This is a genomic window from Bacillus sp. FSL K6-1218 (genome assembly GCF_038006445.1).
GTDB lineage: Bacteria > Bacillota > Bacilli > Bacillales > Bacillaceae_G > Bacillus_A > Bacillus_A thuringiensis_S.
In genome coordinates this window covers 572,672-630,342 of sequence record NZ_JBBOVE010000001.1, presented here as the reverse complement: position 1 = coordinate 630,342, position 57,671 = coordinate 572,672, and the positions used below count along the sequence as shown (strand labels likewise).

Genomic DNA, 57,671 nt, shown 5'->3' with positions numbered 1-57,671 from the left:
TTTCTCTATTGTAATAACTATTAAAGCTCTTCGGATAAATTTGATAGACTACACTTTTATGCCAATCCTTCATGTTTAACTTCCTCCTACTTCTGTTTTACTCGTTTTGCAAATAACCACGTTAACGTAAATGGAATTACAACTGCGATAATCATTCCGACAATAAACATTGGAATCGATTTCGGAATGATAGAAATAAATGCTGGTAATCCGCCAATTCCGATAGCAGGTGCTAATACACCATTTAACGTAATAAATATAGCTGCAATAGCCGATCCAATAATCGCTGCATAGAACGGGAATTTATTTCGTAAGTTTACACCAAACATAGCTGGCTCTGTAATACCGAAATATGCCGAGATTGCTGATGTAGATGCCATACTTTTATCATTTTGATTTTTAGAAATCCAGAACATCGCAAGTGCCGCACTACCTTGCGCAATGTTAGAAAGAGCGATCATCGGCCAAATAAATGTGCCACCGTGCTGTGCAATCAATTGTAAATCAATTGCAATAAACATATGATGCATACCTGTAATTACAAGCGGTGCATATAATGCTCCAAACAATACTGCTCCAGCTACTGGTACTGTTTCATATACACCTACTAATCCTACTGTTAATAAATCTCCAATATGACGTGTAACCGGACCGATAATTCCTAATGCTAACACACCTGTCACAACGATTGTTGTAATTGGTACAACTAATAATTGAATTGCATTTGGTACATGTTTCTTTAAGAAAACTTCTACTTTACTTAACACAAATGCAGCTACTAAAATAGGTAAAATTTGACCTTGATATCCTACCTTCTCAATTTGGAACAGTCCTAAAATATCGAAGTACTCAATCTTTTGTCCGTCTAAACCAGTCGCTGCTTTTCCATAGTCCCACGCGTTTAATAAGGCTGGATGCACAAGCATTAATCCCATAACAATCCCTAGTATCGGACTACCACCAAAACGCTTCGTTGCTGACCAACCGACAAGTGCTGGTAAGAATACGAATGCTGTATTCGCCATCATATTAATTAAATCCCAAAGCCCGCCTAAGTTCGGATAAACATCTAATAAATTTTTCCCATCAAAAAATAAGTCCTTTGCGCCTAATAGGTTGTTAATACCCATTAGCAAACCAGCTGTTACGATCGCTGGTAATATTGGCATAAATACATCCGAAAATATTTTTACAAACTTTTGAGCTGGATTTAACTTCTGATTCCCGGAATCTTTTACGTCAGCTACAGTCGATTCTTTCATACCTGCAAGCGTTATCAATTCCGCATAAACACGATCTACATCCCCTGGACCAATTACAATTTGAAATATCCCAGCGTTATGAAACGCCCCTTTCACTAATGAAACAGACTGTAATTTATCATTATCTATTTTACTTTCATCTTTTAAAGCGATACGGAGCCTCGTCACACAATGTGCAGCTTGTTCAATATTGTCTTTCCCTCCAATATACTGCAACACTTCCTCTGCTGTTTTACGATAGTCTTTCCCCATATTCCCGTCCCTCTTTTCTTTTTTTGATACCGTTTACAATTACATATTAACTCGTATATATAAGTTAGTCAACACTCGTATATACGAGTTTGTGTTTTTTTTATAAAAAAAAAGAGATGAAACAATATTTTGTTCCACCTCTTTACTTCCTGCGTGCCACATCCGAAAAGTGAAAAATATCTAAACGGTGGCGTGATTCTGTATATTCAAACTGACTTCCATCATACAAATGTGTAAAATTTTTCACAACGACAACATAGTCTGTTCCATTTAAATCTAAATACTTTCTGTCATCCTCTGTACATGACTGTACTTCGATTACCCTCTGTGAATAGCTAATATGTAGCCCTAATTCTTTCTCGATGTATTTATAAATTGACGCCGTTGCAATTTCTTTCGTTAACCCTGGAATAAACTCAGATACAAAATGATTTATATCTAAAATTACTTTTTCTCCATCAATATTTCGTACACGTTTAATATGGTCAATCTCTGTTTTTTCTTTTACATTTAATAATTTCGCAATTTCTTTTGTGGCTTTTTCTTTGTCCATTTCCACAACTTCCGTAATACAATGACGTCCTAAACGTTCATTTTCTTCTTGGAAACTTACAATACCGCCAAAATTAAATTCAATATTTTTTCGCTTTAAAACAAAAACACCTTTTCCATGAATTTTTTGCACATATCCACGCTCTTGCAGTAAATCTACAGCTTTTCTTACCGTCCCTCGGCTTGCCTCATACTGCTTCATTAATTCTGTTTCTGATGGGATTTTGCATCCCTCTTTTAATTGTTTATTATCAATAGATTTACTGATTTCTGTATAAATTTGTTCATACTTACTCATCATCTACAATAGCCCCTTGTCACCTTCTAATTCTATATGTATTATAACATGCTTCACTCTTCTGCCAATCTCTCACTTATTTTCCAGTACAAGAAAAATATAGGTAAATATTTAATCTTTAAAACGTATTTTTATAAAAATTTTTATATTTTTCTTTTCATTCAAAAAAACATGTAGTATACTAACTTCAAAATCAGAGGAGAAAGGGAGCAAAGAACTATGCTTACTTATACAACAAATGTAGTTACATTTGCACAAAAACATCATCATCATACGTAACCCTTGAAACCTAGCGGAAAAATTACGCGTAGGTACAAGGGTTATTCCCGTTGTACCTACGCTTTGGCGAAAGAGCCATGTAGGTATTTTTTTATCTACATGGCTCTTTTTTTATTGTCAAAAAGCTAGTAAAAAATGATGTTTAAGCAAAACTTACTACAAAGGAGTTAACAAAAATGGAAACGAAAAAATGGGGATTATGGGTTTTAACAGCATTTGTTATCGGGAATATGGTTGGCGGTGGCGTATTTATGCTTCCAGCAAATTTAGCACAAGTATCAGGTCCAATGGGTTCTACACTCGCATGGAGTATTACAGGCCTTGGCGTATTTATGATTGCACTTGTATTTGGAAATTTAGCGATTCGGAAACCAGAATTAAAAGCTGGACCACAAAGCTACGCTCAAGCGATGTTTCCTTCAAAAAAAGCTGGTAAAGTTGCAGGATATAGTATGGCATGGGGATATTGGGCTGCTAACTGGGCTGCAACAGCATCTGTTATTATTTCCTTTGCTGGATATTTATCAACATTCTTTCCAGTTTTACAAAGTAAGCAAATTCTTTTTTCAATAAACGGATTTTCACTAGAACTCGGAAAAGGATTAACTTTCCTCGTATGTAGCCTTATGCTGTGGGGAATTCAATATATTCTTTCTCAAAATATTGATCGAGCTGGAAATATGAATCTACTTGCTACCATTGCAAAAATTATCGGATTTACAATGTTTATTGTAATTACATTATTCATTTTCAATGCCTCTAATTTCGGAGACGGTCAAACCTTTATGAATGAAGCAGGACAATCCATCTCGTTAGGCGGACAAATCAATTCAGCTGCTATTGCAACACTCTGGGCATTTATCGGTATTGAATCAGCAGTTATGCTTTCTAATCGTGCAAAATCACAGCGCGATGTAAAAAAAGCTACGATTTTCGGATTAATTATCGCTCTTCTTATTTACATGTCAATTACTTTACTTACAATGGGAGCTCTTCCGCAAGATGCTTTAAAAGAGTCTCAAAAACCATTAGTAGACGCATTAAATTTAGCAATTGGAAATAAAGGCGCATATATAATGGCTTTACTCGCTCTTATATCTTTATTTGGATCTACAGTTGGCTGGATTGTTGTTAGTTCAGAAGTACCTTACCAGGCAGCAAAGAATGGACTTTTCCCTAAGTTTTTCGGGAAAACAAATAAAAAAGGTAGTCCTTCAAAATCATTATTGATTACAAATGTAATGACGCAAATTTTCTTATTTTCAACGATTTCTGGTACTGTTTCAGAAGCTTATAGTTTCGCTATTGTCGTAGCAACATTAGCCTATTTAATTCCATACCTAGTTTCTACTCTGTACCAATTCAAACTGGTTATTACAGGAGAAACGTATGATATAATGCCTGGTTCTCGAATAAAGGACGGGATCATCACTACATTAGCATTTGTATACTCAATTTGGGTTATCAAAACGGGAACTGCTGATTTAAAAACGTTCTTCTTAGGAATTGGATTGTTCGTATTAGGTCTTATTCTTTATCCAGTACTAATGAAAGACTCACAAAAAACGGATTAAATAAAGAGAAGCTGCTGGCTTCTCTTTTTTATTAAAAATCTGTAATTAACTTTTCTTTTAACTCTCCTACAGATAAAGGTTTCGCATAATAAAATCCCTGTACATAATCACAGCTCATTGATTGTAACAAACTCTCTTGCTCTACTGTTTCTACCCCTTCAGCAACTACTGCTAAATTTAAACTATGAGCAATTTCAATAACAGATTTTACAATTGTTCGTTCTGGTTGCGCGTGATCATAATGAAATTCACGAATAAAATTACGATCAATTTTTACAATATCCAGTGGTAGTTGTTTTAAATAATATAAGGAAGAATAGCCAGTTCCGAAATCATCCAAAGCAATTAAAACACCCATATTTCTTAATTCTTGTAATGTAGCAATAATATAATCAAAATGGCGGACTGCGATGCTTTCCGTTATTTCTAATATTAAACGGTTCGGAGGAAAACCAGTTCTCTTTAAAATGCTACGTACAGACAAAATAAAACGTTTCTGCATTAATTGTTGTATAGATAAATTCACAGATAACTTTAGCCCTTCTTGATAATTTGGCAATGTTTTAAACAATCGGCACGATTTTTCTAATACCCAGTCTCCTAGCTTTATAATAAGTCCAGACTCTTCAGCTACCGGGATAAATTCGCTTGGTGCAATGGGTCCGTCTTCTGTCATACAGCGTACTAAAGCTTCTATACCAGAATATCTCTTCGTTTTCAAATCAATAATAGGCTGCAATGCTACATCTAACTCTTCATCACGAATTGCCTTTTGCAAAGCAAACTCAACTTTCATTCTACGATTTATTTTCGCGCGTAGCTCATCTGTAAAGAAACATGCAGCGTTTCTACCTTGTTCTTTTGCACTATACATAGCTAAGTCAGAGTTTTTCAATAACGTTTCCACGTCTTGTCCGTCTTGTGGATAAGAACAAAGTCCTAGACTAGCTGAAATGTATACTTCATGGCCTTCCAATATAAATGGTGCCTGAAAACATGACAACACAGATGTCGCTAACTGACTCATATCATCTTGCCTATGATTTTTTGTTAACAGCACAAATTCGTCGCCACCTAGCCTAGCCAGAACATCTTTCTCTCCTAGTACATAATGCAACCGTGAAGCGACTTCGCTTAAAAGTAAGTCCCCTATCATATGACCTAACGTATCATTTACTAATTTAAAACGGTCCAAATCAAAGTAAATCATACCAAATTCTTTTTTATCTGCAATCAATTTATTAACGGTCGTTATTAATTGCAAACGGTTCGGCAAACTCGTTAAAGCATCATGATAGGCAAGTTCCCTATAACGACTTTCACTTAGCCGCAATCTATGTTCCGCTTCTTTTCTACTACTAATATCATTTCGAATTGCGATAAACTGGTATGGCTCTCCTTTTTCATTTAAAAATGGAACAATTGTTGTTTTGACCCAATAATATGTACCATCTTTTGCTCGATTCCGAATCTCACCTGTCCATACTTTCCCATTCAAAATACGTTTCCATAAGTTTTGAAAAAAGGTTTTCGGATGATGTCCTGAATTTAAAATACGGTGATCTTTTCCAATTAATTCTTCTCTTTTGTATTTAGAGATTTCACAAAATTTATCATTTACATATGTAATAAGACCTTTTCGATCTGTAATTGCAACAATTGAAGACTCATCTAATGCTAACTTTAAATCTCGCAATGAAGAGTCATATAATGCATGACCTCTCTGTTCTAGCATGCGCATCTCTCCTTGCTTCCTATCTGACTAAAACACAACCTGTTTCTCTTCATAGAAATAGAGATATTTCATTTTCTAATACTAGCCCATTACATAAATTATCTTTTTAAATAGACCGATTAAAATAACATAATATTATTTGTAATAAAAAGCAATATTATACCGTTTCAATTATAACTAGTAGCTTCTCATCTCCCTAATTATTTCGCACCTTATTATACTGCAATCCTTTTAAGTGGCTCTATCCAAGCCCTGTTTCTAACTAATACCATTCACATCAGATCTCTTTACTCTTTAATAACAAAATAGAAATTAGACCATACTACATAATTATTCACGAATAATAATATGAAAATCTACATTAATGTATATGTTTTTGAATTACAATAACAAAATATTAACATATTTTCACCTTAATTTTGGAAGTATTTTATAAATAAATACCGTATTAAACTAAAAAAGAGGGTAGCCTCTTTTTTAGTTTAATACGAATATGGTATTTGCTGATAACCTGGGTATGGCGTTGGATACGTTACAGGGTATGGTGATGGATAAGTTACTGGATATGGAGCTGGATAATACCCTCCACTTGCTGTACCCGTTAATGCGCCAGCTGTCAGTCCACCTAACACTCCTCCCGCAAAGCTTCCAGGGAAAAATCCGCCTCCCCATGAACTACCACCACCCCAGCCCCATCCGCCTCCGTGATGATGATGGTGATCATGGTAATTGTGTCCTCCATGGTGATGATGTCCGCCGTTATGATTGTGCCCACCATGATTGTGTCCTCCATGATGATGATTCCGATAGTACAATCCATTGTTTTCTATATAATGCATGTTTCTCCGCTCCTTTTCGATTTTTTCATTTTCATATGCGTTAAGAGTGAGATAAAAAATGGGATAGTACACTGTATGTAGGACAAATGCGGAAAGTATAGGTGATATGTCTATATTTTGTAAAAAAAGCAAAACACCTTATAATAAAGATGTCATATTACATCTTCTATTTAAGAAGTCTATATTGAAAAAAGATTAGGGGAATTATATAGAAATGAAGAAGCCTATCGTTCAATTACTATTAATATTTACAATTGTATCTATCGTTCTGTTCCTATTAAATACATCGTATATTTCGTTATATACATTTGTCGGTGCTCTATGGTCCATTACAATCGTAGGAATTTCATTCGTTATTTTTATAGAAAATAGATCTCCACAAAGTACATTAGCGTGGTTTTTAGTATTAGCACTTCTTCCTATTATAGGTGTGCTTTTATACGCTATTTTCGGGCGCAGCCGCTGGAGAAGAAAAAAACATCTCCATCGTTCAGAAGAACAAAGAAAATTATTCCGTGAAATATTAGAAGGAAGAAGACTAGAGTTATTACTCACAGTCCCACTAAATGAACGTTCCATGCATTTAACAGAAGTCATACAAAAATTTGGAGGCGGTCCTGCCGCAGATAGAACAACTACAAAACTTTTAACAAACGGAGATCAAACATTTTCAGAGATTTTGCAAGCTATAGAACAGGCAAAACATCATATACATATTCAATACTACATTTATAAATCTGATGAAATTGGTACAAAAGTTCGAGATGCTTTAATACAAAAAGCAAAAGATGGTGTTATTGTACGCTTCCTTTATGATGGCCTTGGAAGTAATACGTTAAGAAGAAGATTTTTGCAACCTATGAAAGAAGCTGGGATTGAAATTGTAGAATTTGACCCTATTTTTTCAGCTTGGTTACTTGAAACTGTCAATTATCGTAACCATCGAAAAATCGTTATTGTAGATGGAGAAATTGGTTTTACCGGAGGACTCAATGTCGGTGATGAATATCTTGGCCGTTCAAAGAAATTCCCCGTTTGGCGTGATAGTCATTTAAAAATAGAGGGAAAAGCATTATATAAATTACAAGCAATCTTTCTAGAAGACTGGCTCTATGCCTCTAGTGGTTTAAATACTTATTCCTGGGATCAATTCATGAATAGACAATACTTCCCAGGTAAAGAGATTTCAAATGCAGAAGGTGCTGTTCAAATCGTAGCAAGCGGACCAAGCTCCGATGATAAAAGTATTCGTAATACATTATTAGCTGTTATGGGCTCTGCAAAAAAATCTATTTGGATCGCTACACCTTACTTTATTCCAGATCAAGAAACTTTAACATTATTACGCTTAAGTGCAATTGCCGGAATAGATGTACGGATTTTATATCCAGGTAAAAGTGATAGCATCATTAGTGATCAAGCATCTCAATCCTATTTCACTCCGCTTTTAAAAGCTGGTGCTTCTATTTACAGTTATAAAGATGGTTTTATGCATGCAAAAATTGTACTCGTTGATGATACAATTGCAACTATCGGTACAGCGAACATGGATGTACGTAGCTTTGAATTGAATTACGAAATTATTAGCGTACTTTATGAATCAAAAACAGTTCAAGATATTAAACGTGATTTTGAAGAAGATTTTAAACATTCAACTGAAATTAAATGGAACTCTTTCCAAAAAAGAAGTATAAAAAAACGCATATTGGAGTCTTTCATGAGGCTCATTTCTCCTTTACTGTAAGCAATCAACTTCATCTTGATTGCTTTTTCTTTTCCCTTTATCCTCCTTCCTTTTCTTTGCATACCATATTAAAACAAGTTATCATAAGATGTATTACTTTATGAAAATAATGTTAGGTGGGAAATACATGTTAGAACAATTTCATATACATTCTGATTTAAAACAGCAGCTTTCTACGATTCATGAAAAGAATAAACAAGAAGCTGGTGAAAATGCTCATTTAATCGGTACTAAAATATATAAAGCATCTGATAACAGCATTATCGGAGATGCGATTACAGCACTTCTTCTTGGCAAGAACATTCTATTAAAAGGACCGACTGGTAGTGGTAAAACAGTACTAGCGGAAACTCTTTCTTCTTTATTTCAAAAACCAATGCATAGCATTAACTGCTCTGTCGACTTAGATGTAGAAGGTATTTTAGGATACAACACACTACAAACGAAAGATGGTGCATCTGAAGTTTCATTCGTGAACGGTCCTCTTATGAAAGCAATGAAGAACGGTCACTTCCTATATATTGACGAAATCAATATGGCAAAACCTGAAACTTTACCGCTACTTCACGGTGCATTAGATTACCGTAAAATGATCACAAACCCATTTACACAAGAGGTTGTATACGGTGATGACGAATACCGTGTAATTGCTGCGATTAACGAAGGTTACGTTGGAACAAGTGAACTAAATGAAGCATTAAAAAACCGTTTCGTTATTATTGAAGTTCCTTATATTCAAGGTGACACATTAAAAGAACTATTATTAGCAGAATCAAAATTAAATGATGTTGCAACAATTGAAAAGTTTGTTGCATTTGCAAGCGACCTTATGCCTTTAGCTCGCGATGGACGTGTAAGTGAAGAAGCAGCAAGTATTCGTGGTATTATCGACGCATGTGATTTAGGTGTATATATTCCTGTTATGCGAGCTATTGAACGAAGCATAATTGCAAAACTTAATGATGAAACAGAACAAATGACTGTCCGTGAATTAGCAGAAAGTTATTTCTTTGAGGGATAATTTATGAGACAAATTTTTAGTGACAAAAAAATTGATGCGTCGCTGTTTCTACAAATGGAAAACTTAATGTATGCCCTTCTAAAAGAAGACGATGCCTATCTTGAATATGGCTATAAAGCATACTACGACGAAATTGAAAAGAAAGTTGTCATTAGTCACTTTTGGGATGATCGAAAAGAAGAAGATACAGTAATCGGATTAAAAAGCGAAGTGTTCTTAAAAGCACTTGGTAATAAACATTACTCGGACATGACTTTAATTCGTTCTTATGCGATTGAATTGCAAGAATCGCCCCTAAAAAAGTTTTTAACACAATTATTTGTTCTATTAGAAGATTTACGCGTTGAGGAAATCGTAAAGAACTTACGTCCTGGCACGAAGCATATTTTTAAACGCCGAAAAGAAATGTACCGCAATTATTTCGGCTCTCAAAATGAAATAAACCGCGTTCGTAATTATCACGGTGATCGTCTATTTTGCCTATGCTATCTTTCATTAACGAGCGATAAATATGAAATGTTCAATAATGAATATTTCGAGAAAATTGAAGCAATTTTACATGAAACATTCCAAGCACGTAATACAGAAGATATTATGTATATCGTTGAGAAAATTCGCTATCGCTTAGAGGCGCTTCTTGAAAGTGATATGCTTAACAACTATTTCGGGCATGCTCCACTTTACTTATCTGTCCTTGCAGATGAAAAAAACTGTCGCGTCGAAGATTTAGCAAATGATGATACGCAGCTTATAGATGACGATGAAAATAAAAACAAAATGGATGAAAGTTTCTCCACATGGCATCGTGAAAATAAAAATAACGAAAACGAGAACTTTTTACGCTTTGAATTAGAAAGCGGAACAAAAACAAACATGATGGGCGATACTGCTCGTGAATCAGAAGATGGCGACCAAGCACTTGGTTCTGTACAAGGTACCTCTCAAAAAAGTACACAATCCAACTTTGATGGCGCTGATACAGAAGAAGCAAGGGCTTCACACGCTTCTAGCCAGCACGACGGTGCATACGGTAAGTATAATGTAGGTGCTTCTCATACATTTAAAGAAGCTCGCAAAGCAAATATCGATGAGAAAAAAGATTACCAAGCTATCAAATCAGTCGTCAATAAAGATGTAAAAGAATTAAAGAAAATTATCGAAAAAACGATTGAAAATAAAACGAATGCGAATAGTGATAAATATTATGGAAGACTTCGCAAAAAATTCCTTCGTATTTATACCGAAAAACAGCCGCGTATGTTTTATAAAAAAGGACAAGAGTCACAAGAACTCGATGTTGCATTCCAACTGTTAGTTGACTGTTCTGGTTCTATGTATAACAAAATGGAAGAAACGAAGAAGAGTGTTGTACTATTCCATGAAGCTTTAAAATCTTTAAAAATCCCGCACGCTATTAGCGGATTTTGGGAAGATGCCTCTAGCGCTAAACCTGAAGATAAGCCGAACGTTATCCATGAAGTTGTAAATTATAAAAACTCAACGTTACCAAACGTTGGTCCGGAAATTATGCAACTTCGTGAAGAAGAAGATAACCGCGACGGATATATTATTCGTATCGTTTCTGAAAAGCTTGCAAAAAGACCTGAGAAACATAAATTCTTACTAGTCTTCACAGATGGTGAGCCTTCTGCGCTAGATTATCAACAAGACGGTATTTTAGATACGCATGAAGCTGTCAAACTTGCTCGTAAAAGTGGTATGGAAGTAATCGGAATCTTCATCGAAGAAGGTGAAGCGAAAGAAGCAACTTATCAATTAATGAAGAACATTTATAACCATCACTTCTTAGTTGCAAATCATGCTGAAGATTTACGATTGAAGATTAAACCATTACTGAAAAAATTATTACTGAAGACGATTGAATAGAAAAGAGGAGCCTTGTGGCTCCTGTTTTTCCGTTCAATTACTTTGTTTCTGGTTGAAACTTGTATGGAATGCCTACTTCTAATAACGATTCAAATCCTTCGTCATAGTATGGGAAGCGCTCATTCGCAATTGTTCGATCTATCCACTCTATTGCAGAAATTTCACCTTCATCTTCCGCAATAAGTTCACCTTTTACTACATTCGCTCGGAATGTAAAAAATAGTGCATGATTCCCTGATTCTTCAAAGAATTTTTCATTGATCGCAACAAGCCCACCTAACGTAGCAATTAAACCTGTCTCTTCTTTCACTTCTCTTATTAGTGCTTCCTCTAATATTTCACCTTTTTCCACAGCCCCGCCTGGCAATGACCAAACGTTTTGTTCCACATTATGTACCATTAATATTTTATCTGTTTCTTCGTTATGTATTAGTGCGTATACGACGTCAACTCTTTGCATAAGACTTCTCTCCCTCAAAAATAAGGAAGAGCCAATTCCTAAGAATCAGCTCTTCCTATTAATTCATCACTAACTCAGCTGTGTGCTTTTTTTTTAACTTAGCCAACATGTCCGTTGTCATTTTGTCTAAATCGTATTCTGCTTTAAAGCCCCACTCTTTCATTGCTGCAGTTGCGTCAATAGAGTTTGGCCAGCTATCAGCGATTGTTTGACGAGCTGAATCTACTGCATAATCCATTGTAAACGTCGGAATGTGTTTACGAATTGATGCTGCAATTTGCTCTGGCTCGAAACTCATTGCCGTAATGTTAAATGCATTTCTATGCACTAGCTTACTTGGATCAGCTTCCATTAATGAAATGATCGCTTGTAAAGCATCAGGCATATACATCATGTCCATGTACGTTCCTTCAGCAATGTATGAGGTGTATACACCTTTTTTAATCGCCTCATAATAAATTTCAACTGCATAATCAGTCGTTCCGCCTCCTGGAGGAGCTACGTAAGAAATTAAACCTGGGAAACGGACACCGCGCGTATCTACGCCAAACTTTTGATGATAATAATCACATAGTAATTCTCCTGCTACTTTGTTTACCCCATACATCGTAGTAGGACGCTGAATTGTATCTTGCGGTGTATTATCTTTTGGCGTCGATGGACCGAATGCACCGATAGAACTTGGCGTGAAGAACTTACAGTTTAATTCACGAGCTGCTTCTAATGCATTTACAAGTCCGCCCATATTTAAGTTCCATGCGAATAACGGATTTTTTTCTGCTGTTGCTGAAAGTAAAGCTGCTAAATGAATAATTGTATCTACTTCATTACGCTTTGCGATATCATGTAGTTTTTGTCCATCTGTTACATCTAACGTTTCAAATGGACCAGACGTTACTACTTCACTATCTGTTTCACGAATATCTGTTGCAATAACATTTGATGCGCCGTATACATCACGAAGTTTCATTACTAGTTCAGAACCAATTTGCCCTAAAGAACCGGTTACTAGAATTTTTTTCATTTTCCCCACTCCTCATTTGCAAGCTATTCAAAAGATGTCGTTACTTAAATGATGCCCATTTCTTTTCCTACTTTTTCATACTTACGAATTGCTTCATCTAACATTTCTTTCGTATGAGCTGCTGTAGGCATATTACGAACGCGGCCTGTTCCTTTTGCTACAGTTGGGAACACGATAGATTTTGCGTATACACCTTCTTCATTTAGACGTTTACTAAATTCTTGTGTTAATACTTCGTCCCCAATAATACAAGGTGTAATTGGCGTTTCACTTTCCCCAATGTTAAAGCCAAGTTCTTTTAATCCTTGTTTTAAGTAGCGGCCATTTTCCCATAAACGATCGTGTAACTCTGTACTTTCCATTAAGATTTCAATTGATCTCATGCAAGCTGCTGCATCAGCTGGTGTTAATGCTGTAGAGAATAAGAATGGACGTGAACGAACTTTTAACCAGTCAATTAAGTTTTGTTTCCCTGCTACATATCCACCAATTACCCCAATTGCTTTTGATAATGTACCAATTTGGAAATCAACTTTATTAGAAAGACCGAAGTGCTTTACAGTTCCTGCACCTTTTCCAAGTACACCTGAACCGTGTGCATCATCTACGTATGTCATTAAATCTAACTCTTCTGCAATCTCAACAATTTCTGGTAGTTTTGCAACATCTCCATCCATCGAAAAGACACCATCTGTAATTACCATTAATTTATTGTAAAGACCTGATTCTTTCGCCGCGATTGCTTTTTGGCGTAAATCTTCCATATCAGAATGTTTATAAACAATAATTTTTGCTTTTGATAGACGACTACCGTCAATAATAGATGCATGATTTAATTCGTCTGAAAGAATCGCATCATTTTTATCCATAACAGCTGAAATCGCTGCCATATTACAGTTAAATCCTGATTGATAAGCAATTGCTGCTTCTGTATGTTTAAACTTTGCAATTGTTTCTTCTAACTTAATATGCAAATCTAAAGTACCGTTAATTGTACGAACAGCTCCTGCTCCAACACCGTACTTATGAATAGCACCAATTGCTGCTTCTTGCAAACGGCTATCTGTTGCTAATCCAAGATAGTTGTTTGAAGATAAGTTAATATATTCTTTTCCGCCTATTGTAATGATCGGTCCATTTGAACTCTCAAGCGGATCAATTACGTTATAAAGCCCCTTTGATTTTAAATCCTCTAAATTTTCTTCTAAAAATTTCGCAAGTGTTTTACTAGACATCGTGAAGCCTCCCATCGTTCGTGTAAGCGGATTATTATCTTAATAGTTCTAATAATCCCTCTACTAGCTTAACACGTTTTCAGAATTTATTATAGAAAAATAGTTTAAAGTAACCGCTTACAATTTTAGATTATATATGATTCATTACAATAAATCTATCATTTACTTTTCATATTTGATAGAATAAAAAAAATATTTGGGGAGGCTTCAAACATGGCATTTACAGAATCTGATGTATACAATAACACAGCATTTTTCGAACAATATATGAAACGAAGGTACCGAGAAAATAGCCCAAATGAATCCATTGAAAAACCAGTATTCTTTCAGCTCATTGGTCATGTGCAAGGAAAACAAATTCTCGATTTAGGCTGTGGTGACGCTAAGTTTGGTGCGGAATTATTAGAGAAGGGATGCTACTCTTACACCGGCATTGAAGGCTCCGAACTTATGTATGAAAAAGCTAAAAAACAACTAGAAAATAAAAATGGATCTGTTCATTTTTTAAACCTCAAAGATTATACCTACCCCTCTTCCACTTTTGATTTAGTAACATCTAGACTTGCCTTACATTATATTGAACATCTTGATACCATTTTTCAAAATGTGTTTCAAACTTTAAAAACAAATGGCACCTTTACCTTTAGCGTTCAACATCCCGTTATTACTTCTTCATTTGAAAGCTTACAAACAAGTGGTAAAAGAACGAGTTGGCTCGTCGATGATTACTTTAAACTAGGCAAACGGGTTGAACCATGGATTGACCAAGAAGTTATTAAATATCATCGTACAACGGAAGAGTATTTCACATTATTACAGCAAGCCGGATTTACCATTACATCATTAAAAGAAGCTACACCAAATCCAACCTATTTTCAAGAGGAAGAAGAGTATAAACGTCGCTTACGTATTCCTCTCTTCCTCTTATTTTCTTGTACCAAATAAAAAAAACGATGAATCACTCATCGTTTTTTATCTCATTGCCTGAGCAACTTCTTTAACTACACGTCTTCCTCTTCCGTGCGGGATACAAAGCGGTGTTCCAAACAACGGATCCGTACTAATTTGACACTCCATTCGGAATACATCACGTACTAGTTTCTCATCTACCACTTCTTCAGGTTTACCTTGTGCATATATTTGTTTATCTTGAATTGCTACAATGTTATCTGCATAGCGGCATGCTAAATTCAGATCATGTAATACCATAACAATTGTTCTTTGTTCTGTTTCATTTAATTCGAATAATAAATCCAGCACTTCAATTTGGTGAGTCATATCTAAGTATGTAGTGGGCTCATCCAGTAAAATGATATCTGTATCTTGTGCAAGTGTCATTGCGATCCAAGCACGTTGACGTTGCCCACCTGAAAGAGCATGCACATTACGCTCAGCAAATTCTGTCATACCTGTTGCTGCAAGTGCTTTCTGTACCATTTCCTCGTCTTTTTCTGACCATTGCTTCAGCCATGTTTGGTATGGATAACGCCCTTGCTTTACAAGTTGTAATACTGTAAGTCCTTCTGGTGCTTGTGGTCCTTGCGGTAAAATCGCCATTTGACGAGCAATTTGCTTCGTTTGCATACTTTGAATAGCTTGATTATCTAACAAAATGTCACCAGTTGTTGGCTTTAATAATCTAGCTAGTGAACGTAATAAAGTTGATTTCCCGCAACCGTTGGAACCGATAAAGATTGTAATTTCACCTTTTGGAATTTCTAAATTCAACTCATCAATAATAATTGTTTCACCATAAGACAACGTCAAACGTTTCGTCTCCAATGCTTTTTGCATATTCATCTCCCTTTATGAATTCCGACTTTTATAAAGTAAATAAATAAAATAAGGTGCACCAATTGCTGATGTAAATACCCCTGCTGGAATTTCAAGTGGTGTGAAAACTGTACGCCCAATTAAATCTGCAGCAAGTACTAGAATTGCACCAACAATAGCTGCAACTGGGAGTAATGCACCGTATAAAGAACCAACCAATCTTCGTGAAATATGAGGTGCCATTAAACCGACAAATCCAATCCCTCCGGCAAAAGCTACCGCACCACCAATTAAAGCTGTACTAAGTAATAGCATAAATACACGCGACTTCGTTAAAGGAACCCCAAGTCCTACCGCTATATCATCCCCTAGCTCTTGTGCATTTAAATGCCTAGCTGCGATAAATGATATTACTGTTAAAATGAGAACCCAAGGCGCAAGTACCATAACATTTTGCCAAGAAGAGCCGTAAACGGTACCCGTAATCCATACATTTGCTTGGCTCGCTTGATAAATTGGTGCTAGCAACATAAATAATGTTGTCGCAGCCTTCGTTAATGCCCAAAATCCAACACCAATTAAAACGAGACTAATTGGTGATAATCCATCATTTTGCCATGCAAATAAGTATACAAAAACCGCTACAATCGTTGCTCCTGCAAAAGCTGCGAGCGGCATATAATGAATACTTACCGTTAGTGCATTATTTTTATCACTAAATAGCGCTAAAAATAATACAACTGCGACACTTGCCCCGCCCGTAATCCCGATGATATCAGGAGAAGCAAGTGGATTTCGAACAAGCCCTTGTAAAATACAGCCCGCTACCGCGAGCGCAATTCCTACGAGGATAGCAATTAAAATACGCGGCATACGAAACTTATTTACAACCATGTTTGACATCGCATCGCCATTTCCGGTAATTGCTTGCCATACGTCATAAGGAGCAATTTTCATGTCTCCCATACCTGCGCTCGCAAAGAATAATCCTATTAAAACAACTAGTAAACTTAACAAGACGAGACAAGCTCGTTTATACATTAAAAACGAGAGCTCGCCTTTTCCTATACGAAACGGAATATATTTCTTCATTTGCTAAGCCCTCTCTTACGTGCAATATAAATAAAGAACGGTGCTCCAATAAATGCTGTCATAACTCCTACTGGTACTTCTTGTGGCATAATGACATATCTTGCTGCTATATCAGCCAATATTAGTAGTATTGCCCCTAACAATCCGCTATAAGGTACTCTCCATCTGTGGTCAACTCCAACAAGAAATCTAGCAAAATGCGGAGTAATAATTCCAATAAATCCAATTGGACCAGCAACCGCAACTGAACCACCAGACAACAGTACAATAATAAGTAACACGAATGATTTCATTAAAATTGTTCGTTGTCCAAGTCCTTTCGCGACGTCTTCTCCCATCATCAATGTATTTACTTTCCCTGCCATCATAAGAGATGCAATCCATCCTATTAATAAATATGGGAATACAGATTGTAAAATTTCTAACTTTCTCCCTTGCACAGATCCAGCAAGCCAAAATAATACCTCTTCAAGTGCTTTTTCATTTAACACAAGTAATCCTTGTGTTAATGATGAAAATAACGCACTAATTGCGACCCCTGCTAACGTTAACTTAAGAGGAGTAGTCCCTTCTTTTCCTAAAGAACTAGAAGCAAATACAAGTACAGCTGCAACCGCCGCTCCTAAAAAGGCGATCCATGTGAAAGCTGATAATGATGTTACTGAAAAGATTACAATTGCTACAACTATGAAGAACGCAGCACCTGAATTTAATCCAATAAAATCTGGAGAAGCAAGTGGATTCTTAGTTAAAGTTTGCATAAGACAACCAGCAATGGCTAAACTAGCACCAACACTAGCTGCAATTAACGCCCTAGGCAGACGTACATTTTGAATAATAATATGTTCATTGGAACCGTTAAAATGGAAAAAAGCATCCAATGCTAGTTTCCAACTCGTATTTGTATATCCGAAAATAATACTTCCCCAAATACAAATAACGACTGCAATGATTCCAACAAATAATCCAATCCATTTTGCTCGATTTGTTTTTAATAACATGCAGCGTTTCCCCTTCAATGTATAATGATACGTTGTTAGTGTATTTCAACTTAATTCTTATTGTCAACGGAAATGAGAATTATTTTCATCCATATGTATTGACAATCAAAAGATAAAGGCTTAATATCATGCTTGCTATTGAAAAATATTCTCAACATGTAGGGGGTACATAATGAATTTCATGCGGAAGAAATCGTTTACAGTATTTGTATTTTTACTAGCATTTTCAATGCTTTTAAGCGCTTGTGGAAAATCAAGTAACAAAGAAGAATCTACAAAAGAAGATAATAAAAAAGAAGTGGTTACTGTAGAACATGCAATGGGTAAAACAGAGGTTCCTGCTAATCCAAAACGTGTAGTTATCTTGACAAATGAAGGAACTGAAGCTTTACTTGAATTAGGTGTGAAACCAGTTGGTGCTGTAAAGTCTTGGACTGGTGACCCATGGTATCCACATATTAAGGATAAAATGAAAGATGTAAAAGTTGTTGGTGATGAAGGACAAGTTAACGTTGAAACAATTGCTTCTTTAAAACCAGACTTAATTATCGGTAACAAAATGCGTCACGAAAAAGTGTACGAACAACTAAAAGCAATTGCACCTACTGTGTTCTCAGAAACATTACGTGGTGAATGGAAAGATAACTTCAAATTTTATGCAAAAGCATTAAATAAAGAAAAAGAAGGTCAAAAAGTTGTAGCTGATTACGAATCACGTATGAAAGATTTAAAAGGCAAACTTGGCGATAAAGTAAATCAAGAAATCTCTATGGTTCGTTTCATGCCTGGTGATGTTCGTATTTATCATGGTGATACATTCTCTGGTGTTATTTTAAAAGAACTTGGATTTAAACGTCCTGGAGATCAAAACAAAGATGATTTTGCAGAGCGTAACGTATCTAAAGAGCGTATTTCTGCAATGGATGGTGACGTATTATTCTACTTCACATTCGATAAAGGAAATGAGAAAAAAGGATCTGAATTAGAAAAAGAATATATTAATGATCCGCTATTTAAAAATTTAAATGCAGTAAAAAATGGTAAAGCATACAAAGTTGACGACGTTATTTGGAATACAGCTGGTGGCGTAATGGCCGCTAACCTACTATTAGATGACATCGAAAAACGCTTTGTTAAATAATATTTCCTTAACCAGCTCCCTTCTATGGAGCTGGTTATTTTTCAATTCACTTAAATGTCACATTATTTCGTTTTGTATTTTTATTCCCAATATGTTATATTGGGAAAGTAAATAGAATATATTTTCTTTATATAAGAATAAATATTTTAATCTAAATTTTCTGATTAATCACTATTTTATTTTCTTTTAGAATTCAATTATTACATTTGAAAACGCTTATCATCTCGTTTTCAGGGCAAAATACAGTAACGGTCGAAGAAAAATAGAACTTTTTTAGAAATTTTCTTTCTATTTCCATATAATTCTATTGACTTCTAAATATTTTGTAAATTAAAATGATTACATAAATATCCGTTATACAGGATTAGGGGGAAACAAAAATGGATGCAGCTTTAAAATTAGACAAAGCTGGAGAGCAACAATCACCAAAAAAACATCCACCAGGGTTGTACTTGTTGTTCTTAACAGAAATGTGGGAAAGATTTAGTTATTATGGAATGCGTGGCCTTTTAGTTCTTTATTTAACAACTGCTGCTGTTAGTGGCGGGTTAGGATTTGATAAGGCAGTCGCAGTGCAATTATATGGTACTTTTACAGCGGCAGTATATTTCATGCCAATTATAGGCGGATGGCTAACGGATCATTATATCACAAGACGTCATGCCATTACTCTCGGCGGAATCATCATGGCAATCGGCAACTTTGTACTATTCTCAATGAATACAAAAACAGGACTATTCCTTGGATTAATACTATTAGTTATTGGTAATGGATTCTTCAAACCAAATATTTCTACACTGTTAGGTGAATTGTATGGCGAAAATGATTCACGTCGTGACAGTGCATTTACTATCTTCTATATGGGTATTAACGTAGGTGCTTTCTTTGCTCCACTTATTTGTGGATTTTTAGCAGAAGATTTCTTTAAAACAAGCGCTAATGGCGTTATTGTAATGGGATATAAATACGGATTCTTAGCAGCTTGTATCGGTATGATTATTGGACAAATTGTTTTCAACTTATTAGCTCCTCGTTACCTTGGTAAAGCAGGAACAACAGTTGTCGGCAAAAAATCAAAAAATCAACCTGTAGTCGAAAAGAAACCTTTAACAAAACAAGAGAAAAATCGTACTTGGGCAATTGTAATTTTAACTTGTTTCGTAGTATTCTTCTGGGCAGGATTTGAACAAGCTGGTAGTTCTCTAACACTTTATACAAATAAATTTGTTGATCGTACAATTTTCGGTTGGGAAGTTCCAACATCTTGGTTCCAATCAGTTAACCCAGCATTCATCGTACTACTTGCACCATTTGTATCTATGCTATGGTTAAAACTTTCTAAAACAAAACGCGGTGATTTAAAAGTACCAACAAAAATGGCATTTGGTATGATTTTACTAGGTATAGGTTATCTTGTTTTAACATTAGCAGTTCTAAAAACTGGAAGTAGTGAAGCAGATATAACTGTCAAAGCGAATTTATTATTCATCGTTATCACTTATCTCTTCCATACAATTGGTGAGTTATTCTTATCACCAATCGGTCTATCAATGGTAAGTGCAATTGCTCCTGTAAAATTAGCATCATTACTAATGGGAGTATGGTTAGCTGGTACGGGTATGGCTAACTGGTTAGCTGGTAAACTTGCTTCCTTTACACAATCATTAGGATACCTTGAAGTATTTGCAAGTATCGGTATTATCGTTATCGTCTTAGGACTTGTACTCCTTCTCTTCTCTAAAAAAGTTGCGAGTATGATGGAATAACAAAAAGACGCTTCTAATTTTAGAAGCGTCTTTTCTATTACTTCTCCTCTAAAGCCGTCACGTTCACGTGAACGCTTTCTCCAGGATTAGATACATCATACACTTGAGCAACTCCACTCTGCTCGTCACAGCTCTCAATCCATACTGGTACGCCCTCATATGTAACGTCAATGCTACTTGAAGAAGATAAGATTTGTTTCACACGTTTTACATCCATACTACTATTCCTCCTTTTGCTTACTACACTCCTTTCTATTTTTTCTTTTCCTTTTAGAATATATTCCGTAAGGCAGCATGTTGATTGATAGTCATTTCTTCCTCACATGCTAATATTTACTCTCTCGCTACCTTTCTGACAAATAAAAAAAGACGTATATTCTACACGTCTTTTTCCATAATATTCAAATTTTAAGAAAATAATGTTTTTACTACCGCACTTACTTTATCATTATGGATTTGATAATACACTTCTAATCCTCGTCTTTCAAAGCGCACTACTTTATTTTGCTTTAACTTCGTTAAATGTTGTGAAACCGTTGATTGCGGAATTTCTAATACTTCCTGTAGTTGTGTTACATTACATGTTCCTCTTTGCATAAGTTCCATTACTAGACGTAGACGAAGTGGGTGAGCTAACGCTCTTAACATTTGTACATCTTCTTCTGAAATACGACATTCGAATTGATTTTGGTTCATAAAGTTCCCCTCATTTTCGTTTTTATTTGCGTTTTTATGTTCTTTTTATTTATTTATATATCTGTTCTTATATTTCCTGTTACGACATAACTTTATCAACCTATAAAGCCGAAAAATTTTTCCATCTTCATCAGCAAAAATTCAGGAAAAAATCCTTGCTGATTTTGAATATTATACTATATGATATAACGAAAAAGCAAAATAATGGCCTACGAATACTTTGCTTGCAAACGTTGTTTTATCAAGCTTTTTGTTATATTTTCACCTCATTGAAATGCACAGTAACGGTATTGTAAAATATCGTCTATAATTGATAACCTATCGTAATGTAGTTGAACTATACTTAACCTCTTTGTTACGCTAAAAGGAATTTTCAGTAAAAAGAGATGATATGGTATTAAAAATTCATTTCTTATTTTTTATTCGTATTGCAAGCGGTTGAATTGTTGTGAAAAACTTCCTATTAAATCCACTCACCGTTCCTCTCTCACTAAATCAAACAGGACAGATAAGTGCATATATCAAACTTTAATCAGTGGGGGTTTTGTTCATCCCCACTGATTATCAGCCCTCACCAACCAGGCGTTTACGGGCAGCCCGATCCCCACCTAACTTCTTTGCATCCGCTAAATTTTGAGGTGTGGGTCTTACTGCCCGTTAATGCGGGATAAGAGACGGCATCTAATATACACCTATAGGGAACATGCCATCTGAATAAGCAAAATAATATGCAAATAATTTATACAGCACACTTAAATTCATTTGAGTGTGTTTTTTGTCTACTTTATGAACAAAGCTTTTCTTTTAACACTATTATGGAATAATTATACTTTTTTACGTTGACAATAGTGTTGAAGGAGAATATACTAAGCATGTAAGTTGATTGTGAATAGTTTCACAAATAATGTGAATTTCTTCACATATAATAGATAGGAGTTGTCATTATTATGAGTACTTGGACACAAATTTATGATCCATTAAACAATATTTGGTTATCTGCACTAATCGCAGCACTTCCAATCTTTTGTTTCATCATTTGTTTAATGGGATTCAAAATGAAAAGTTACATGGCTGGTCTTTATAGTGTGATTGTCGCTATTATCCTTGCAATATTTGTTTATAAAATGCCAGCAACAGTAGCTGTAGCATCTGCTGGATTCGGTGTTTTATCTGGATTTTATCCAATTTGTACTATCGTTATCGCCGCAATTTTCCTTTACAAATTAACTGTTAAAACAGAGCAATTCAATATTATTCGCGATAGTATTTCAAGCATTACAAATGATCAACGTTTACAAGTATTATTAATTGCTTATTCTTTCGGTGCTTTCTTAGAAGGCGCAGCTGGTCTAGGGGTTCCAGTTGCTATTACAGCTGCACTACTCGTGGGTATGGGCTTTAATCCATTAAAAGCAGCAGGTATTTGTTTAGTAGCTAATATTGCTGGTGGTGCTATGGGTGCTATGGGTATTCCAGTTACAGTACCAGCACAATTAACTGAACTTGACGCATTAACTATTGGTCGTCAAACTGTTCTTATTTTACCTTTCATTAGTATCATCTTACCTTTCTTACTTGTTTCAATGGTCGATGGAATTAAAGGTATTAAAGAAACTTGGCAAGGTATTCTTGTAAGTGGTGTTTCTTTCGCAATTACTCAGTTCGCTGTAACTTACTTCTTAGGCGCAGAACTTACTAACATTTTCGCAGCCGTTGTAAGTATGATTGCTCTTGCATTATTCTTACGTGTTTGGCAACCAAAATCTTCTACTAAAAAAGAAAAACAAGAAACTAAAGTATCACATACATTCAATCAAATTTTATATGCTTGGTCTCCATTCGTATTCTTAACTGCATTTGTAACAATCTTTAACTTAAAACCGATTAAAGCTTTATTTGCTCCAGATGGTGCGTTAGCAAACTTAGTATTTAACATTCAGTTCCCTGGTCTTCATAATGCTGTTATGAAAACTACACCAATTACAAAAGCTGATACACCTTTCGCAGCTGTTTTCAAATTCGATGTATTCTCTTCTACAACTACTGCGATTGTACTAGCAATTATCGTTTCACTTATCGTTTACCGCGTAAAAGGTAAACTGGTTAAAGAATTAATGATTGAAACAATGAAAGAATTAAAAGCTCCAGTATATACAATTTGTAGCGTTATCGCTTTAGCTTACGTAGAGAACTACTCTGGTATGTCATCTACACTTGGACTTGCATTCTCTTCTACTGGTAATGCATTCCCAATTCTTTCTCCAATCTTAGGATGGATTGGCGTATTCATTACAGGTTCAGTAGTTTCAAGTGGTTCTTTATTCGCACCACTTCAAGCAGTAACAGCAGACCAATTAAACATCGTTCCTTCTACACTCGTTGCCCTAAACGTAGTAGGTGGTACAATGGCAAAAATGGTTTCACCACAATCTGTAGCAGTTGCTTGTGCAGCAGTTGGACTAGTTGGTAAAGAATCTGCTCTATTTAAAACAGCAATGAAATACAGTTTAATCTTCTTAGCTGTTATTAGCTTACTTCAATTAAACGCTGTGTTTAATATCTTTTAAAAATAAAACACCGATCCAAATGGATCGGTGTTTTTCACATTATATTTTTTTATTTTTTAATAAAGAAGCTCCAGCAATTTCAGGATGTGTCATTTCAAATGGATCTAAAATAATATCCAATTCTTCTTCTGTCAGTACACCATGTTCTAAACATAACTCTCTAACAGACTTTCCTGTTTCAATTGCTTCACGTGCAATACGCGATGCTGCTTCATAACCAATATGAGGATTAACTGCTGTAATAATTCCAACACTTTTCTCAACATATTGCTTCAGCAATTCTTCATTTGCTGTAATTCCTTCAATACAATATTCACGGAATACACGGAATCCGTTATTCATAATACTTATAGATTGAATTAAATTAAATACAAGCACAGGCTCCATTACGTTTAACTCTAATTGTCCTGCTTCTGATGCTAAGCAAATTGTATGATCGTTTCCGATGACTTGGAATGCGACTTGGTTAATTACTTCTGCCATAACTGGATTTACTTTTCCTGGCATAATCGATGAACCTGGCTGACGTGCTGGCAATTGAATTTCAGCTAACCCAACACGTGGACCAGACGCCATAATACGAAGATCGTTTGCAATTTTAGACATGTTCATCATACATACTTTAAGCGCTGCAGATACTTCTGTGTATGCATCTGTATTTTGCGTTGCATCAACTAAATGCTCTGCACCAACAAGTGGGAATCCACTAAACGTTCTTAAATGTTTTACCACTTGTTCAATATACGTAGGATTTGCATTTAATCCTGTACCAACAGCTGTCGCCCCCATATTCACTTCATATAAATGTTGACGAGACTGTTTAATTCTTTTTATATCACGCTCAAGCACTCGGCTATACGCTTCAAATTCTTGTCCAAGGCGAATTGGAACTGCATCTTGTAAATGTGTGCGTCCCATTTTAATAACGTGATCAAACTCTTTTGCTTTTTTACGAAAAGCAGAATGAAGTTCTTCCATTGTAATAAGAAGCTCTTCTAACATCATAAGAGTTGCAATATGAATCCCTGTTGGAAACGCATCGTTCGTTGATTGAGCCATGTTCACATGAGTGTTTGGGCTAATTTTCGCATATTCCCCTTTTTCATATCCCATACGCTCTAACGCTCTATTCGCAATTACTTCATTTGTATTCATATTAATAGAAGTTCCGGCTCCGCCTTGAATAGGATCCACGATAAATTGATCATGAAACTTTCCATCAACAATTTCTTGCGCTGCTTCTGCAATTTCATGTCCAATGTCTTTAGCTAAGTAACCAGTATCTATATTCGCAAGTGCCGCCGCTTTTTTCACAATTGCCATTGCTGTAATGAGTGATGGATGAATGCGGTATCCTGTAATTGGGAAGTTTTCTACGGCACGTAATGTTTGTACACCATAATAAGCTGCACTTGGTACTTCTTTTTCACCTAAAAAATCTTTTTCTATACGTATATCCTTCGTTGCTATCATTTTTATCACCTATACTTTTTCATTCTAAATCCTTATCCAAAAAATCCGCCCTCTAAAAACACGAGTATCATTCAGAAGAATTTTTCAGTATCCACCTTCACTATATAGCACCTTTTTTGAAAGCGCAAACATTTATTTTTCTGTATATCCTTTTTATTAAAGTTTATAGAAAATCATTCTTCTACTTTCCTTATTTCCACTCGTTTAATTTGATGCATATCCTTTTCAAGGACTTTAAAATAAAAACCGTGTTTCTCAATAATATCTCCTTCAGCAACGATTTGTTTTTGTACCATAATCCAGCCACCAATTGTATCTACATCATCAGCAATTAAATGTATGCCAAGCAAATCATTTACTTCACTAATAAGCACTTTTCCCTCTACGATTTTATATCCTTCACTTACATGCTCTATAGGTGGATTCTCATCTTCATCGTATTCATCTCGAATCTCTCCAACAATTTCTTCTAAAATATCTTCTAGTGTAACAATCCCTGCTGTACCACCATATTCATCATATAATACAGCTAATGGAATGTGTTTTCTTTGCATTTGTAACAGTAAATCATGAATTGGAATATTTTCTAGCACTTCAATAACTGGCCTTGTATATGGCATAATTGAGCACTCCTCGTCCCGATTACCATCCATATAACGAATAAATAAATCTTTTACATTTACCATCCCAATAATTTCATCTTTATCTTCACCAAATACAGGATATCTCGTGTACTTTTCTTGTGCGATGACTTTAATATGTGTTTCAAATGGTTCGTCCTCATATAAGCCTACAACTTCCGTACGAGGTACCATAATTTCTTTTGCTACTCTATTATCAAATTCAAAAATATTATTTACATATTTAAATTCCCTTTGGTTAATCTCTCCGCTCTCATAGCTCTCAGATAAGATTAACCTTAATTCTTCTTCTGAATGAGCTACTTCATGTTCAGAAGCTGGATGTAATCCGAATAAACCAGTTACAACTCTCGCTGAACCATTTAAAGCCCAAATAAACGGGTACATAACTCGGTAAAAATAAATAAGTGGTTTCGATAACAATAAGCTAACTTGTTCTGCTTTTTGTATAGCAAATGTCTTTGGAGCAAGTTCCCCAATGACAACATGTAAAAATGTAATTACTGCAAAGGCAATAATAAATGAAACTGTACTGGAAATTGCAGGTGAGAATTGTAATTTTAAAAACAACGGCTCGAGTAAATGTTTAATAGTTGGTTCCCCTAACCACCCGAGCCCTAAAGCAGTAATTGTAATACCTAGCTGACAGGCCGATAAATACTCGTCTAAATTTGAAGTTACCTTTTTAGCTGCCAGTGCACCTCGTCTTTTTTCACTAACGAGTTGATCAATACGACTGCTACGTACCTTAATAATTGCAAATTCAACAGCCACAAAAAATGCTGTTAACCCAATAAGAATGACTACCATCAATAATTTTAAAATATCCACATATGTCCTTTAGCTTTCTTAGCTAAAGTTACACCTCCTTTTAAAAAGAAGTTTCACTTTAGTTTCTTCAATTATTGGAAAGCAACTCTATATAAAATCCACCAATTTTCAAACCTCATACAATTCTAAAGGTAAACCATCAGGGTCTTGGAAAAAGACGAATTTCTTCCCCGTTATTTCATCAATACGGATTGGTTCTGTCTTAACACCACATTGGTTTAAATGCTTCACAGCTTCTTCTATATTTGTAACAGCAAATGCTAAATGTCTAAGACCGGTTGCTTCTGGAAAACTTTTGCGCTCAGGCGGATTTGGAAATGAAAATAATTCGATTTGATACTCTTCTCCTACACATAAATCTAATTTATAAGAATCTCGTTCCTTTCTATATACTTCATTAATCTCTTTAAACCCTAATATTATAGTATAAAAATTCTTTGACCTCTCATAATTCGAACAAATAATTGCAACGTGATGCACTCTACTTATATTCATACTCTCTCTATTCCTTTCTTTACCAAAGATGCATATTCTCCCTTGAAATGAAAAACATATATAGCAGAATATCTCTTTTAGGGGGCTTATCATGAAATTCATTACTTTTTTCGTCGGACTAATTGTTGTTTTCTTGCTGGCTTATATTGCTAGCAATAATAAGAAGCATATTAAATTTAAACCAATTTTTATCATGCTTATTATACAGTTAATTTTAACTTATTTACTATTAAATACAGAAATCGGCCTCATACTTATTAGAATCATTTCCAGTTTGTTTACCAAGCTACTCGAGTATGCTGCTGATGGAATAAATTTCGTATTTGGTGGTCTTGCAAATAAAGGTGAAATGCCATTTTTCCTTACTGTATTATTACCAATCGTCTTTATTTCTGTTTTAATTGGTATATTACAACATTTCAAAATACTACCATTTTTTATTCATTGGATCGGGTACTTTCTTAGTAAAATAAATGGTCTTGGGAAATTAGAATCTTACAATGCTATTGCCTCTGCCATTGTCGGCCAATCAGAAGTTTTTATTACAGTGAAAAAGCAATTAGCTCAAATTCCAAAACACCGTCTTTATACACTTTGTGCCTCTGCTATGTCAACCGTATCTATGTCTATCGTAGGTGCCTATATGACAATGATTGAACCTAAATATGTAGTAACTGCACTCGTTCTCAATTTATTTAGCGGTTTTATTATCGTACTCATCATTAACCCTTACGACGTTAAAGATGACGAAGATATTTTAGAAATCAAAGGTGAAAAACAAAGCTTTTTTGAAATGCTTGGAGAATACATTCTTGATGGTTTTCGTGTAGCCATTGTTGTCGGCGCTATGCTCATCGGATTCGTCGCATTAATTAGTTGTATTAATGACCTGTTCCTCATTATATTCGGTATTACGTTCCAACAATTAATCGGCTATGTATTTGCACCTATCGCATTCCTTATCGGTGTACCAAGTTCTGAAATTGTCGCAGCTGGCAGCATTATGGCAACGAAGCTTGTAACGAATGAATTTGTCGCAATGATGGACCTTAGTAAAATTTCTAATAGCCTTTCTCCCCGTACAGTTGGTATTATTTCTGTTTTCCTTGTGTCTTTTGCCAATTTTTCTTCCATTGGTATTATTTCAGGTGCGGTAAAAGGACTAAACGAAGAACAAGGAAACGTTGTTGCGAGGTTTGGCCTTAAATTACTATATGGAGCTACTCTCGTTAGTATTTTATCTGCAATTATCGTAAGCATTATGTTGTAATTAGGTAAAATTTTATCATTTTCTTATCCCTATCTTTTGTATACAATAACGAATAGATGTCTTATAAAGTGAAACTTTACTCAGAGGGGGCTATCCCCCTCTGAGTATTAGTTGAACCAATCGGGCTTTTACGGGCAGTTAACTCCCACCTAACTTCCTTGCATTCGCTGGACTTTGAGGTGGGAGTTTTACTGCCCGTTAATGCGGGATAAATAATCAAGACATCTATTTTTTATACATGTACAATCGCTTTTATTTAGCGTAAAATATTTTTTATGTGTTTGAATACACTTCTAAATGTATACACTTTGATAGTTTTAAAGGAGAAAAAATGATGAAATCCGACCCGAACAACAATACGCGAGCCAAAAAAGGACGCTCAAAGAAAAAACGCCTACTTTGGTTCCTTCTTATTCCATTACTAATTGTAGCACTTGGAGCAGGAGGCTACTCCTTCCATATATACAGTAAAGCAAAGTCCGTCTTAAATAATGCTTATGCTGAACTAGGTCGAGGAGATAAGTCCAGTAAACGCGAAAAAGCTGTTAAACCTATGACCGACAACATTTCTGTACTAATTATGGGTGTTGATGAAAGTGATATTAGGGAAAAAGGTTATGGAAAAGCAACTCGAACAGATGCATTATTACTTGCAACAATTAATAAAAACGATAAATCCGTTAAACTTGTAAGCATTCCACGTGACTCACGCGTCTACATTAAATCACGTGATAAATACGATAAAATCACACATGCGCACGTATTCGGTGGTGTAGACAGCACAATCGATACGGTAGAGAACTTTTTAGATGTTCCAGTTGACTACTATGTAAAATTCAACTTTAAATCATTTATTAAAATTGTTGATTCCCTTGGTGGTATTACTGTAGACGTTCCAGTTGAGTTCACAGAGCAAAATAGTAAAGATGAAGCAGATGCAATTCATCTAAAAAAAGGACGTCAACATTTAAATGGAGAAGAGGCACTGGCACTGGCTAGAACTCGTCATATCGATAGTGATTATATGCGTGGTCAACGACAACAGCTTGTATTAGAGGCCATTGCTGAAAAGGCACTATCTCTTAATTCCATTAATAAAATCGGAGGCCTACTAGACGCTGTCGATAAAGACTTAAAAACCAATTTAACTTTTGATGATATGATGACAATTACAAAAAATTCAATGGATTCAAATTTAAAGATGGAAAAAATGCAAGTAGAAGGTACAGATAAATATATAGGTGGTATTTATTATTACGTTCCAAATGAAAAAAGCGTCGATAATATTTCGACAAAACTACAAGAACATCTCGGTGTTACGAATAAAAATGAGCATAAAAAATTATAATAAAAAGGCTGCTAGATTTTTCTAGACAGCCTTTTTATTATAATTTTCAACATATTTTTCATACACATTGTGACAAGAAGTGACAATTATTACAGCGGTGTAACATTTTTTATGAAAACATTACACACACAGTGAAAATAATAGTATACTAGTACGTACATAATGTTATTTTCATCATTTTTATACAAAAAATGTAATACATATATTTATACATAAATTTCTGGGGGGAAATAAATGAAGCTAAGTAAAATACTGATCGGTTCTGCAATTGCTGGGGGCATATTACTTTGTGTAGGCGGTGTTGGGGGATATCAATATGTCTCCAAATTAAATAATCAATTAGATACTACTGCATTACCAAATACTACATTTGAAGGTATTTCTCTCGATGGAAAAAATAAGAAAGATATTCAAGCAATTATTAATCAAAAGGTAACTGAATTAGATCAAAAATCCCTTACCTACATATTCCAAAACGATAAACAAACTTATACATGGAAAGATTTAGGGATAAATTATAAAGAGAAAGATATTATTGACAAAATCTTTAAAGAACAAGAAGGAAACGTAATGAATCGTTACAAAATGCGTAAGCAAGCTGAAAACGGTGAATTAAAACGTGACTATAAATTAACACCACAATTAAATGCAACAGCTTATGAAACCTTTATAAAAGATAAATATAATGAAACATTAAAAAATCCTGTTAATGCAGAATTCAGTATTGAAGGCTCAACAGTAAATGTTAGTCAAAGCCAAAACGGAGAAAAAATTGATAAAGGGAAACTAAACGGTTTAACAAACGAAGCTATTACTACCGGTAAATCAGATGTTACATTGCCAGTTACATTCATAAAACCAGAACGCTCTACAGAAGACATACAGAAAATGGGGATTAAAGAAGTCATTGCTGAATATTCTACGCCAATGGCTGGCCGTAACGGAAATCAATCATTTAACGTAAATAAGTCAGCCAATACTTTAAGTGGGGTTATTGTCGCACCTGATGAAACGTTTAGTTTTAATGGCCGCGTTGGCGTAACTGATGCTGCACACGGTTATAAATCTGCAGCAGTATATTCACAAGGTAAAGTAATACAAAGTGCAGGCGGAGGAGTTTGCCAAGTCAGTAGTACATTATACAGCGCAGCTTTAAGGGCAGATTTAGGAATTGTTTCTCGAAGCAATCATTCTATGCCGGTAAATTATTTACCACTTGGGCAAGATGCAGCAGTAGCAGATTATGGTCCAGATTTAAAATTTAAAAATAATACAGGCAATCATATTTATATTCAAGCATTTTCAAATGGAGGTAGTATTACTACACGCATTTTCGGTACAAATACTGGTAAAAATGTTGAAGTTTCTTCTCAAGTAATTAGTAGAACTAGTGATAAAATAACAGCGGTTACGTATAAAAAAGTAACACAAAACGGGGAAGTAATATCAAATGGACAAATTTCAAAAAGCGTATATAAAAGCGCTGCAAAAGAATAGATAATATCAACCGAATAGCATAAAGAAAAAGGCGTGATTAAATCACGCCTTTTTCTTTTGCAGTAATAGTAAAAAAGTTTCAAGATGGTCTTTCGTTTCTTCTAAAGACCACATACGATTCCCTTCCTTCGCAGCTAATACACACGCCTCTTCCCACACGTTCTTTTTCTTCATATTTATTAATTCATCACGTAATTTCAAAACAATTTCTTCGTCTTCTTGTTCAATAAACTCTTCCATCACGCTTACTATTTCATCCTCATGAATACTTAACGTACAGTACGATTTAAGAAAGTATTGTAATGTCGTATACATAATGTACTCCCCCTTCTTATTTATCAGATGGATAAGAAGTAATAATCTTAAACCCTAATTCCCCTGACTTATCTCTTGCTAAAACAGTAACAGTTTTTACTAACTTGTCTTTTACACTCATATTTTTCTTTATTACCGTTTTTCCAACAGGGAATGAATGAGTTGTATTTAATACGAGACGAGCCTCTTTAGAATTTTTTAACCAATCTTGAATTTCCTTGTCATGTTGCTTCAAGCTATCTTTTACAGCTTTCGTCGCTGTTTCTTTATCATAGTATGTACTTGCGGCTGACACTTTATCTGTCTTCAAGCGATTCTTCAAATCCTCTTCTGACTTGCCTACATGTCTTTCAATCGTATGACCATTTTTAGGTGGTCCTTCCATTTCATCTAAAATATTATCACTAATTTTTTCTACCGATGTAGCTTGATTCCCTGTCTGTTTCTCTGGTTTTTGTTCTTTTCCTGCACATCCACTTAAGATCAGCATTAATGCCAATAAACTACTGAAGAAAAGACTGCTTATTCGTTTCATCATATCACCTCTTCCATGATTATTATCGCAACTTCACTAAAAGTCAATTTCACAATAAAAAAATCTATCAGTTTTCATTTTTTTCATCTGTTTTTCCATATTTACCCGCGCAATTTCATCAACCCTCTATTTTCCGAGTTTTATAATATATACCCCCTATATTTTATAATTATTTCCCAGAAAAAATCACCAATAACATAACTATAAAACTCTTTTGTACAAAGGTTTTTATAGCATTTTTCAAAACAATTTAAAATACCCCTGTTTTTATATACCCAATACCTATATAAGGTATAAAGACACCTTCTTATCAACGTTTTTCTACATTATGTAAATTTATCCTTGCCTATACAATCGAAATATGGTGTAATGCAAAAAAAGATAAAGGATTTTAAACCATGGCTGAAACGATTCAAAATTTCTTAACAGAATACTATTCAATCGCAATTCCACTTAGTATCTTAATTAACATCATCATTAGTCTTTTAGGTGTTATTCCTAGCATCTTTTTAACCGCCATTAATATACAGCTCTTCGGTGTAACAAATGGCACAATCATTTCGATCGCAGGTGAGGCCTTAGGGGCTATTATCTCGTTTTATATTTATCGCATGGGCCTTCAAAAGTTCACTCACGATAAAGTAAATAAGTATCCAAAGGTAGAGCGTCTTCTTTATGTAGAAGGTAGAGAGGCCTTCCTACTCGTTCTATCGTTTCGATTGATACCTTTCATCCCATCAAGTATCGTGACTTTATTTGCAGCTCTAGGGAAAATGTCATTACTCTCCTTCAGTATTGCCAGTACAATAGGTAAAATACCGGCCTTATTGATTGAAGTATATTCGGCATATCATGTTATGAACGGAACAAATGAAGCGAAGTGGATTGTAACAATCGCAGGCACTATTGGATTGTTTTATTTGTGGAAAAAATGGAGAAAAAAATAAAGAAGGAGCATCGGCTCCTTCTTTATTTTTGAGGTATTTTATTAATAGCTATCCCTTAAATCCTTAGTTAATACCAACAGCACTAAATGATTGCTTAACTGCTGCTACTTCCGCAGAAGTCGCACCATATAAATCAGCTGCAGCTTGTACTGCACCAGCACGAGCTTGGCTAAATGTAGTAGATTGCGTGAAATATTGTGTGTTTGCACGGTAATAAATTGCACCTAACTTATCTTTACCAATGCCCGTTACAGTTACACCCGAATGCGTACCGCCATTTGCTAATAAATAAGCTTGTTTGTTAATAATACCACTGTTTGTATGAACGCCACCGTTATCACTTGAACCTGTGTAACGCTTAGAATAGTGGTCTGGGTCACCATATTTCGCTGGATCACTCATAGAGCGAAGCGCGTCTCCTGCTTTACCAGGTGTGTAAATATCTTCACCAATCTCCCAATCCGGGTTACGGTTATCATAGAATTCTACTAAAGTACCAAAGATATCAGAAATCGCTTCATTTAAAGCCCCTGATTCATTTTGATAAATTAGATTTGAACTATTTTCCGTAACAGCATGCGTTAACTCGTGACCAATTACATCAATTCCACCAGATAATGAAGTAAACGTTACACCATCACCATCTCCGTATACCATCTGTGATCCGTTCCAGAATGCATTGTTATAATTACTTCCGTAATGAACTGTCGATTTTAACGGCGCTCCTGCATCATTAATAGAATTTCTATTAAACGTAGCTTTATAATAATCATATGTTTTACCTGCATAGTAATGAGCATCTACTGCTGCTGCATCATACGCTGCATTGAAAACATTATCTGCATCTGCCCATAATGTTCCTGGTAATGTTGAACGATTTTTCGCATCATATGTGAAAATCGTTGCCCCGCGTGTATTATCTTGTAAGTAGTAAGATGATCCAGATAACGTTGTATTAAGCGACTTCGTATCTCCTAATACACCTTTACCAGTTCCTACTTTATTCGTTCCTGTAACAGGCTTTACAACAGCTTTCGCATCCTGTTTAGGAGCCTCTTGCTTAACTGGTGACTTATCATCATTCGTTACATGATCAATTGTATTAAACTTATTTAATACTTTACCGCTGTCTGCCTCAATGAAATAGTAGTAGTTTCCTGGGCTTGGATCTAAGAAGTTTAGATTTACAACGTATGCATATGTTGTTTCCTCACCGTTTTGATATACATATAAGTCCGCTTTTGGTTCTACCTCATATTTCGGTGTTACCCCTAAATCTTGCTGCGCAATTTCAATTGCTTTTGCGCCTTCAATCTTATTTTTATTTTTCAACTTTTCCTTTTTGTCTAAATCAGGTGCAACTGTTCCAGACAATACTTTTAAAGAACCGTCTTTACTTACGTGAGCCACTTGCGTAGAACCCCATACAGGTACTCCTTCGTAAACTTGTTGCATACGTACTACTGTTGAATCAGTTACAGCATCTTTCTTCACTTGTTTCACTTTGAAAGAATCTTGCGCACTCTTTTCCCCTAGCTTGTAATCACCTTTTGCTGCGTTTAAGTAATCAAACACAACAGATTCTGCTTTCTTACCAGTCGCTCCAGTTAGATCACCAGAAATAAACTCAGGTGACTGTACTGTCTCATTGTACTTCTTCGTAGAGAGTACATTTTTAGAATCCGCAAATGCAGAGCCTGTCCCTCCAAACGTAGTAACTGCCATTCCTGTCGCTAACACTAACGCTAAACTTTTCTTTTTCATGAACCTTCCCCCTAATAAAAAATTTTTTGAAAAAGAGTAGTTTCATATTAGCATTATGTTTCCACTATTAATATACTAAAAATTCAAATAATTATTTTCTCAAGTTTTGTAGAATTTTGAGGAACAAATATTGAAAAACCCCTTTCCGGTTGGAAAGGGGTTTCTGTTAAGAATTTATTAATTCTACTACTTTTTCTCCTTGACCATAAATATCCGATGTCCAAGCATATTGCGGTTCCAATACCACTAATACAGCTACCAAAGCCAAAGCACCAATAATTATTTTTTTCATATTATTTTCCTCCCTTTTCTTCTAATAAATTAATTGCTAATTTATAGTAGTTATTACTTTCCTTAAATTCTAGTAATTCCTCGTGATATCCTGCTAGTTCTAAATACACCATTTTTAATTCCTTTTTATTTTCTTCGCCTCTAAAAAATGGGATTGCCTCAACTTCTAAAAATCTTTTATAAACATCTTTCGTTTCAAAGTATTTATTCTTAAGCATTGAAAGTATATATAGCATACTTTTATACTTTTCATCCCTCTTGGCAACATCTATTCCTTTATTAATCCAATCTTTCGCTTCTTCAAATTCTTTTAATTCAATACACTGCAAAGCGATCTCATACACTGCATCAATATAATTTAAATCCTCTTCCTTTTTGTACTTTAGGCATTGTAAATAATAATCTTTTGCTTTTGAATAATCTTTTAAGTTATAGTACAAGAAGCCTAAATTATTTAAAGCAATAGCTGTTATACTTTCTTTATCAGCAAAAGAATTTGCTTCCCTCAAAATATTATTATAAATAGATAGTGCTTCATTATATTGCTTTTTTTGTATATAACTCAACGCAATAAGTAACTGGCAATTTATCACATAACGGAATTTATATTCATTCTTAAATCCTTCCATTGCTACATTAGCAAAATGTAAAGTCATATGTTCAACTTCTAATTCATTATAAACAAGAGCTAAATTGAAATATATTCCATTCTCATGATAACCTTGTTCCTTTGCCATTACTTCTGTTCGAGTCAAATACTCCAATGCCTTCTTATATCTATGTTGTAAAAAATAATATAACCCTTTGCTATACGTATATAATAATTTTTGGAATGGTGAATACTTTTTGTACATCTTCTTTAAGCTCTCTAACTCTTTCTCGACAGCAGGAAAATCCCTTTTCATAATTAAATACCGCGTATACAGCAGTTTATAATAATTTATAATTTCAAAATCCAACACATGCTTCATTTCACCTTGCAACTCTTCATATATACGTTCTACTTGTTGCTTGTCCAAATGAACTAGTGCATTCAACCATTCATCCAGCTTCCCCTTCACATCTTCTTCTACATCTCTCAAATCCGTCACAGCAATTTCTAGTCTTGTGCAGAGCAATTGTAGAATTTCTTCTGATGCTTCGATCTTTCCATTTTCGATCTTACTTAAGTATGAGACAGAACAAATGCCCTGACATAATTCTTCTTGTGTCATTTTTTGCTGAAGCCGTTTGTAAAAGACTTGTTTGCCTATTTTTTCTAATGTTTGTTGCATTGTCCTCCTCCATTCTCATTACCCCATTACTCTAATAATACATAAAATTCGGAGAAATATAAATTGATAAATATAAATTTTCTAAAAAATATGCATAATTTCATTTTTTTCTCTCTTGACTTCACATCAATATCTCTTCTTTGCTACGAATGGTGAAAAATTGGTATACTATAACCAAATTATGGAGGTGTTCTCGCGATGACTCATTATAAAGACGATAGTTATGCCTTACATACAGACCTATATCAAATCAACATGGCTTATACATATTGGAAAGATGGTATTCATAATCGCCGTTCTGTTTTTGATTTATATTTTCGAAAGCTTCCATTTGAGAACGGTTACGCTGTTTTTGCTGGCCTTGAGAAAATTGTAGAGTACATAGAAAATTTCAGTTTTACTGAAAGCGATATCGCTTATTTAGCAGAATTACAATTTGAAGAAGAATTCCTTCATTATTTACAAAATATGAAATTCACTGGGACGATTCGCAGTATGCAAGAAGGTGAAGTTGTATTTAATAACGAGCCTTTATTACGTGTTGATGCACTACTCGGTGAAGCACAAATTATTGAAACCGCCCTCTTAAATATTGTGAATTACCAAACATTAATTGCAACAAAAGCTGCTCGTATGAAACATGCTGCAAGTAATGATGAGCTTTTAGAGTTCGGCACAAGACGTGCCCATGAGTTTGATGCTGCCCTTTGGGGGACACGCGCTGCCTTTATTGGTGGTTTCTCCTCTACAAGCAACGTTCGTGCCGGAAAACGCTTCGGGATCCCTGTAGCTGGCACACATGCTCACTCTTTCGTTCAAGCATATCGCGATGAATACGTCGCATTTAAGAAATACGCTGAAACTCATAAAAAGTGCGTCTTTCTCGTTGATACATATGACACATTAAAATCTGGTGTTCCAAATGCGATTCGTGTCGCAAAAGAATTTGGAGATCGTATTGATTTCTATGGTATTCGTCTTGATAGTGGTGATATGGCTTATTTATCTAAAAAGGCAAGAAAACTACTAGATGAAGCAGGATTTACAAATACAAAAATTATCGCTTCTAGCGATTTAGATGAATACACAATTATGCACCTTAAATCTCAAGGAGCCAAAATTGACGTATGGGGCGTTGGGACAAAGTTAATTACGTCCTTTGAACAACCTGCATTAGGAGCTGTTTACAAACTAGTTGCGATTGAAGATACTGGTGGAAAATTAAATGATACGATTAAAATTTCATCTAACCCTGAAAAAATCACCACTCCAGGACTGAAACGAATTTATCGTATTATCAACCGTGTTAACGATCATGCAGAGGGTGATTATATTGCGTTAGATTCTGAAGAACCCGGAAAAGAAGAGCGCTTAAAAATGTTCCATCCAGTTCACACATATATAAGTAAATTCATAACAAACTTTGAAGCCCGTGAACTGCATAAAGACATTTTCGTTAACGGTGAAAGAACATATGAACTACCAAGTATATTAGATATTCAACAATATAATGAACAGAGTCTCGCTCTATTTTGGGAAGAATATATGCGCACTTTAAATCCCGAAGAGTATCCTGTCGATTTAAGCCAAGAGTGCTGGGATCATAAAATGAATTACATTCAAACTGTTCGAGAACAAGTTGAAAAAAACATACAAAAATAAACAGAGAAGTTTCCCCTTCTCTGTTTTTTCAATACTATATGGATATTTGTAAAAAATATATTAAAATAATAAGACGAATGTTTTTTATTTGTAAATTTTAATATTATACTATTTAAAAGTAAAATAATATTTGATATTATTTTATTGAATCAATTTCAACAAAATAACCAATAAAAAAGAGGACGCAGATTGCGTCCTCTTTTTTATAAATCTTTCACTCGTAATACACGCATTGCATTTAACACTGCAAGTAGTGTCACACCAACATCTGAGAAAACAGCTTCCCACATTGTTGCAATACCAAAGGCACCAAGTAATAAAACGATCCCTTTTACACCTAAAGCAAAGATGATATTTTGCCACACTATACTTCTTGTGCGTTTTGCAATTTTTACAGCGGTCGCAATTTTTGAAGGCTCATCAGTCATAATAACGATGTCTGCCGCTTCAATTGCTGCATCTGATCCTAAACCACCCATCGCAATACCAACGTCCGCACGGGCTAATACTGGTGTATCGTTAATACCGTCACCAACGAAGGCAATTTTTTCTTTTCCGTGCTTCACTGCATCAATTTTTTCAATCTCTTCTACTTTTTGTTGCGGTAGTAATTCCGCATGAACTTCATCTAATCCTAATTCTTTACCGACAGCTTCACCCACTGGTTTTGCATCACCAGTTAACATTACTGTCTTTTTAATACCTAGTTCTTTTAACTTTTGAATCGCTTGTTTCGAATCCTCTTTTACCTCATCAGAGATAACAATATAACCTGCATATTTTCCATCTACAGCAACGTGAACTAATGTACCTACTGTTTCTGGTTGTTTAAATTCAATATTTTCTTTTCTCATTAATTTTGCATTACCTGCAAAAATTTCTTTTCCTTGTACTTTTACGACTGTACCGTGACCAGAAATTTCGTTATAATCATCGATTATTTTTTCATCAATTGATTTTCCATATGCCTTTCGAATAGATTGGGCAATTGGATGATTAGAATACACTTCAGCAAATGCCGCATACTCTAATAACTCCTCACTTGTAGTACCTTCGCTCGGTTCCATTTTTGTAACTTTGAAAACACCTTTTGTTAATGTTCCTGTTTTGTCAAAAACAATATATTTCACATCATTTAAAGCTTCTAAATAGTTACTTCCTTTTACTAAAACCCCACTTTTAGATGCACCACCGATACCTCCAAAGAATCCAAGAGGAATGGATACAACTAGCGCACATGGACAAGAGATTACTAAGAACACTAAAGCTCTATAAATCCACTCAGAGAATGTAGCTCCTTCTAAAATAAGTGGTGGAATAAACGCCATGATCGCCGCTGTAATAACTACAACTGGAGTGTAGTAACGCGCAAATTTCGTAATGAAGTTTTCTGTTGGTGCTTTTTTACTGCTTGCATTTTGAACTAAATCTAAAATTTTCGATACAGTTGATTCACCGAATTCTTTTGTAACTTCAACTGTCAATACACCATTTTGGTTCACAAAGCCACTTAATACATCATTTCCAACTTCAACTTCACGCGGCACAGATTCACCAGTTAATGCTGAAGTATCTACCATTGATGTTCCTTCAATTACTTTTCCGTCTAATGGTACTTTCTCACCTGGCTTAACGATAATATAATCGCCAATTTGTACATCTTCTGGTGATACTTGTTTCGTTTCATTTCCAACCTTTATATTTGCATAATCAGGACGAATATCCATTAATGAAGTAATTGATTTTCGAGAGCGGTTTACCGCAATGCTTTGGAATAGTTCTCCTACTTGATAAAATAGCATTACTGCTACAGCTTCTGAATATTGCTGAATTGCAAAAGCTCCTACAGTTGCAATTGCCATTAAGAAGTTTTCATCAAATACTTGGCCACGAGTTATGTTTCTTACCGCTCTCCAAACGATATCTCCACCTATTAATAAATAAGCAAGGACGAATAACGGAATTGTTACCATTTGTGGTAAACCCGCTAATGCAGCAATTGCTGTCAAAATTCCGCCGACCACTAATCTCCCTACCATCTTTTTCACATTTGCTTCACCATGATCGTGACTATGTCCGTGGTCATGACCGTTCTTCTCTTCACGAACAACTTTCACATCTGGCTCTAATTTTTGAACGACATTTGTTATATTTGCTACAGTCGCTTCTAGTTCTCTTTTATTCGCAACTTCTACTCGTAGTTTCTTCGATACGAAATCAACAGTTGCTTCTGAGACAGCTGGCATTTCCTTAACTTTATTTTCAATTTTCATTGCACAGTTCGCGCAATCTAAACCTTCTAATATAAATACTTCTTTAGCAATTTTATTTTTTTGTTCTTCTTGCACTTTAATATGCGGTTCTAATTTTGTAACGAGTTGTTTTGCTTCCGTAACAACTTCGTTTTCTTTATTTTGTGCTGTTTCTAAGATCATTGTCTTTGTTGCGAAGTTTACAGAGCAAGAATTTACTCCTTCTATATTCCCAACACCTTTTTCAATTTTCATTGCACAGTTCGCACAATCTAAACCTTTTAACATCAATTTCTTTTTCACTAATGCTTCAGCCATCGTTCTCCCTCCTCGCGTTCTTTTTATTCTTCTTCGTTTACGTGTTCAAACGCTTGCTCGAAGATATGAATTACGTGCTGATCAGCTAACGAATAATAAACAACCTTTCCTTCTTTACGATTCTTTACAAGTTTCGCTTGCTTTAACACACGAAGCTGATGCGAAATAGATGATTGTGTCATTCCTAATAAATAAGCTAAATCACAAACGCACATTTCAGCTTCAAATAGCGCATGTAATATTCTCGTACGTGTACGATCACCTAATACTTTAAATAGTTCTGCTACTTTACTTAAACTTTCATCAGTTGGAATTGTTTGTTTTACTTGCTCAACAACTTCTTCATGAATTATTGTTTGAGAACATGTCTCTTGTGGTGTTTCTACTTTATTTCCAGCCATTATAGCTCACCTCTTTAATTGAACATATGAACAATCATTCATATATCTTATACTTTTATTATATGAGTACCTGCTCATATGTGTCAATGAAATCTGAATTTTTTTTATGAACATTTTAATAAGGCATATACATATTTTCCGCATCCTCTATATTCTCATACAAAAAAGGATGTACAAGTCGCACACCCCTTTTTACTTACTTTTCATTTTTCACCGCATCCACAATTAAAGAAACAAATCCTAACTGATTATCCCGATTTCTATGGTCAAAACGTTTTGATTTATAAATAAATCCATCTTTCTCATTCCAATCATTATAGTGAAACTTACCCTTCTCATCACAGTATTCTAAGAGCCTCACTTGAAAACCTGCTGATTTAAACATGGACGTGATTGTTTTATAGTTATGAACAATTTTATGATTTGCTGCAGGATGATCTAATGGACCAGGTCCACCTATTTGTACCCCTTGCTGATATTCTTCATCTGGAAAAAATGCATCTGGTACTGCACAACGAATATATCCATTCTCCATTAAAAACTCATAACAAATTTTTGCAGCTTCAATTCCTTCTTCATATGATAAATGCTCCCATACATGTTCTGCCAAAATTATTGATAAAGAATTAGGTTGAAATTTATCCCGCATTAACGGGTAGTAAGACCCCCACCTCAAAACTCAGAGAGAGCAAAGAAGTTAGGTGGGGGATCAACTCCCCGTAAAAGCCCGATTGGTTCAACTAATAATCAGTGGGGGATGAAGAAAACCCCCACTGATTAAAGTTTCACTTTATCAAGCCAAGTTTCTCTTCGTACTAAATTTAATTCTTCTTCATTCGTATGTATCCAACCAGGGTTATTATTATAACCCTCTGCTCCAACAACAATTTTTGTTTCTTCCATTTTGCTCCCACCCCTTTTTTCATATTCCGACATAAAAATTCAACAAAGTAATATATGTTCCCTTTATTTCAACAAAAGAAAAAGCCTTGCGCGCTCCCTAGACGCACAAGGCTTACTGTGTTATATCCCTTTAATTAGCTTGATCTAAATTATCCTGCGAACTTCTATCGTCTTTTAAATGACTATGTTTTTTCGAATAAACAAAGTATACAACTACTCCAATTGCTAACCAAATACCAAAGTATATCCATGTTGTTAACGGTAAATTTACCATTAAGAATAGACAACATGCAATTGAAATAATCGGTAAGATCGGTACAAGTGGTACCATAAATCCACGTTGTAATTTCGGATGCGTTTTACGAAGAATGATAACAGTTACACCAACCATGGCGAATGTTAATAACGCTCCAATATTCGCTAAATTCGACAATTCTTTTAAATCGATAAATCCAGCAATTAAAGCACTACCAATTCCTGTTAACCAAACTGAAAATGTTGGCGCTTCAGTCTTCTTGTTAATTTTCGCAAAAGATTTTGGTAATAAACCGTCACGGCTCATTGCGAAGAATACACGTGTTGTCGCATAAATGTAAGCGAAAATTACAGCCATAATACCAATTACAGCTCCAATTGCAATTACACCAGCCACTTTATCTTGTCCTACAACTTCTAACACATATGCCATAGCTTCAGGTACATCTAATTCCTTATAAGAAACCATACCTGTCATAACGAGACAAACTACAACATAAATGATTGTACAAATAACTAACGAAGCAATAATACCAATTGGTAGATCACGTTGCGGATTTTTTACTTCTTCAGCAGAAGTTGCTAATGCATCAAATCCTAAGAAAGCAAAGAATACTGCTGCTCCCCCTGCGAACACTCCACTTAAACCGTAAGGTGCAAATGGTATCCAGTTTTCTGGTTTCACGTAGAATACACCAACTGCAATGAATAAAACAACAATACCAATTTTAATTAATACCATTATGTTATTCACACGCTTACTTTCTTTCGTACCTCGTGATAATAACCAAGTTATCACTAACGTAACGATAACTGCTGGTAAGTTTACCATACCACCTTGCGCTGGAATCGTTAGCAACGCTTTTGGAATTTCAAGTCCCAGTCCACTCACTAAATTATTGAAATAACCTGTCCATCCGCCAGCTACTGCGGCAGTCGTTACGACATATACGGATAACAATGTCCATCCCATTAAATGAGCAACAAACTCACCAATTGTTGCATATGAATATGTGTACACACTACCTGAAACAGGAAGTGTAGATGCAACTTCTGCATAACATAATGCTGCAAATCCACAAACAATTGCTGCAATCATAAATGAAAAAATAACTGCTGGACCAGCATCTCTTGCTGCTACTAATCCAGTTAATACTAGAACTCCTGTACCAATTATCGCACCAATCCCTAGCATTGTTAGGTCAAATGCCCCTAGCGTTTTCGTCAAAGTTTTACTTTTACTTTCCCCTAACAATTGCGTAACGGATTTCTTTTTAAATAGGTTGGCCACGATGTATGCCCCCTTTTACTAAGAAGAGCTAAGAGGTATTATCTCTTAGCTCTTATCATGTTGTATTATATATTGTTCGATTTTGTTTTGTATAATGCTTCTATTAGCAAGATACTGTTTCTGCTTCTAATAATTCTTTAGCACCTTTGTACTCTACACCGTGAGCTTCTGCAACTGCTTCAAATGTTACATAGCCATCTAATGTGTTAATACCTTTTAATAATGCAGAGTTGCCTAGGCAAGCTTCTTTGTAGCCTTTGTTAGCAATTTGTACTGCATATGGTACTGTTACGTTTGTTAATGCAAGAGTTGATGTACGTGGAACCGCACCTGGCATGTTTGCAACTGCATAATGAACAACGCCGTGTTTTTCGTAAGTTGGGTTATCATGAGTTGTAATACGGTCAGTTGTTTCGAAAATACCACCTTGGTCAATCGCGATATCTACAACAACAGAACCTGGTTCCATTGATTTAATCATTTCTTCTGTTACAAGTTTTGGCGCTTTTGCACCTGGGATTAATACTGCACCAATTACAAGATCAGACTCTTTAACAGCTTCTGCAATATTGTAAGGATTAGACATTAAAGTTTTTACTTGGTTTCCGAAAATGTCATCTAATTGACGAAGACGTTCTGCGCTTAAGTCGATGATTGTTACATCCGCACCTAGTCCAACTGCAATTTTAGCAGCATTTGTACCAGCTTGTCCACCACCGATGATTGTTACTTTACCACGTTTAACTCCTGGAACACCTGCAAGTAAGATACCTTTACCGCCTTTGTTTTTCTCAAGGAATTGCGCACCAATTTGTGCAGCCATACGACCAGCTACTTCACTCATAGGCGCAAGTAATGGTAATGAACGGTTTTCTAATTGTACTGTTTCATATGCGATAGAAACAACTTTTTTCTCGATTAAAGCTTTTGTTAATTCTGGCTCTGGAGCTAAGTGTAAGTATGTGAATAAGATTAAGCCTTCACTGAAGTGTTTGTATTCGCTTTCAATTGGTTCCTTAACTTTCATAACCATTTCCATGTTCCAAGCTTCTTCAGCTGTATCAACAATTTTTGCTCCCGCTTCAACATACTGAGCGTCTGTGAAACCAGATCCTAAACCTGCACCCTTTTGAATGAATACTTCGTGATTGTTACGAATTAAATGTACAACACCTGCTGGTGTCATTGCCACACGGTTTTCGTTGTTTTTAATTTCTGCTGGTACCCCAATACGCATAATGAAATGCCCCCTTATAATTAACAGAAAAAAGAGATTCTTTTTTCTTTTTGTAATAATTAATAACTTATGTCCTTATTCTAGCATAACTTAAAAGTTATGAAAACGCTAACATACCATTTTTATAAAGTTTATATATTTAGAATAGTGTAAATATATAAAACATTGATTCTATTAGGGGTTTCGTGACATCCCATTATCTTTCACTCAATTTTTATTATACTTCTTCAAAATAAACAGTAATCATTTATTATTTGACAATAATGTAACAATGTAAAAAACTAAGCGATAATGTATACATATACAGTTATTACTTTACTTAATACTTTAGAGATATATTCTTTTCACAAAAAAACAGCTGCTAGCATTTAGCTAACAGCTGGATAACTTATAAATAATTTTGAAAACAAGTCATCTGTCGTTTCAGTAATTTTATCAAACAGACCACTTTCTTCCGCTTCTTGCTCTTTTAACATCTTAATTGTTTCACGTGCATCTTCAGGGTAATCGGTTATGATACCATCTACGTTTAACTTATAATATGCCTTTAAATTTTCCATATCATTTACTGTCCATACGTAAATTGGTTTGTTTAACTTCCTTGCTTCTTTTACTAATTTCTTATTTAACATATATTCTTCTGCTACGTAAAAGTCAGCCTTCACATTCTTTAAGTTAGCTCTACTTGCATACAATATATACCCTACTTTTATATCTGGATTTGCACGCTTAAACTCTTTAATAAGCGGATAGTGTAACGTTTGAATTACACATTGCTTCTCGAATTCATTATCTTTAATTGTTTTTAAGACTTTGTTTACAAAATCTTTTTCGCCCCCATGAAGCTTCACTTCTATATTAAGTTTGATTTTGCCATTTGCTAGTTTAATGATTTCATCAAGTGTACTTATTTGTCCTGAAAGTCCATCTTGACTAAGGGTAAGCTGGCTTAACTCAGCCATCGTTAAATCTGACACATGCACATTGGCATTTGCGAGACGTTTCAGCTTCAAATCATGTATAACCGCTAGTTCACCGTCTTTCGTTTGTAATACATCTATTTCAGCATAGTCTGCTTTTGCATCAATAGCACCTTGCACAGCTTCTTTCGTATTTTCTACGCCTTTTGATATATACCCGCGGTGCGCCATAATAATTGGTTCTTTATACGAATTTGAAATAAACGTTACAATGAAGGCAACAACCATTCCAGCAGTAATAATCCCCACAATATATACGCCAAGAAATTTCCAACGATGTTTTTGGAAGAAACATTTATCTGCTTTCGTTTTCGAATAATCTAACCCTTCTTCTAATAAAACATCTTCAACCGGTACCTTTTGTAAGTATAATCGCGTAATCGCCATAATATAAAATGGCGTCACGATAAAACTAAATAAATACAATGTACTCGTTAAAAATACAGAAATCGTTGATTCAGCTAATAATGCAAATGTTCCTTTCGGGTTTGTAAATTCATAAACACCCCATAGGCACAATAAATACATTCCCAAAAATACGACATATACAATTCCAATTGAAATAAAAAATCCTACTAAAAAAAATAGTACTTTAAAAAAGCTTTCCTTTACTAAAGTTGCACTTTTACGTGCTGCCACGCGAAATGGTTTTTGCTCTAAAACAACAATAGGTAGAACGAAAATCCATCGAAGATTCAAATACGCGACTACAGCAAAGAACGTGTAATAACCAACTTGCCCCATCGTTGTCTTAAACAGTTCTCCTGTAATAAAGTTAGGAATTTGAATTTGCGGGATTAATGCCGTTTCATATCCCATATTTAAAAGAGGCAACAATACGACAGCATATAAAATAAATCCTGGTAAGCAATATGTGAAAAGAGTAGGTAAATACGTTACCGTTTTATATAAAATCGGACGTAATTTCACCTTCTGTCTTTTATGAGCGAAATACGAAATAATAATAAGCACCGCAAATTCCGTAAAGATAAGAAACAGTGCTAGCAATGACAAAATCACGATTGCAAAGATGCCATAAGGCGTCTTTAAAAACGCTAATAATTCATCATTTGTCGCATTTGCATAACCACCAAAATACAATAACTTATTAAAAATGATTCCAAATAGTGGAACAAACACAATCGCTGCTAATAATTTATAAGCAAGTTGAAAAGTTAATACATTCCAAAAAGCAAATTTAACTGTTTGAAAGGAATGTCTCATTACTCCTGGTATAGATAGTTTTTTACGGTGTTGCATATATTCCTCCAAATTCTAAAACGGTATTTGAGATGGATTCCACATTTCCAGTTCTAATCCATCTTTTTAATAATAATATATTCCACTTAACATGAACACTCTTATACATATAATGAAAAAAGTGATGGCTACTTCCCATCACTTTTTCATTTATTCTATTTTTTCTCTAACCCTTGTCCAAATGCTTTCAAGAAGCTAAAACCGAATGTAATAGCTCTATTGATATCTGGATCTTTTAATACTTTAAAGAAATCCATCACTTTTGTTTTTTTACCACTATTTAATTCGTCTGTTGCAAATTGCAATCCTGTAACTAAACTTGACGTAATTTGCTTCGTTATTTCTGGGTCAACTGAAGATAACGCTTCTCCTGCCCCCATCATATTATTTAACGCATTTTTAACGGGTTCACGATTTAATTGCTCCACAGCGATTTTTGAAACATCTTCCTTCGCAACAAGTAAACTAATTGCCGCATCTAATATACCAGCCTTCTGCAACTGTGCTAAAAGCTGCATCGTTTCTTCTACTGCTTCACGATTATTAGATAGCTCATTTAGAAGTTCATCTGCTACTTGCTGTTTCTGTTCTTCCTCTGTTACAACTTTCTTTTTAATTATAGTAATTTCTTTCGCCACTATCTCCGCCCCCTAGTCCACAAGTGATACGTATTGTTTTCTTTGCCATTTTTGCTCGATTTCAACACCGTTTTGCGGATTACGCTTTTTATCTCTCGGGTTTGAAGATGGTAACGGACGATTCCCTTTTTCACGTAGTACACGCATCTTTACCATCGTTTGTTTGTACGCTGGTGTACACGTATAAAGATCTGTCGCCGTTCCAGTTAAAATATTGATTGCCTCTTCATTTACCGTTGCATGCATCGGTAAATATAGCTCTTTCCCCGTTACACGATCTGTAACAAGTGCCTGTACTTTAATTTTCCCAAATGGTGATGCTAATTCTACAAGACCACCATCTTTCACATTACGCTCTAGGGCAAGTTCCGGCGAGATTTCAACGAAAACTTCAGATACTTTAGATAAAATACCAGCCGATTTATTCGTCATATTCCCTTCATGGAAATGTTCTAACATACGACCATTATTTAAAAGTAAATCATACTCATCTGGTGCTACAACTGGTGGTACCCATTCATCTAATGATAGACGAGCTAGTTTATCCGGGAAGTTAAATCCGTCCACATATAATAGTGGTGTATCGCTACCATCATGGCTACCCCAACATAAACTATTCCATCCTTCTAAACGATCGTATGTTGCCTGAGAATATAAAGGTGCAAGCGATGCAATTTCATCCATGATTTCACTTGGATTTTCATAATTCCAGTCCCCGCCAAGTGCACGAGCTACTTTTTGTAAAATCCACCAGTCTGGCTTTGAATCACCAAGCGGCTTCAATACTTCATATAATCTTTGAATACGGCGCTCTGTATTCGTAAATGTTCCCTCTTTTTCTAAGCTTGGTGCTGCCGGTAAAATAACATCAGCAAAACGAGCTGTTTTCGATAAGAACATATCTTGAACAACAAGGAAATCTAAATTCGCTAAAATATGTTGTACATGGTTGGCATTCGAATCTACTAAAGCCATTTCTTCACCCATAACATACATACCACGCAGTTTTCCTTCATCTGCCGCAAGTAACATTGCAATATTATTTAAGCCTGGTGCTTTCGGAATTGTAGTACCGTATGCTTTTTCAAATTTCGCACGGAGCGCATCATCTGAAACTGCTTGGTAACCTGGAAGCCAGTTTGGTAATGTTGCCATATCACAAGCGCCTTGTACGTTATTATGTCCGCGTAATGGATATGCTCCTGCACCAGGACGACGATAGTTACCCGTAACAAGCAATAGATTTGAAATTGCTGCTGAAGTTGTACTTCCTCCAGTATTTTGAGTTACACCCATTCCCCAAAGTACACAAGTACCATCTGCTTCATATACCATACGAGCCATTTCTTTCAGGTTTTCTTTCGAAATACCCGTAATTTCTTCTGTATAATCCAGCGTATACTTTTCTACCATTTTGCTATATTCATCAAAATTCTTCACATTTTCAGCTATGAACTTTTTATCGTGCCAATCTTGATCAATAATATATTTCGTAATACCAGCGAGCCATACGTAATCAGTTCCTTGGCGCGGATGAATGAATAAATCTGCACGCTCTGCCATTTCATGTTTACGAAGGTCCGCCACAATTAATTTTTGGTCATGTAATTTATGAGCACGTTTTACACGCGTCGCAAGTACAGGATGTCCTTCTGTTGGATTTGCTCCAACGATAATGACAAGACCCGCTTCCGCAATATCTTTCACTGTTCCAGCGTCCCCGCCCATACCGACAGTTTTAAATAAACCGTCTGTTGCTGGAGATTGACAATAACGGGAACAGTTGTCTACATTATTCGTTCCATATATTTGACGGGCTAGTTTTTGCATAAGATAATTTTCTTCATTCGTTACTTTTGAAGAAGAAATAAATCCAAATGCATCACTGCCATATTCTGATTTAATATGCTGCATATTGGATGCAACAACTTCAAGAGCCTCTTCCCATGAAGCTTCAACAAACATATCTCCTTGGCGAATTAATGGCTTTGTAATACGATCTTCACTGTTTACAAAATCCCATCCAAACTTGCCTTTTACACATGTGGAAATACCGTTAACCGGCGCATCTGAAACAGGCTGTACTTTCAAAATGTGGCGGTCTTTCGTCCATACTTCAAATGAACAACCTACACCACAAAATGTACAAACTGTTTTTGTTTTATTCACTTTCGTCTTACGCATCGCAGCCTCTACTTCTGAAACAGCTAAAATACTACTATATCCAGGCTCTACATCCTTCACAAAATCAATCATCGGATCTAACACATCCGTTTTCAATCCAGTCATGAATCCAGCTTCACCCAGCATTGTTTTTTCCATTAACGCATTACATGGACATACTGTTACACACTGCCCACAACTTACACAAGATGAGTCATTTATACTTACACCATTGTCCCATATAACACGTGGACGGTCTAAGCTCCAATCAATCGATATAGTTTCATTCACTTGTAAGTTTTGACATACTTCTACACACTGCCCACAAGCAATACATTGATTTGGATCATATCGATAAAATGGATGTGACATATCCACTTCACACGCACTTACTTTCGGCTCATACGGATATTTCTGTTCCTCAATTCCCATCATATGTACTGTATTGTGGACTTTACAGTTACCATTATTGTTATCACAAACGGTACAATACAATAGATGATTCTCTAATATTCGATCCATTGCCTCAGTCTGTGCCTCTTTTGCACGCTGGGACTGTCTTTCGATATGCATACCGTTCTCTAATTTCGTTGAACAAGCACGCAATAACTTTCCATTTACTTCTACAATACACGTATCACAAGTTTGAATTGGATCTACTTCTGGTACATGACAAATTTGAGGATGTTCCAAATTACTCTCGTTAAATAATTGTAGTATCGTCTTTTCACCTGATGCAGAAAATTCTTTACCATCGACGGTTACACGGACTGTCTGTTCTGCCATAGTTTCCCCTCTCCTTACAACCAACTGTACAACACAATTATGAATCCGTTTTCAAAATCGCATTACTGTACATATTTTTGAAACGCTCTACCCAAATACTTTCTTATGAAGTCGATTCTAGATGTTATAAGGTATAACTACGAAAGCTTGAAAATATCACTATTCTACAGTTCTATTATATCGTACATATACAATAATAACCAAAATAATCTGTGATCTTCTTGCTAATAGGTGTTTTTATTTTTCCATTGTTTTATGATAAATGTGGGAGAGAAATACATATAAAAGGGGAATTAAATATGGGGCCTACACAAGAGACTTATACAATTGTACGCTATCAATCTGGTACATTTTCAAAACAACTTGATGAGATTGTTACAGAATCTCCTATTACTATTAAATTGAATGGTGAAGAATATGTAACAGTCGTATGCACACCAAATTATATTGAAGATATGGTAATTGGTTTTTTAATTTCTGAGGGGATTATTTCTTCCTATAAAGATGTTGAAGAAATATGGGTTCAAAAAGATAACGGAATTGTCCATGTAAAATCATCAAAAGTGAATCCGCTCTATCAAACTCTATATAATAAACGATACATCACTTCTTGCTGCGGAAAAGGTAGACAAGGGTTTATTTTCGTAAACGACGCAGCAAAAGCAAAAGACTTACATGATATACATGTAAAAATTACTCCTGAAGAATGCTTTCACTTAATGAATACCTTGCAACAATCTTCTACTACATTTCGCCAAACTGGCGGTGTTCACAATACCGCGCTATGTGATCGCAACAATATCCTCCTATCAAGAATGGATATTGGAAGACATAATGCATTAGATAAAATATATGGTCATTGTTTGCGTAACGATATATCCATTAAAGGAAAAATCATCGCATTTAGCGGACGTATTTCATCCGAAATTTTACTCAAAGTTTCAAAAATCGGATGTGAAATTGTTCTATCTAAATCCGCTCCAACAAAACTGGCATTGCAACTTGCCCATGATTTAGGCATTACAGTCGTAGGGTTTATTAGAAATGAATCTTGTAATATTTACACACATCCAAAACGAATTGACGGCTATCAATCCAATGTTTAAAAAATAACTCCTCAATGAGGAGTTATTTTAGTTATAAAAATGTAACATATTAAACACTTGAATAGTTAATAAAGTTAATATATAATTTCATTACATAATTAAAACAAAACATTGTAGCATATATCTTTTCATTCTTTTACAAATTAAAAGAGAATACTAACAAAACATATACTCAATCTTATAAAAGTAATGGATTTATTTGAAATCCACCAGGGAGGTTACAACTATGGAAATTCGCTTATTAACAACAGAGGATGCAGAAATATATTTAAAAGTTTGTATGGAAGGTTTAACGAAGAATCCGGAAGCTTTTAGCTCTTCTTATGAAGATGTTCTTAAACATGAAGATCCTGTGGCTGCTATGGCTAAACGATTAAGCAATCCGGATAAGTATACTCTAGGTGTCTTCAAAGATAATGATTTAATTGGTATCGCTACTCTAGAAACAAAACCATTTATTAAACAAGAACATAAAGCAAAAATTGGCTCCGTTTTTGTTTCCCCAAAAGCACGTGGTCTCGGAGCAGGACGAGCTCTCATTAAAGCAATTATTGAAAATGCCGATAAATTACATGTAGAACAACTTATGCTCGATGTTGTAGTTGGTAACGTTGGTGCAAAAAAACTATATGAGTCATTAGGTTTCCAAACTTACGGCGTACAAGAACGTTCATTAAAACATAACGGTCAATATTGGGACGAGGAACATATGGTTCTGTTCTTAAATGATTAATACTTCAATATAAAGTGAAACTTTACTCAGTGGGGGATTTTTCCATCCCCCACTGAGTATTAGCTGAACCAATCGGGCTATTACGGGGTAGTTTTCCAAAAGCATCTTTCTTAATAAGAAAGATGTTTTTTTGCATTACAACAATGTAATCTTCATGTCACCTTTATCGATCGTACCAATCCTTACCATTCATTATACTAAAAATATAAAGTGAAACTTTACTCAGTGGGGAACCACATCTCACACTGATCCAATGTACTTGATATGTAAAGGAGAATGTGACATGAAACAAAACAAACGAGCTATGCTTTTAATATTTACTACAGCGATTATAACTTCTGGATTAGCAATTTTACCTTGGTTTATCATATAGAAATACTCCCCTAACAATGAAAAAAGCTGATTGCTTCTTAAGAAGCAATCAGCTTTTTTTATATTATAAAATCCCCAAAATTTTATTTACGCAACTTATAATAATAACCATAGATACGGCAACGCACATGACAACCGTATTACGATCTTGCTTTTCTTTTTTTGAAATTTCTTCTTTTGAATTCATGTGTATAATCTCCTTTTAAAAAAAGTGTGAGATAGGAAATTTTTCTTATCCGATGCGAGGTGAATACGAAAACCCTCTCTATCTCACATACACAATAGAATGGAATTGTCATTTTATAAATAAAATGACATGACGTTATGTCGCAACATAGGGTATTTTGTGTCGCTACGTTTTCTATTATAAAAAATAGTTGTGCAAAACTAGTGCATTTTTTATGTCAATTACTCTGAGCGAAAAAATCAGCCCTCCATTCAATCACATAAAAAGAGTTTTTTATTATTTTCATGTAAACTATACAAGTAGAATGAACAGTTTGGGGTGCACAAGATTATGGTAAAAATTTTATTAGTAGACGATGAAGAACGTATGTTACGATTATTAGATCTGTTCTTAAGCCCTCGCGGCTATTTTTGTATGAAAGCTACCTCTGGCCTTGAAGCACTAAAATTAATCGAACAAAAAGAATTCGATATTATTTTATTAGATGTTATGATGCCAAGTATGGATGGATGGGATACTTGCTATCAAATTCGTCAAATTTCCAACGTTCCTATCATTATGTTAACAGCTCGCAACCAAAACTACGATATGGTGAAAGGCCTCACGATGGGCGCAGATGATTATATTACAAAACCATTTGATGAGCATGTATTAGTCGCACGAATCGAGGCTATATTACGCCGTACAAAAAAAGATGGCTTTGTTAGTTTCAATGGTATTGAGTGGGATAAAACGAAACATACTGTCACAGTTTATGATGAAAAAATCTCATTAACTCCTATCGAATTTTCGTTACTCGGACTATTTTTGCAAAATACAAACCGTGCTTATAGCCGAGATGATTTAATCGAAAAAATTTGGGGCTATGAAACAGATATCGAATATAGAACAATTGATTCACACATTCGTAATATCCGTGATAAACTACGCAAAAAAGGATTTCCAATTGAAGATTACCTAGAAACGGTCTATAAAGTCGGATATAAATGGAAAAGTGAATAATTACTTCGGTCAGTGGGAAATCGTATACCACTGACTCTTTATTATGAATAAGGTATGGTGAAAAAATGAGTAAACTTTCCCTTAAAATTGGGACATACTTTTTAATATTAGCTTTATGTATTGAAACAATTGCTTTCGTATCTTTTTATAAAAGCCTTTCAAAAATGCGTATTGTAGAGGAAACAGATGCTCTTTTAGAGAAAGGTAATCGCTATAGTAAAAAAATTAAAAGCCGCGAGAGACGGGATGAATATTATAAAGAAATGAAACACGCTGAACATAATAAAAATCCTAAACGCCCTGTGTATCCTGAGTTCGATATTACAAATGAGGCTGCACACTTAGTTGAATCGGAATCAATTTCTAACTCCGATATAGCTATCATTATTACTGACCATAACGGCAAAATTATTTCCACCTCAGAACCCGTAACAAAAGATATGCAAAAACAACTTACTTGTAAAACAGAAACTGTCCCAGACGGCGGATTGGTCGTTGAAAGGAACTGGAAAAAATCAAAGTTCATCACAACAGTAAGCCCACTTAACACAACAAAGTTTCAAGGAAAGCTATATATGCTATTAAAAACATCTTTCCTAGAAAATATGTTACTTAAACTCATGAACCAATTTCTTATCATTAGCGTTTTAACAATTATTTTAACAACAATTTCTGTCTTTGTTTTTTCACGCGTTATTACAGAACCACTTGTAAAAATGAAGAGAGCGACAGAAAAAATGTCAAAATTAAATAAGCCAATTCAATTAGGTATTAAACGGAATGATGAACTCGGAAGTTTAGCAAAAACAATTGAAGATTTATCAAGTGAACTTACGTATATGAAAAAAGAGCGCAATGAATTTCTCGCTAGTGTCGCTCATGAACTATTAACTCCATTGACCTATATGAAAGGTTATGCAAAGGTAGCAAAGAGAGACTCTTTAACAAAAGAGGAGCGAGAAGAATACTTACAAATCATTGAGGATGAAACGGATAGTGTAACCGATCTCGTCCAAGATTTATTTATGCTTGTACAATTAGAACAACACCAATTTGTTATAAAAAAACAAAAAGTGCTTCTTCAGCCATTTTTAGAACGAATGGTAGAAAAAACAAAAACAACATTAACAAATAAGCAAATGCAACTTCATGTATATTGCAAAGATGATTTAGAAGTTTGTATAGACGAAAGACGTATGGAACAAGTTATGTTAAATTTATTACACAACGCTTATCAACATTCGCCAGAAAACACAGCCATTACGATACGTGTACTTACAAAAACAGATTCTTTTACAATAAGTGTACAAGATGAAGGTGAAGGTATTCCTGAAGAAGATATCCCGCATATATTTGACCGTTTTTATCGTGTCGATAAATCTAGAACACGAGCTACAGGCGGAAAAGGTATCGGGCTAGCTGTTGCAAAGGAAATTGTAGAATTGCATAACGGTTCTATTCTAGTAACAAGCCAATTAGGAGCGGGAACAAACTTTATAATCGAGCTACCTTTTGAATAATATGCGTGTGAAAACACCAGTAGTAGTAAACACTACTGGTGTTATTTTGTTCATAAAAACAGCTCATATAAGCTAAGCTTTTGAAATTATTCTTATTTCAATATAAAATAAAGTGAAACTTTAATCCATGGAAAGGTTCACTCCATGGATTATTAGTTGAACCAATCGGGCATTTACGGGCAGTTATCTCCCGCCTAAATTCCGCGCATTCGCCGAATTTTAAAGTTGGAGTCTTACTGCCCGTTAATGCGGGGTAAAGGTACATTTGCAAAGATTTGGAGGGTGATATAATTGGATATCCATGTATTAACAAAAGACGAAGCAGAAATTTACTTAGAACTTCGCGTAGAAGGATTAAAGCAAAACCCTGAAGCATTCAGCTCTTCTTATGAAGATATTATTAATAAAGAGTGTGCGATTGAATATAAAGCACAAAAATTAGCACAAGATGAAAACTATACGCTAGGTGCATTTAAAGATGGAAAATTAATCGGGGTTGCAACACTGGAAACGAAACCATATGTAAAACAAGAACATAAAGCTAAAATCGGTTCTGTATATGTATCTCCAAAAGCACGCGGACTTGGAGCAGGAAAAGCACTTATTAAAGAATGTCTTGAGCTTGCTAAATCTTTAGAAGTAGAACAAGTTATGCTTGATGTTGTTGTTGGCAACGATGGAGCGAAAAAACTTTATGAATCATTAGGTTTTAAAACATTCGGTGTACAAGAACGTTCATTAAAATATAACGGACAATATTGGGACGAAGAGCATATGGTCTTATTCTTAGATGAAAATAAATAATAAAAAACATCCTCATGTTTGGAGGATGTTTTTTACTTTCTTGTAAACCATGCCTTGTGTAATAATTGAATCGCTTTCGCAATCTCTTCCTCTGATAATATCGCAAACCCAAGTAAAACTACACTCTCAGGCGCCGTACCGTCTTTATAGTACGTAGACACAGGATATATTTTGATACTATATTTCGCAGCTTCTTGAATTAATTCTTCTTCCCGCATTCCATTATGCACTTTTAATAAAATGTGTAATCCCGAATCTTCTCCTATCACTTCAACACGATTAGAGAAATACTTCTCTATTTCAAAAACAAGTCGATCTCTCTTCTTTCGGTAGACGACACGCATTTTATGAATATGTTTTTCCCAATAGCCTTCATTTAAAAATCTTCTAATCACTTCTTGGTCCATTCTTGAAATACTTTGTGTATAAAATAAATATTGCTGTTGATATTTTTTAATTAATTTCTTCGGCAACACCATATAGCTCATCCGTAACGATGGTAATAATGCTTTAGATAACGTCCCCATATAAATAACTTTCCCCTCTGTATCTAACCCTTGCAGCGCCGGTATAGGCTTTCCAGAATAGCGAAATTCACTATCATAATCATCTTCAATAATATACCTGCCCTCTTCTTTCTTTGCCCATTGTAAAAGCTGCATTCTTCTCGTAATAGGCATAATCATTCCATATGGAAACTGATGGGAAGGTGTAACAAATACAACATTCGCATTGCTATTTTCTAAATCTGCAACACAAATTCCATCTCTATCTAAAGGTAACATTTGGACCCTTGTTTCTCCCTGTTCAAAAACGACCATTTTCCTATGATACCCTGGATTTTCAACTGCATAATTGCTTTCCTTTAACAATTGAAAAAGTAGTTTCACTAATATTTGTGTCCCCGCTCCTAATACAATTT

At 35.0% G+C, this 57,671-nt stretch carries 50 protein-coding genes and 1 pseudogene (2 of these 51 running past the window's edge); 18 read left to right on the top strand and 33 right to left on the bottom strand.

What is annotated here, in order from left to right:
* The 3 genes from treC to treR all read right to left on the bottom strand — a co-directional run.
* Positions 1 to 73, bottom strand: partial view of an alpha,alpha-phosphotrehalase gene (gene treC, locus MHI26_RS03195; RefSeq protein ID WP_061668111.1) — the start only. The gene continues 1,589 nt to the left of window position 1, outside the view; the window shows 73 of its 1,662 coding nt (coding positions 1–73); the start codon lies at positions 71 to 73; its stop codon lies beyond the left edge, outside the window.
* 13 nt (positions 74 to 86) lie between these two features.
* The gene (gene treP / locus MHI26_RS03190) at positions 87 to 1,514 is read right to left on the bottom strand and encodes a PTS system trehalose-specific EIIBC component (protein WP_061668110.1); all 1,428 of its coding nucleotides are present in this window, start codon (positions 1,512 to 1,514) and stop codon (positions 87 to 89) included.
* 142 nt (positions 1,515 to 1,656) lie between these two features.
* A complete protein-coding gene (gene treR, locus MHI26_RS03185; RefSeq protein WP_000987243.1) occupies positions 1,657 to 2,367 on the bottom strand; it encodes a trehalose operon repressor in 711 nt (236 codons plus the stop codon).
* 452 nt (positions 2,368 to 2,819) lie between these two features.
* On the opposite strand from treR, the gene MHI26_RS03180 reads away from it, so the two are divergent.
* A complete protein-coding gene (locus MHI26_RS03180) occupies positions 2,820 to 4,217 on the top strand; it encodes an amino acid permease (RefSeq protein ID WP_000448446.1) in 1,398 nt (465 codons plus the stop codon).
* A 31-nt stretch (positions 4,218 to 4,248) separates the two neighbouring features.
* Here MHI26_RS03180 and MHI26_RS03175 read toward each other — a convergent pair whose 3' ends face one another.
* Both MHI26_RS03175 and MHI26_RS03170 read right to left on the bottom strand, forming a co-directional pair.
* Positions 4,249 to 5,952: a putative bifunctional diguanylate cyclase/phosphodiesterase gene (locus tag MHI26_RS03175; RefSeq protein WP_000893347.1), complete on the bottom strand. Its 1,704-nt coding sequence runs from the start codon at positions 5,950 to 5,952 to the stop codon at positions 4,249 to 4,251.
* Positions 5,953 to 6,434: 482 nt separating this feature from the next.
* On the bottom strand, positions 6,435 to 6,791 hold the full coding sequence (locus MHI26_RS03170; RefSeq protein WP_061668109.1) for a hypothetical protein: 357 nt from the start codon (positions 6,789 to 6,791) through the stop codon (positions 6,435 to 6,437).
* Positions 6,792 to 7,005: 214 nt separating this feature from the next.
* Between MHI26_RS03170 and MHI26_RS03165 the strand changes: the two genes are divergently transcribed.
* The 3 genes from MHI26_RS03165 (at position 7,006) to MHI26_RS03155 (ending at position 11,443) form a co-directional block, all read left to right on the top strand.
* Entirely contained in the window at positions 7,006 to 8,535 is a 1,530-nt protein-coding gene (locus MHI26_RS03165) for a cardiolipin synthase (RefSeq protein WP_061668108.1), read from the top strand.
* Positions 8,536 to 8,662: 127 nt separating this feature from the next.
* Entirely contained in the window at positions 8,663 to 9,556 is an 894-nt protein-coding gene (locus MHI26_RS03160; RefSeq protein WP_061668107.1) for an ATP-binding protein, read from the top strand.
* Between the two features lie 3 nt (positions 9,557 to 9,559).
* Complete coding sequence (locus MHI26_RS03155; protein WP_001248841.1) at positions 9,560 to 11,443, top strand: vWA domain-containing protein; 1,884 nt, start codon at positions 9,560 to 9,562, stop codon at positions 11,441 to 11,443.
* Positions 11,444 to 11,480: 37 nt separating this feature from the next.
* Here the strand turns inward: MHI26_RS03155 and MHI26_RS03150 are convergent, their stop codons facing one another.
* Genes MHI26_RS03150 through MHI26_RS03140 form a run of 3 tightly spaced genes read right to left on the bottom strand, consistent with a single transcriptional unit; the run spans position 11,481 to position 14,162 of the window.
* Entirely contained in the window at positions 11,481 to 11,903 is a 423-nt protein-coding gene (locus tag MHI26_RS03150) for an NUDIX hydrolase (RefSeq protein WP_061668106.1), read from the bottom strand.
* 58 nt (positions 11,904 to 11,961) lie between these two features.
* Positions 11,962 to 12,927, bottom strand: a complete 966-nt coding sequence (locus MHI26_RS03145; protein WP_061668105.1) for an L-threonine 3-dehydrogenase — start codon at positions 12,925 to 12,927, stop codon at positions 11,962 to 11,964.
* A 44-nt stretch (positions 12,928 to 12,971) separates the two neighbouring features.
* Entirely contained in the window at positions 12,972 to 14,162 is a 1,191-nt protein-coding gene (locus MHI26_RS03140; protein WP_000095912.1) for a glycine C-acetyltransferase, read from the bottom strand.
* 213 nt (positions 14,163 to 14,375) lie between these two features.
* Between MHI26_RS03140 and MHI26_RS03135 the strand changes: the two genes are divergently transcribed.
* Complete coding sequence (locus MHI26_RS03135; protein ID WP_061668104.1) at positions 14,376 to 15,107, top strand: class I SAM-dependent DNA methyltransferase; 732 nt, start codon at positions 14,376 to 14,378, stop codon at positions 15,105 to 15,107.
* Between the two features lie 27 nt (positions 15,108 to 15,134).
* Here the strand turns inward: MHI26_RS03135 and MHI26_RS03130 are convergent, their stop codons facing one another.
* From MHI26_RS03130 to MHI26_RS03120, 3 genes are read right to left on the bottom strand one after another with little or no spacing between them, the layout of a single operon-like run.
* On the bottom strand, positions 15,135 to 15,956 hold the full coding sequence (locus tag MHI26_RS03130) for an ABC transporter ATP-binding protein (protein ID WP_061668103.1): 822 nt from the start codon (positions 15,954 to 15,956) through the stop codon (positions 15,135 to 15,137).
* A gap of 12 nt (positions 15,957 to 15,968) precedes the next feature.
* Complete coding sequence (locus MHI26_RS03125) at positions 15,969 to 17,027, bottom strand: FecCD family ABC transporter permease (protein WP_061668102.1); 1,059 nt, start codon at positions 17,025 to 17,027, stop codon at positions 15,969 to 15,971.
* Positions 17,024 to 18,028, bottom strand: coding sequence for a FecCD family ABC transporter permease (locus MHI26_RS03120; RefSeq protein ID WP_000925232.1), 1,005 nt, complete (start codon positions 18,026 to 18,028; stop codon positions 17,024 to 17,026). Before MHI26_RS03120 ends, MHI26_RS03125 begins: the two co-directional genes overlap by 4 nt.
* A 172-nt stretch (positions 18,029 to 18,200) precedes the next feature.
* Between MHI26_RS03120 and MHI26_RS03115 the strand changes: the two genes are divergently transcribed.
* Together MHI26_RS03115 and MHI26_RS03110 are read left to right on the top strand one after the other, a co-directional pair.
* Entirely contained in the window at positions 18,201 to 19,169 is a 969-nt protein-coding gene (locus MHI26_RS03115) for an ABC transporter substrate-binding protein (RefSeq protein WP_001010281.1), read from the top strand.
* A 380-nt stretch (positions 19,170 to 19,549) separates the two neighbouring features.
* Positions 19,550 to 20,935: a peptide MFS transporter gene (locus MHI26_RS03110; RefSeq protein WP_000338329.1), complete on the top strand. Its 1,386-nt coding sequence runs from the start codon at positions 19,550 to 19,552 to the stop codon at positions 20,933 to 20,935.
* Positions 20,936 to 20,972: 37 nt separating this feature from the next.
* Here the strand turns inward: MHI26_RS03110 and MHI26_RS03105 are convergent, their stop codons facing one another.
* Entirely contained in the window at positions 20,973 to 21,152 is a 180-nt protein-coding gene (locus MHI26_RS03105) for an acid-soluble spore protein H (RefSeq protein ID WP_000382688.1), read from the bottom strand.
* Between the two features lie 191 nt (positions 21,153 to 21,343).
* Positions 21,344 to 21,631, bottom strand: coding sequence for an ArsR/SmtB family transcription factor (locus MHI26_RS03100; protein WP_001075219.1), 288 nt, complete (start codon positions 21,629 to 21,631; stop codon positions 21,344 to 21,346).
* Positions 21,632 to 22,578: 947 nt separating this feature from the next.
* Here MHI26_RS03100 and MHI26_RS03095 point away from each other — a divergent pair.
* Complete coding sequence (locus MHI26_RS03095) at positions 22,579 to 24,198, top strand: L-lactate permease (protein WP_061668101.1); 1,620 nt, start codon at positions 22,579 to 22,581, stop codon at positions 24,196 to 24,198.
* 39 nt (positions 24,199 to 24,237) lie between these two features.
* Here MHI26_RS03095 and aspA read toward each other — a convergent pair whose 3' ends face one another.
* The 3 genes from aspA to gloA2 all read right to left on the bottom strand — a co-directional run bounded on the left by aspA (position 24,238) and on the right by gloA2 (position 27,638).
* On the bottom strand, positions 24,238 to 25,671 hold the full coding sequence (gene aspA / locus MHI26_RS03090; RefSeq protein ID WP_000562136.1) for an aspartate ammonia-lyase: 1,434 nt from the start codon (positions 25,669 to 25,671) through the stop codon (positions 24,238 to 24,240).
* A 173-nt stretch (positions 25,672 to 25,844) separates the two neighbouring features.
* Positions 25,845 to 27,143, bottom strand: coding sequence for a hemolysin family protein (locus MHI26_RS03085; RefSeq protein WP_000353319.1), 1,299 nt, complete (start codon positions 27,141 to 27,143; stop codon positions 25,845 to 25,847).
* Between the two features lie 108 nt (positions 27,144 to 27,251).
* Entirely contained in the window at positions 27,252 to 27,638 is a 387-nt protein-coding gene (gene gloA2, locus MHI26_RS03080; RefSeq protein ID WP_061668100.1) for an SMU1112c/YaeR family gloxylase I-like metalloprotein, read from the bottom strand.
* Positions 27,639 to 27,729: 91 nt separating this feature from the next.
* On the opposite strand from gloA2, the gene MHI26_RS03075 reads away from it, so the two are divergent.
* From MHI26_RS03075 to MHI26_RS03065, 3 genes are all read left to right on the top strand, one after another.
* A complete protein-coding gene (locus MHI26_RS03075; RefSeq protein WP_000668865.1) occupies positions 27,730 to 28,908 on the top strand; it encodes a NupC/NupG family nucleoside CNT transporter in 1,179 nt (392 codons plus the stop codon).
* 331 nt (positions 28,909 to 29,239) lie between these two features.
* On the top strand, positions 29,240 to 30,256 hold the full coding sequence (locus MHI26_RS03070) for an LCP family protein (protein ID WP_042972342.1): 1,017 nt from the start codon (positions 29,240 to 29,242) through the stop codon (positions 30,254 to 30,256).
* Between the two features lie 234 nt (positions 30,257 to 30,490).
* Positions 30,491 to 31,753, top strand: a complete 1,263-nt coding sequence (locus tag MHI26_RS03065; protein ID WP_061668099.1) for a VanW family protein — start codon at positions 30,491 to 30,493, stop codon at positions 31,751 to 31,753.
* 42 nt (positions 31,754 to 31,795) lie between these two features.
* Here the strand turns inward: MHI26_RS03065 and MHI26_RS03060 are convergent, their stop codons facing one another.
* Together MHI26_RS03060 and MHI26_RS03055 are read right to left on the bottom strand one after the other, a co-directional pair.
* Positions 31,796 to 32,068, bottom strand: a complete 273-nt coding sequence (locus MHI26_RS03060; RefSeq protein ID WP_000288806.1) for a hypothetical protein — start codon at positions 32,066 to 32,068, stop codon at positions 31,796 to 31,798.
* A 16-nt stretch (positions 32,069 to 32,084) separates the two neighbouring features.
* Positions 32,085 to 32,603 (bottom strand): RNase A-like domain-containing lipoprotein, encoded by a 519-nt coding sequence (locus MHI26_RS03055; protein WP_000822689.1) that lies wholly within the window; start codon positions 32,601 to 32,603, stop codon positions 32,085 to 32,087.
* 398 nt (positions 32,604 to 33,001) lie between these two features.
* Here MHI26_RS03055 and MHI26_RS03050 point away from each other — a divergent pair, with 398 nt between their 5' ends.
* The gene (locus tag MHI26_RS03050) at positions 33,002 to 33,550 is read left to right on the top strand and encodes a TVP38/TMEM64 family protein (protein ID WP_000852234.1); all 549 of its coding nucleotides are present in this window, start codon (positions 33,002 to 33,004) and stop codon (positions 33,548 to 33,550) included.
* Between the two features lie 63 nt (positions 33,551 to 33,613).
* On the opposite strand, the gene MHI26_RS03045 is transcribed toward MHI26_RS03050, so the two are convergent.
* The 3 genes from MHI26_RS03045 to MHI26_RS03035 all read right to left on the bottom strand — a co-directional run bounded on the left by MHI26_RS03045 (position 33,614) and on the right by MHI26_RS03035 (position 36,879).
* Positions 33,614 to 35,314, bottom strand: a complete 1,701-nt coding sequence (locus MHI26_RS03045) for a M4 family metallopeptidase (RefSeq protein WP_000730373.1) — start codon at positions 35,312 to 35,314, stop codon at positions 33,614 to 33,616.
* A gap of 166 nt (positions 35,315 to 35,480) precedes the next feature.
* A complete protein-coding gene (locus MHI26_RS03040) occupies positions 35,481 to 35,606 on the bottom strand; it encodes an NprX family peptide pheromone (protein ID WP_000720172.1) in 126 nt (41 codons plus the stop codon).
* A gap of 1 nt (position 35,607) precedes the next feature.
* Complete coding sequence (locus MHI26_RS03035; protein ID WP_053565271.1) at positions 35,608 to 36,879, bottom strand: helix-turn-helix domain-containing protein; 1,272 nt, start codon at positions 36,877 to 36,879, stop codon at positions 35,608 to 35,610.
* A gap of 198 nt (positions 36,880 to 37,077) precedes the next feature.
* On the opposite strand from MHI26_RS03035, the gene MHI26_RS03030 reads away from it, so the two are divergent.
* On the top strand, positions 37,078 to 38,541 hold the full coding sequence (locus MHI26_RS03030; protein ID WP_061668098.1) for a nicotinate phosphoribosyltransferase: 1,464 nt from the start codon (positions 37,078 to 37,080) through the stop codon (positions 38,539 to 38,541).
* A gap of 203 nt (positions 38,542 to 38,744) precedes the next feature.
* Here MHI26_RS03030 and MHI26_RS03025 read toward each other — a convergent pair whose 3' ends face one another.
* From MHI26_RS03025 to fdhF, 10 genes and pseudogenes are all read right to left on the bottom strand, one after another.
* On the bottom strand, positions 38,745 to 41,111 hold the full coding sequence (locus MHI26_RS03025; RefSeq protein ID WP_061668097.1) for a heavy metal translocating P-type ATPase: 2,367 nt from the start codon (positions 41,109 to 41,111) through the stop codon (positions 38,745 to 38,747).
* Positions 41,112 to 41,134: 23 nt separating this feature from the next.
* Complete coding sequence (locus tag MHI26_RS03020) at positions 41,135 to 41,512, bottom strand: ArsR/SmtB family transcription factor (RefSeq protein ID WP_000918378.1); 378 nt, start codon at positions 41,510 to 41,512, stop codon at positions 41,135 to 41,137.
* 196 nt (positions 41,513 to 41,708) lie between these two features.
* A pseudogene (locus MHI26_RS03015) lies at positions 41,709 to 42,155 on the bottom strand (class I SAM-dependent methyltransferase); the annotation flags it as partial.
* Positions 42,156 to 42,289: 134 nt separating this feature from the next.
* Positions 42,290 to 42,415: a hypothetical protein gene (locus MHI26_RS03010; protein ID WP_374213786.1), complete on the bottom strand. Its 126-nt coding sequence runs from the start codon at positions 42,413 to 42,415 to the stop codon at positions 42,290 to 42,292.
* 130 nt (positions 42,416 to 42,545) lie between these two features.
* Entirely contained in the window at positions 42,546 to 43,961 is a 1,416-nt protein-coding gene (locus tag MHI26_RS03005) for an amino acid permease (protein WP_001284898.1), read from the bottom strand.
* A 103-nt stretch (positions 43,962 to 44,064) separates the two neighbouring features.
* On the bottom strand, positions 44,065 to 45,198 hold the full coding sequence (gene ald / locus MHI26_RS03000) for an alanine dehydrogenase (protein WP_001219742.1): 1,134 nt from the start codon (positions 45,196 to 45,198) through the stop codon (positions 44,065 to 44,067).
* A gap of 368 nt (positions 45,199 to 45,566) precedes the next feature.
* A complete protein-coding gene (locus MHI26_RS02995; RefSeq protein WP_061666974.1) occupies positions 45,567 to 47,438 on the bottom strand; it encodes a glycerophosphoryl diester phosphodiesterase membrane domain-containing protein in 1,872 nt (623 codons plus the stop codon).
* A complete protein-coding gene (locus MHI26_RS02990) occupies positions 47,425 to 47,547 on the bottom strand; it encodes a hypothetical protein (protein ID WP_254905553.1) in 123 nt (40 codons plus the stop codon). The genes MHI26_RS02995 and MHI26_RS02990 overlap by 14 nt, the downstream gene beginning before the upstream one ends.
* Positions 47,548 to 47,593: 46 nt before the next feature.
* Positions 47,594 to 48,076 carry a DUF1641 domain-containing protein gene (locus MHI26_RS02985; protein WP_001040508.1) on the bottom strand — a complete coding sequence of 161 codons (483 nt, stop codon included), beginning with the start codon at positions 48,074 to 48,076 and terminating at the stop codon, positions 47,594 to 47,596.
* A 12-nt stretch (positions 48,077 to 48,088) separates the two neighbouring features.
* Entirely contained in the window at positions 48,089 to 51,025 is a 2,937-nt protein-coding gene (gene fdhF, locus MHI26_RS02980; RefSeq protein WP_061666975.1) for a formate dehydrogenase subunit alpha, read from the bottom strand.
* A 299-nt stretch (positions 51,026 to 51,324) separates the two neighbouring features.
* Between fdhF and fdhD the strand changes: the two genes are divergently transcribed.
* Both fdhD and MHI26_RS02970 read left to right on the top strand, forming a co-directional pair.
* On the top strand, positions 51,325 to 52,131 hold the full coding sequence (fdhD, locus tag MHI26_RS02975) for a formate dehydrogenase accessory sulfurtransferase FdhD (RefSeq protein WP_000529229.1): 807 nt from the start codon (positions 51,325 to 51,327) through the stop codon (positions 52,129 to 52,131).
* 226 nt (positions 52,132 to 52,357) lie between these two features.
* Positions 52,358 to 52,864 (top strand): GNAT family N-acetyltransferase, encoded by a 507-nt coding sequence (locus tag MHI26_RS02970; RefSeq protein WP_000405877.1) that lies wholly within the window; start codon positions 52,358 to 52,360, stop codon positions 52,862 to 52,864.
* Positions 52,865 to 53,300: 436 nt separating this feature from the next.
* Here MHI26_RS02970 and MHI26_RS02965 read toward each other — a convergent pair whose 3' ends face one another.
* The gene (locus MHI26_RS02965; protein WP_001085006.1) at positions 53,301 to 53,423 is read right to left on the bottom strand and encodes a hypothetical protein; all 123 of its coding nucleotides are present in this window, start codon (positions 53,421 to 53,423) and stop codon (positions 53,301 to 53,303) included.
* A 330-nt stretch (positions 53,424 to 53,753) separates the two neighbouring features.
* On the opposite strand from MHI26_RS02965, the gene MHI26_RS02960 reads away from it, so the two are divergent.
* The 3 genes from MHI26_RS02960 (at position 53,754) to MHI26_RS02950 (ending at position 56,749) form a co-directional block, all read left to right on the top strand.
* The gene (locus MHI26_RS02960; RefSeq protein ID WP_000238957.1) at positions 53,754 to 54,425 is read left to right on the top strand and encodes a response regulator transcription factor; all 672 of its coding nucleotides are present in this window, start codon (positions 53,754 to 53,756) and stop codon (positions 54,423 to 54,425) included.
* 65 nt (positions 54,426 to 54,490) lie between these two features.
* The gene (locus MHI26_RS02955; protein WP_000041023.1) at positions 54,491 to 55,945 is read left to right on the top strand and encodes a HAMP domain-containing sensor histidine kinase; all 1,455 of its coding nucleotides are present in this window, start codon (positions 54,491 to 54,493) and stop codon (positions 55,943 to 55,945) included.
* Positions 55,946 to 56,236: 291 nt separating this feature from the next.
* The gene (locus MHI26_RS02950) at positions 56,237 to 56,749 is read left to right on the top strand and encodes a GNAT family N-acetyltransferase (RefSeq protein WP_000351212.1); all 513 of its coding nucleotides are present in this window, start codon (positions 56,237 to 56,239) and stop codon (positions 56,747 to 56,749) included.
* Positions 56,750 to 56,781: 32 nt separating this feature from the next.
* On the opposite strand, the gene pdxR is transcribed toward MHI26_RS02950, so the two are convergent.
* Positions 56,782 to 57,671: the 3' portion of a MocR-like pyridoxine biosynthesis transcription factor PdxR gene (gene pdxR / locus MHI26_RS02945; protein WP_061666976.1), read on the bottom strand. 511 nt of this gene lie beyond the right edge of the window; the window shows 890 of its 1,401 coding nt (coding positions 512–1,401); its start codon lies off the right edge, out of view; it ends in the stop codon at positions 56,782 to 56,784.

Bases quoted from the DNA above. Each gene is read 5' to 3' on its own strand.
- treP (WP_061668110.1), bottom strand. From the start codon at position 1,514: ATGGGGAAAGACTATCGTAAAACAGCAGAGGAAGTGTTGCAGTATATT.
- treR (WP_000987243.1), bottom strand. From the start codon at position 2,367: ATGATGAGTAAGTATGAACAAATTTATACAGAAATCAGTAAATCTATT.
- MHI26_RS03180 (WP_000448446.1), top strand. From the start codon at position 2,820: ATGGAAACGAAAAAATGGGGATTATGGGTTTTAACAGCATTTGTTATC.
- MHI26_RS03175 (WP_000893347.1), bottom strand. From the start codon at position 5,952: ATGCTAGAACAGAGAGGTCATGCATTATATGACTCTTCATTGCGAGAT.
- MHI26_RS03170 (WP_061668109.1), bottom strand. From the start codon at position 6,791: ATGCATTATATAGAAAACAATGGATTGTACTATCGGAATCATCATCAT.
- MHI26_RS03165 (WP_061668108.1), top strand. From the start codon at position 7,006: ATGAAGAAGCCTATCGTTCAATTACTATTAATATTTACAATTGTATCT.
- MHI26_RS03160 (WP_061668107.1), top strand. From the start codon at position 8,663: ATGTTAGAACAATTTCATATACATTCTGATTTAAAACAGCAGCTTTCT.
- MHI26_RS03155 (WP_001248841.1), top strand. From the start codon at position 9,560: ATGAGACAAATTTTTAGTGACAAAAAAATTGATGCGTCGCTGTTTCTA.
- MHI26_RS03150 (WP_061668106.1), bottom strand. From the start codon at position 11,903: ATGCAAAGAGTTGACGTCGTATACGCACTAATACATAACGAAGAAACA.
- MHI26_RS03145 (WP_061668105.1), bottom strand. From the start codon at position 12,927: ATGAAAAAAATTCTAGTAACCGGTTCTTTAGGGCAAATTGGTTCTGAA.
- MHI26_RS03140 (WP_000095912.1), bottom strand. From the start codon at position 14,162: ATGTCTAGTAAAACACTTGCGAAATTTTTAGAAGAAAATTTAGAGGAT.
- MHI26_RS03135 (WP_061668104.1), top strand. From the start codon at position 14,376: ATGGCATTTACAGAATCTGATGTATACAATAACACAGCATTTTTCGAA.
- MHI26_RS03130 (WP_061668103.1), bottom strand. From the start codon at position 15,956: ATGCAAAAAGCATTGGAGACGAAACGTTTGACGTTGTCTTATGGTGAA.
- MHI26_RS03125 (WP_061668102.1), bottom strand. From the start codon at position 17,027: ATGAAGAAATATATTCCGTTTCGTATAGGAAAAGGCGAGCTCTCGTTT.
- MHI26_RS03120 (WP_000925232.1), bottom strand. From the start codon at position 18,028: ATGTTATTAAAAACAAATCGAGCAAAATGGATTGGATTATTTGTTGGA.
- MHI26_RS03115 (WP_001010281.1), top strand. From the start codon at position 18,201: ATGAATTTCATGCGGAAGAAATCGTTTACAGTATTTGTATTTTTACTA.
- MHI26_RS03110 (WP_000338329.1), top strand. From the start codon at position 19,550: ATGGATGCAGCTTTAAAATTAGACAAAGCTGGAGAGCAACAATCACCA.
- MHI26_RS03105 (WP_000382688.1), bottom strand. From the start codon at position 21,152: ATGGATGTAAAACGTGTGAAACAAATCTTATCTTCTTCAAGTAGCATT.
- MHI26_RS03100 (WP_001075219.1), bottom strand. From the start codon at position 21,631: ATGAACCAAAATCAATTCGAATGTCGTATTTCAGAAGAAGATGTACAA.
- MHI26_RS03095 (WP_061668101.1), top strand. From the start codon at position 22,579: ATGAGTACTTGGACACAAATTTATGATCCATTAAACAATATTTGGTTA.
- aspA (WP_000562136.1), bottom strand. From the start codon at position 25,671: ATGATAGCAACGAAGGATATACGTATAGAAAAAGATTTTTTAGGTGAA.
- gloA2 (WP_061668100.1), bottom strand. From the start codon at position 27,638: ATGAATATAAGTAGAGTGCATCACGTTGCAATTATTTGTTCGAATTAT.
- MHI26_RS03075 (WP_000668865.1), top strand. From the start codon at position 27,730: ATGAAATTCATTACTTTTTTCGTCGGACTAATTGTTGTTTTCTTGCTG.
- MHI26_RS03070 (WP_042972342.1), top strand. From the start codon at position 29,240: ATGATGAAATCCGACCCGAACAACAATACGCGAGCCAAAAAAGGACGC.
- MHI26_RS03065 (WP_061668099.1), top strand. From the start codon at position 30,491: ATGAAGCTAAGTAAAATACTGATCGGTTCTGCAATTGCTGGGGGCATA.
- MHI26_RS03060 (WP_000288806.1), bottom strand. From the start codon at position 32,068: ATGTATACGACATTACAATACTTTCTTAAATCGTACTGTACGTTAAGT.
- MHI26_RS03055 (WP_000822689.1), bottom strand. From the start codon at position 32,603: ATGAAACGAATAAGCAGTCTTTTCTTCAGTAGTTTATTGGCATTAATG.
- MHI26_RS03050 (WP_000852234.1), top strand. From the start codon at position 33,002: ATGGCTGAAACGATTCAAAATTTCTTAACAGAATACTATTCAATCGCA.
- MHI26_RS03045 (WP_000730373.1), bottom strand. From the start codon at position 35,314: ATGAAAAAGAAAAGTTTAGCGTTAGTGTTAGCGACAGGAATGGCAGTT.
- MHI26_RS03040 (WP_000720172.1), bottom strand. From the start codon at position 35,606: ATGAAAAAAATAATTATTGGTGCTTTGGCTTTGGTAGCTGTATTAGTG.
- MHI26_RS03035 (WP_053565271.1), bottom strand. From the start codon at position 36,879: ATGCAACAAACATTAGAAAAAATAGGCAAACAAGTCTTTTACAAACGG.
- MHI26_RS03030 (WP_061668098.1), top strand. From the start codon at position 37,078: ATGACTCATTATAAAGACGATAGTTATGCCTTACATACAGACCTATAT.
- MHI26_RS03025 (WP_061668097.1), bottom strand. From the start codon at position 41,111: ATGGCTGAAGCATTAGTGAAAAAGAAATTGATGTTAAAAGGTTTAGAT.
- MHI26_RS03020 (WP_000918378.1), bottom strand. From the start codon at position 41,512: ATGGCTGGAAATAAAGTAGAAACACCACAAGAGACATGTTCTCAAACA.
- MHI26_RS03010 (WP_374213786.1), bottom strand. From the start codon at position 42,415: ATGGAAGAAACAAAAATTGTTGTTGGAGCAGAGGGTTATAATAATAAC.
- ald (WP_001219742.1), bottom strand. From the start codon at position 45,198: ATGCGTATTGGGGTACCAGCAGAAATTAAAAACAACGAAAACCGTGTG.
- MHI26_RS02995 (WP_061666974.1), bottom strand. From the start codon at position 47,438: ATGCAACACCGTAAAAAACTATCTATACCAGGAGTAATGAGACATTCC.
- MHI26_RS02990 (WP_254905553.1), bottom strand. From the start codon at position 47,547: ATGTATAAGAGTGTTCATGTTAAGTGGAATATATTATTATTAAAAAGA.
- fdhF (WP_061666975.1), bottom strand. From the start codon at position 51,025: ATGGCAGAACAGACAGTCCGTGTAACCGTCGATGGTAAAGAATTTTCT.
- fdhD (WP_000529229.1), top strand. From the start codon at position 51,325: ATGGGGCCTACACAAGAGACTTATACAATTGTACGCTATCAATCTGGT.
- MHI26_RS02970 (WP_000405877.1), top strand. From the start codon at position 52,358: ATGGAAATTCGCTTATTAACAACAGAGGATGCAGAAATATATTTAAAA.
- MHI26_RS02965 (WP_001085006.1), bottom strand. From the start codon at position 53,423: ATGAATTCAAAAGAAGAAATTTCAAAAAAAGAAAAGCAAGATCGTAAT.
- MHI26_RS02960 (WP_000238957.1), top strand. From the start codon at position 53,754: ATGGTAAAAATTTTATTAGTAGACGATGAAGAACGTATGTTACGATTA.
- MHI26_RS02955 (WP_000041023.1), top strand. From the start codon at position 54,491: ATGAGTAAACTTTCCCTTAAAATTGGGACATACTTTTTAATATTAGCT.